Source organism: Micromonospora sp. NPDC049139 (assembly GCF_055586845.1).
On record NZ_JBVJHK010000004.1, the window covers coordinates 55898 to 113395 of the forward strand.

The following is a 57498-nucleotide window of genomic DNA, read 5'->3' on the forward strand; positions in this document are numbered from 1 at the left end:
CGCGGCGTCGTGGAGGCCGGCGTCGACGTGGGTGGCGTCGGGGGCGAGCGCCTCCCGGTGGCCGGTGCGCAGGTCGTCGAGGACGACCACCTGGTGGCCGGCGTCGAGCAGCATCCGGGTCACCACGCTGCCGATGAAGCCGGCGCCGCCGGTGACGAGCAGTTTCACGTCGGTCTCCTCCCGCCCGGCCGTCCGCGTCGCGGCCATGTCGTGATCACCCTACGGCCGGTCGCCGTGCTTCCGCGCTCCGTCGACGCCCCGCCATTCCACCACAACCTCCCATGTTCGAACGGAGGTGAACATGAAGCCCCCGGCGGCCCGGCGCTGTCTACCATCACTGTCATGCGGGAAGCGGATGGTCCCGGGCCGCGTCGACGCGCCCGGACGCGACCGCGCCGCGAGCCGGGCCCGCTGGCCCGGGCCGTCGCCCGGATCGTGGTCCGCGCCGCCGACGGCGCCACCCGCGCGGTGACGGCCCTGCTCGGCGCCAGCCCCGCGGCCGGTCGGGAGCGGATCAGCGAGGCGGAGCTGCGTGACCTGGTCGCCGCCAACACCCTGCTCGACCCGGTCGAGCGCCGGATCATCGACGAGGTGCTGGTCGCCGGCGCGAGCCTGGTCCGCGAGGTGATGATGCCCCGCACCGAGGTGGTCTTCCTCTCCGCCCGGCTGACCATCGCCGAGGCGGAGCGGCTGGTCCGGGCCGAGACGCACACCCGCTACCCGGTCGTCGACGGCACCCACGACGACGTGGTCGGCTTCGTGCACCTGCGCGACGTGCTGCTGCGCCCCGACCTCGACCCCTGCACCACCGTCGGCGAGCTGACCCGGGAGGTGAAGCGGCTGCCCGGCAGCAAGCGGGTGCTCGCCGCGCTCAGCGAGATGCGCCGGGAGCGCCACCACCTCGCCGTGGTGGTCGACGAGTACGGCGGCACCGCCGGCATCGTCACCCTCGAGGACCTGATCGAGGAGCTGATCGGGGAGATCCACGACGAGTACGACACCGCCCCCGACCCGGTGCACGCCGGCCTGCCCGCCGTGGTGGACGGCCGGCTCAACCTCGCCGACTTCGCCGAGCGCACCGGGGTGACCCTGCCCCCGGGGCCGTACGAGACGGTGGGCGGCTTCGTGATGGCGGCGCTCGGCCGGCTCCCGGTCGCCGGCGACGAGGTGCCGGTGGCCGGCGGCCCGGCCGGCGCCGGCGGCCCGGCAGCCGACGACCCGCCCGGCGGCTGGCTGCTGCGGGTACACACGCTGGAGGGTCGCCGCGTGGCCCGGCTCACCGTCTCCGCCGTGCGCGTGCCGGAACCCCGGCGCGAGGTCACCGCTCCGGCGCCGGTGGGTCCGAGCCGACCCGCCGGCCCGTCATGACGTACGCCAGGCGTTGCTGACAGAATTGCCGGCATGTCCGACGTTCCCGCCCGCCCCCGCGTCTTCTCCGGCATCCAGCCGACGGCCGACTCGTTCCACCTCGGCAACTACCTGGGCGCGGTGCGGCACTGGGTGGCCCTGCAGGACACCCACGACGCCTACTACTGCGTGGTCGACCTGCACGCGATCACCGCCGGCCACGACCCGAAGGTGCTCACGCAGCGTTCCCGGCTGGCCGCCGCGCAGTTGTTCGCCGTGGGCCTCGACCCGGAGCGCAGCACGCTGTTCGTGCAGTCGCAGGTGCCCGAGCACCCGATGCTCGCCTGGGTCCTGGGCTGCATCACCGGGTTCGGCGAGGCGAGCCGGATGACCCAGTTCAAGGACAAGTCGCAGAAGCAGGGCGGCGAGCGGGCCAGCGTCGGCCTGTTCACCTACCCGATCCTCCAGGCCGCCGACATCCTGCTCTACCAGGCCCACGCCGTGCCGGTGGGCGAGGACCAGCGCCAGCACCTGGAGCTCTCCCGCGACCTGGCCCAGCGGTTCAACTCGCTGTTCGGGCAGACCTTCACCGTGCCCGCGCCGCACATCGTCAAGGACACCGCGAAGATCACCGACCTGCAGGACCCGACGGCGAAGATGTCGAAGTCGTCGTCCTCGCCCGCCGGCATCATCGACCTGCTGGAGGACCCGGCCCGCTCGGCCAAGAAGATCCGCTCGGCGGTTACCGACACCGGCCGGGAGATCGTCTTCGACGCCGAGACCAAGCCGGGCGTCTCCAACCTGCTCACCATCTACTCCGCCCTGACCGGGCGGAGCATCGACGACCTGGTGGCCGCGTACGCCGGCAAGGGCTACGGCGACCTGAAGAAGGACCTCGCCGAGGTGGTGCGGGAGTTCGTCACGCCGATCCAGGAGCGCACCCGGACCTACCTCGACGACCCGGCGCAGCTGGACAAGCTGCTCGCCGCCGGCGCGGAGAAGGCCCGCGTGGTCGCCGCGGCGACGCTGCGGGCCGCGTACGAGCGGGTGGGTTTCTTCCCGCCGGTGCGCGGCGAGTAGCGCCGCGGCGCGACGGGTGAGGGTAGACAGGTCGGTGGCCGGAGGGATGGCGCGGAGCGTGGATCGCAGGGACGGGGCGCCGGACGCCGGTGACACCATCCAGATCGGCATCGCGGTGGACATCCCGGAGCCGTGGGGCGGCACACTCACCCGACGCCGGGTCGAGGCCGGCGACCCCCAGGTCGTGCCCGCGCACGTGACCCTGCTCGGGCCGACCGAGATCCCGGTGGCGGCGCTGCCGGCGGTGGAGCGGCACCTCACCGCGGTCGCCGCCGCCCACCTGCCGTTCACGCTGCACCTGCGGGGCACCGGCACGTTCCGGCCGGTGACCCAGGTGGTCTTCGTGGCGGTGGCCGCCGGGATCAGCGAGTGCGAGCTGCTCGCCGCCGCGATCAGCGCCGCCCCGGAGCTGCGCCGCGAGGCGCGCTTCCCGTACCACCCGCACGTCACCGTGGCGCAGGACGTCGCGCCGGAGGCGCTGGACAAGGCGTACGAGGACCTGGCCGACTTCTCCGCGATGTTCGAGGTGGAGGCGTTCACCCTCTTCTCACACAGCGGGCAGACCCGGTGGCAGCCGCGCCGGGACTTCCGGCTGGGCGGCTGACCCCGTCCGCCGGCGCGTCGGGCGGCCGGGGCGACGACGCCGACCGGGCGACGCGCCGGGCCGGCGAGGGCCGGCGGCAGGTTGCCCCCGTGACGGCGATGGATCGGCGAGGATGACGGCGTGAACGTGTGGGGCCGCATCGAGGCGGGCGTCGACCGCCGGATCAGCGCCGCGCGCCGCCGGTCCGGTGCCGTCGACCACCTGTGGCGGGCCGGCGTGCTCTACGCCGAGGTGCTGGGCGGGCGGCTGGCCGCGGCGATCGCCTACTACGGCTTCTTCGCGGTGTTCGCGCTCGCGCTGGTCGCGTACTCGATCTTCGGGGCCATCCTGGAGGACAACGACGAGGTCAGCGCCGCCGCCGCCGAATTCCTGCGGGAGAACCTGCCGTTCCTCGACCCGGTGCAGATCGCCGACAGCAGCGGCACGGTCGGGGTGGTCGGCCTGGTCATCCTCGTCCTGACCGGCATCGGCTGGGTGGAGGCCATCCGCTCCTCGCAGCGGCTGATGTACGGGCTCAACCAGCAGCCCGGCAACCTGGTGGTGCGCCGCCTGGTCGACCTGGGCGTGCTGCTCGTCGTCTTCGTGCTGCTCGGCGTCTCGGTGGCGGCGGTGGACGCGCTGGAGTCGCTGCTGCGCTTCCTGCTGCGCAGCACCGGCTCGGTCGGCCTGACCACGGTCAGCGCGGTGCTCAGCGTGCTGGTCAACGCGGTGCTGGCCACCCTGCTGCTGGTGGCGGTGCCGAGGCTGCGGATGAGCCGGGTCCGGCTGCGCCCGGTGGTGCTGCTCGTCGCGGTCGGCATCACGCTGCTGAACACCGTCGGGCGCTACTACGTCGTGCGCACCGAGCGCAATCCGGCGTACACGGTGGTGGCGGGCGCGGTGGGGCTGCTGCTCTACCTCTACCTGCTCAACCAACTGGTGCTCTTCGGCGCGGCGCTCGCCGCGACGAGCCGGCGCGGCCGGGTGGTGGACCTGGCGGAGGGCCCACCGCCGGCCGACCTCGACGCGGACATGGATCCCGGCGCCCCCGGCGGGGCCGGATGAACGGGGGAGCGGGCGTGCGGATCTCGGTCGACGCGGGCTCGGCGGTGCCGCCGTACGAGCAGGTGCGCGGGCAGCTCGCGGAGCTGATCGGGACGGGCCGGCTGGCGGTCGGCACCCGGCTGCCGACGGTGCGGCAGTTCGCGGCGGACCTCGGGCTGGCGGTCAACACGGTGGCCCGGGCCTACCGGGAGCTGGAGGCGGCCGGCCTGCTGGAGACCCGGGGCCGGCACGGCACCTTCGTCGCACCCGGCCGCGATGACGCGCTGGACCGGTTGCAGCGGGTGGCGGCCGACTACGCCGCCGAGGCCGCCCGGTTGGGGGTGCCGCCGCCGGCGGCGCTCGCCCTGGTCCGCGCGGCCCTGGACGCGGCGCGGCCGGGCTGACGGCGCGACGGCGGGGGCGGGTGGCCGCGCGGACGAGGATCGGACCGTCACGGTGACGGCGATTGAGCCGAATGCCACCCGCGTTTCCGGTGGGACGGACGATGATGGGCGCGTGGGCGCACTCGTGACACTGGACCTGCCGGAAGACTCCCCGATGCTCGGCCTGCCGTGGATCATCACCTTCGGCCCGCTCGGCGACGCCGACGAGTGGGAGCCGGTGGTCTGCGGCCCCTACGAGCGACCGCACGCCCTCGCGCTGGCCGAGGCGGTGGTCGCCGAGGAGCAGCTGATGGCGGTGGTCGAGCCGCTGCTGCCGGCGGTGTCGGCGGAGGAGATACGGGGCGAGATCGCCGCCGCGCAGGTCGCCGCCGAGGACGAGTCGGCCCGGATCGAGGAGGCCGACCTCTACGGCGACTTCGAGGACACCATCGACGAGGAACTCGAGGCGACGGCTGCGGAGGAGCACCGCACCGAGCCGCTCGCCCCGCCCAGCGAGGCCGAGCTGCGGGCCGGCTTCAGCCGTATCGCCGCGAAGCTCACCGGCGGCGCCGCCTGAGCCGATCGGCAGGGACCCGGGCGGGCCGGGGGCGACACCTGTCCGGGATGGACGCCGGCGCCCCGGGGAGCGGACTCCACGAGGCGCCGGCGCCACCTCACCCCCCACCACAAGGGGTCGGTGGCCCAGCCGCCCGTCGGCGCGGGGCACAACGGACGACCAGGTCGATGACGGGTTACCCGCTCAGCGCCGTTCGAACCAGGCGGCCGCGTCGACCGGGAGCAGGTGACCCGTGCCCTGGCCGGTGAGCGCCTCGCTGGCGGCGATCGGCTCGCCGTACCCGTCGATCAGGGCCGGGGCACCGCTGATGTTGACCACGCAGGTCAGCACGGTGTCGCCGGCGGCGCGGCTGAAGGCGAGCACGCCCGGCCCGGTCTCCAGCCAGGTGACCCCGCCCGCGTCGGCGGCCAGCGCCGGGTGCGCGTGACGGATCCGCAGGGCGGTGCGGTAGAGCTCCAGCGTCGAGCCGGGCACGCCGGCCTGGGCGGCGACCGAGAGGGCGCGCCAGGTCGCCGGGGCCGGCAGCCAGCTCAGCTCGCTGCCCTCCGGCCCGAAGCCGTACGGGGCCAGCTCGCCGCTCCACGGGATCGGCACCCGGCAGCCGTCCCGGCTCTCGCCGGTGCGCAGGAACGCCGGGTCCTGGCGCAGCTCGTCCGGCAGGTCGAGCACCTCCGGCAGGCCCAGCTCCTCGCCCTGGTAGACGTAGGCACAGCCGGGCAGGGCGAGCATCAGCAGGGTGGCGGCCCGCGCCCGGCGCAGCCCCTCGGCGCCGTCGCCGTAGCGGGTGACGTGCCGCTGCTTGTCGTGGTTCGAGAGCACCCAGGTCGTCGGCGCGCCGACGATGGCCGACTCGGCGAGCGCGGTGTCGATCACCTTGCGGAACGATTCGGCCGACCACGTCGCGTCGAGGAAGTCGAAGCTGAACGCCTGGTGCAGCTCGTCCGGGCCGATGTAGCGGGCCAGCCGCTGCGGGGTCTCGGCCCACGCCTCGGCGACGGCCATCCGGCCGCCGGGGTAGCTGTCCAGGATCGGCCGCCAGGCGCGGTAGATCTCGTGCACCTCGTCCTGGTCGAAGTAGGGGAGCCGGCCCTTGCCGAGCAGCTCCACCTGGCGCTGCCCCGTGGTCATCGTGCTGAAGCCGACGTCGGGCAGGCCCTCGGCCTTGATCATGCCGTGCGCCACGTCGATCCGGAAGCCGTCCACGCCCCGGTCCAGCCAGAAGCGCAGGATGTCCTCGAACTCGGCGCGGACCTCGGGGTGGCGCCAGTTCAGGTCCGGCTGGGCCGGGTCGAACAGGTGCAGGTACCACTGGCCGTCGTCCACCCGCGTCCAGGCGGGGCCGCCGAAGATGCTCTCCCAGTCGTTCGGGGGCAGCTCGCCGTCCGCGCCCCCGCCGTCGGCGAAGAGGTAGCGTTCGCGCTCGGCGGAGCCCGGGCCGGAGGCCAGGGCGGCCTGGAACCACGGGTGCCGGTCGGAGGTGTGGTTGGGCACCAGGTCGACGATGATTCGCAGGCCGAGCGCGTGCGCGTCGGTGATCATCGCGTCGAAGTCGGCGAGGGTGCCGAACATCGGGTCGACGTCGCGGTAGTCGGCGACGTCGTAGCCGCCGTCGACCATCGGGGAGGTGTAGAAGGGGGTCAGCCAGAGCGCGTCCACGCCGAGTTCGCGCAGGTACGGCAGGCGCTCGCGGATGCCCTGCAGGTCGCCGATCCCGTCGCCGTTGGAGTCGGCGAAGCTGCGGACGTAGACCTGGTAGACGACCGCGGAACGCCACCAGTCGTCGTCGGCGGTCAGCGGCGTGGGGTTGCTGACGGTCATCGGAGGCGGTTTCCCCGTTCTGTGACGCGCGGGACAGCACACCCGGCGCGGTGCGGGTGGAAGGCGCGGTCTGAGCAGGATGCCGCCCGGGTGCTGCAAGAGTCAAGCATTTCTTGCGCAAGGGATGGCCCCGGTCACGCCCCGCGCGAGCGCCCACGGCCGGTCCGCCGGGCCCCGGGCGGGGCGGCAGCCGCGGCGGGCGGTCAGGCGGGGACGGCGAGCGCGGGCGGTGCGGGGCGCTGGCGGCCCGGGGCGCCGCCGCTGGCCGGACGGGTGCCGCCGGCCGGGGCGACCGCGGTGGAGCCGCGCACCACCAGCTCGGGCCGGAACACGTACTCCGAGTGCGGGGCGGCGTGCCCGTTGATCTCGTCGACCAGGGCCCGGACGGCGGCGACCGCCATCGCGGCCACCGGCTGGCGCATGGTGGTCAGCGGCGGGTCCGTGAAGGCCATCAGCGGGGAGTCGTCGTAGCCGACCACCGAGAGGTCGGTCGGCACGGACAGGCCGCGCTGCCGGGCGGCCCGGATCGCGCCGAGCGCCATCAGGTCCGAGCCGCAGACGATGCCGGTGACGCCCCGGTCCAGCAGTCGTGCGGCGGCCGCCTCGCCACCCTCCACACCGAACAGGGAGAGCTCGGCCAGCTCGCCGAGGTCCGCCTCGGCCGCGCCGGCCAGCCGGCCCATCGCGGCCCGGAAGCCGGCCACCCGCCGCTGCACCGGCACGAACCGGTCCGGGCCGGTGATCAGGCCGATGCGGCGGTGCCCGAACGCCACCAGGTGGGCCACGGCCAGTTCGGTGGCCTCGCCGTCGTCGCAGGAGACGAAGGGGGCGGGGATGCCCGGCGCGTACCCGTTGATCATGACGATGGGCAGCGGACGGGCGATCAGGGCGCGGTACCTGTCGTGGTTGGCGGCGGTGTCGGCGTGCAGGCCGGAGACGAAGACGATCCCGGAGACCTGCCGGTCCAGCAGCATCTCGACGTACTCGTCCTCGGTGACTCCGCCCGGCGTCTGCGTGCACAGCACCGGGGTGAACCCGCTCTGCGCCAGCGTCGACTCGATCACCTGGGCGAAGGCGGGGAAGATCGGGTTCTCCAGTTCGGGCACCACCAGGCCCACCAGGCCGGCGCTGCGCTTGCGCAGCCGGGCGGGGCGCTCGTAGCCGAGCACGTCGAGGGCGGTCAGGACGGCCTGCCGGGTCTCGGGGGCCACGCCCGGGCGGTCGTTGAGCACCCGCGACACCGTGGCCTCGCTGACTTCGGCCTGCTGGGCGATGTCGGACAGTCGAGCGCGCATGGCCCGCACTTTAGCTCACGAGCAAGATCTTGCGTACACTCCTGCAAGCCCTTCCATTCTCTGAAACCCCTTGCTAACGTCCCCGCAACACGCGAGAGCAGCGGCGCAGCACATCGGGCGCCGGTTTGGCAAGAAATTTACAGAGGTTTCCAGGCGGGTCGCCCTTCCCCCGGCGGGCCGCCATGACGACAGGAGTACCGATGCGCATCCGTACCGCGGGTGTGGTCGCCGTCCTCGGCCTGGCGCTCGCCGCCTCCGGCTGCGGCAGCGACAGCAGCGACGAGCCGGCCGCGAAGGAATCCACCAAGGCCGCCGCCGGCGGCAAGCTGGTGATCTGGGCCGACGACAAGCGCACCGCCGCCCTCAAGCCGTTCGCCGAGAAGTTCGGCCAGGAGAACGGCGTCACGGTCGAGGTCCAGGCCGTCTCCAAGGACCTCCAGACCAACTTCGTCACCGCCTCGCAGCAGGGCAGCGGCCCGGACGTCGTGGTCGGCGCGCACGACTGGATCGGCAACCTCGTCCAGAACGGCGCCATCGACCCGGTGCAGCTCGCCGCCGAGCAGAAGAGCGGCTTCAACGAGACCGCCGTCAAGGCCGTGACCTTCAACGGCCAGCTCTACGGCGTGCCCTACGCCATGGAGAACCTGGCGCTGATCCGCAACACCGAGCTGGCCCCCGAGGCGCCGAAGACGATCGAGGACCTGGTCGCCGCCGGCAAGAAGCTCAAGGCCGAGAAGAAGGCCAGCGAGATCCTCTGCCTCCAGTCCGGCCAGAACGGCGACGCGTACCACATCTACCCGCTCTACACCTCCGGTGGCGGGTACCTCTTCGGCACCGCCGCCAACGGCGACTACGACCCGAAGGACCTGGGCGTCGGCAAGCCGGAGTCGATCGAGGCGTTCAAGAAGATCGCCGCGCTCGGTGAGAAGGGCGAGGGCGCGCTCAAGCGTTCCATCACCCCCGAGAACTCGATCGCCACCTTCACCGGCAAGAAGTGCGCCTTCCTGGTCTCCGGCCCGTGGGCCGTCGCGGACGCCAAGAAGGCCAACATCAAGTACGACATCTCCCCGGTCCCCGGCTTCGCCGGTGGCAAGGAGGCTCAGCCGTTCGTGGGCGTCCAGGCGTTCTACGTGGCGTCGAAGGGCAAGAACAAGGCCCTGGCCCAGGAGTTCGTGGCCAACCACGTCACCACCCCCGACCTGGCCGTGGCGCTCTACAACGCCGAGCCCCGTCCGCCGGCGCTGACCGCCGCGCTGGACCAGGTCAAGGGCACCGACCCGGACCTGGCCAAGTTCCAGGAGGCCGGCAAGAACGGTCAGGTGCTCCCGGCGATCCCCGCCATGGCCACCATCTGGGACCCGTTCGGTAAGGCCGAGGCCGCCATCATCGGCGGCGCCGACCCGACCAAGACGATCACCGCGGCCGGCAAGACCATCTCCGGCCAGATCAAGTAATGAGCACGTCGCTGTCCGGCCCGGGACCTGCCACACAGGACCCGGGCCGGGAGCCCGTCGGCTCCGGGCTCCCGCGCCCGTCCCGCACCGCGCGGCACCACGCGCCGATCACCGCGACCGGTCTGCTCGTCAAGGTGATCCTGCTCGGCCTGACCGCCGGGATCGCGATCTGGGCGGCCTTCCCGCTCGTCGAGGCGGAGAAGTGGATCGGGCTGGCAGTCCTGGCCGCCACCACCGCCGGGCTGTTCTACCTCTACCTGACCCGGCGGCACATCCCGGCGAAGTACCTGGTCCCCGGCACGCTCTTCCTGATCGCGTTCCAGGTGGTCCCGGTGCTCTACACGGCGAGCACCGCCTTCACGAACTTCGGCGACGGTCACCGCGGCACCAAGGACGAGGCCGTCGTCGCCATCCAGACCGCCTCGGTCAAGCAGGTGCCCGGCTCCACCGAGTACGCCCTGTCGATCGCCACCAAGGGCGACCCGGCGACCGGGCCGCTCGTCTTCCTGGTCTCCGACCCGGCCACCGGCGTGGTCTCGGCCGGCGACAGCGGGGGGCTGCGCCAGCTCGACGCCGGCCAGGTCACCGTCGCGCCCGGCGGCAAGGTCACCGCCGCCGAGGGCTACACCGTGCTCAACTTCGGTCAGGCCAGCGCGCGCAGCCAGGAGATCACCGACCTGGTGGTGCCGACCGCCGGGGGCGCGGTGCGCTCCGCCGGCCTGTCCCGCGCCTACGAGGGCAAGGCGGTCCGGGCGTACGACGCCGGCTGCGACTGCATCCGGGACACCGAGACCGGCCGGACCTGGACGGCGGACGAGGAGACCGGCGCCTTCGTCGCCGCCGACGGCGAGCGGCTGGCCCAGGGCTGGAAGGTCACCGTCGGGCTCAAGAACTTCTCCCGGGTGCTCACCGACCCGGCCATCTCCGGGCCGTTCTTCGGCACCCTGCTGTGGAACTTCGCCTTCGCGATCGGCTCGACCGGCGGCACGTTCCTCCTGGGCATGTTCATCGCCCTGGCGCTGCACTCGCCCCGGATGCGGGGCACCAACCTCTACCGGGTCCTGCTGATCCTGCCGTACGCCATGCCGTCCTTCGCGATGCTGCTGGTCTGGCGGGACATGTTCAACACGGACTTCGGCCTGATCAACAACCTGTTCGGGATCGGGGTGGACTGGTTCGGCCAGGAGTGGTCGGCCCGGATCGCGGTGATCCTGGTGCAGCTCTGGCTGGGCTACCCGTACATGTTCCTGGTCGCCACGGGCGCGTTGCAGGCCATTCCGAAGGAGTTGACCGAGGCGACGTCGGTCGACGGCGCGTCGCCCTGGCAGTCGTTCCGGTCGGTCACCCTGCCGCTGCTGCTGGTCGCGCTCTCCCCGCTGCTGATCGCGTCGTTCGCGTACAACTTCAACAACTTCAACGCGATCTACCTGACCACCGAGGGTGGCCCCTTCCCGGCGGACAACCCGACCGCGGGGGCGACCGACCTGCTCATCACGTACACCTACCGGCTGGCCTTCGGCGCCCAGGGAGCCCAGTTCGGCCTGGCGGCCGCGGTGTCGATCTTCATCTTCACCATCGTCGCGGTGGTCTCGGCGGTGAGCTTCCGGCGCACCCGCAAGCAGGAGGAGGTGTACTCGTGACCTCGCTGCACGGCACTTCGGTCGCGGGCGGCGGCACCGGCGCCGCCCCGGCCGCCAACCGCAACGCGGGCCGGGGCCGCAACCGGTGGTTCGCCCGGGTCGGCTGGCGCCATCTCGTCGGCGTGCTGGCGGTCGCGTTCAGCCTCTTCCCGATCCTGTTCGTGCTCTCGGCCGCGCTCAACCCGCTCGGCACGCTCTCCTCGACCGAGCTGGTGCCGACCGGCGCGTCCTTCGACAACTTCGTGGACCTGTTCGACCGCACGGCGTTCGGGTGGTGGTTCCTCAACTCGCTGCTGATCGCCGGGGTGGCCTCGTTCGCGTCGGTCTTCCTGTCGGCGCTGGCGGCGTACGCCTTCTCGCGGATGCGGTTCTCCGGGCGGCGCGTCGGGCTGCTGTCGCTCCTGCTGATCCAGATGTTCCCGCAGTTCCTGGCGATCGTGGCGATCTTCCTGATCTTCACCACGATCACCGACCTGTGGCCGGCGATCGGCTTCAACACGCCGTGGGGGCTGCTGCTGCTCTACCTGGGCGGCGCGCTCGGCGTGAACACCTGGCTGATGAAGGGCTTCTTCGACACGCTCCCCCGGGAACTGGACGAGTCGGCCACGATGGACGGCGCCACGCACGCCCAGGTCTTCTTCCGGATCATGCTGCCGCTGGTGGCGCCGATCCTGGCGGTGACCGGCCTGCTCGCCTTCATCGGCACCATCAACGAGTTCCTGATGGCGAACGTCTTCCTGACCAACAGCGAGTCCAAGACCCTCGCGGTCGGCATGTTCGGTCTGGTGGCCGGGGAGCGGAACAACAACTTCGGCATCTTCGCGGCGGGCACCCTGCTCACCGCCATTCCCACGGTGCTGGTCTTCCAACTGGTCCAGCGCTACATCGTCTCCGGCCTCACCGCCGGAGCTGTCAAAGGCTGAGCCTCCTCGGCTCACCGCTGCGGCAAGGGCGTCGGCGTCCGACGTACACCGGAGCAGTCGCGGGTCGACCGCCGCGGTCGGGAAACCGGCCGCGGCGGGTGGCCCCTTTCTCTCCCCGTCCGATCGACGCGAAAGGCACCGCCATGTCCCTGTTGCCGCACCACGACGGATCCGCCCTGTACGTCCCCGAGCAGGAGCCCTCGCTCGGCGACACCGTCGACGTCTTCGTCCGGGTGCCGGCCGGCGCCGACGTCCGTCAGGTGCACGTGCGCACCACCGGCGACGGTGAACCCCGGTTCACCGAGGCGGTCGTCGACCGCACCGACGGCGACGACGTCTGGTGGCGGGTCCCGGTCGAGGCCCGCAACCCGGTCAGCAACTACCGGTTCATGCTCACCGGCCGCCGCGGCTACCGCTGGCTGAACGCCGCCGGCGTGGCGCACCACGACGTGCCGGACAACGGTGACTTCAAGCTGGTCACCCACGCCCCGCCGCCGGCCTGGGCCCGGGACGCGGTGATCTACCAGATCTTCCCGGACCGGTTCGCCCGCTCCGCCGCCGCCGACGGGCGCGACCTGCCGGACTGGGCGATCCCGTGCGACTGGGACACCCCGGTGATCGGGCGCGGCCCGGAGACCCCCTACCAGTTCTACGGCGGCGACCTGGACGGCGTCACCGGGCGGCTGGACCACCTGGACCGGCTCGGCGTGAACACCGTCTACCTGACGCCGATCTTCCCGGCCCGCTCCAACCACCGCTACGACGCGTCCAGCTTCGACACCGTCGATCCGCTGCTCGGCGGGAACGCCGCGCTGGCCCGGCTCGCCGACGCCGTACGCGCCCGCGGCTGGCGGCTGCTCGGCGACATCACCAGCAACCACACCGGCGACGCGCACGAGTGGTTCACCCGGGCTGCCTCGGACGTGTCCGCGCCGGAGCGGGAGCTGTACTACTTCGACGAGGTCACCGGAGACTACGAGTCCTGGAACGGGGTCAAGTCGCTGCCGAAGCTGAACTGGGGCAGCGCCGAGCTGCGCCGGCGCTTCGCGACCGCCGAGGACTCGCTGCTGCGCCGCTGGCTGCGCCCGCCGTACGGGCTGGACGGCTGGCGGGTGGACGTGGCGAACATGACCGGGCGGCGGGGCGCCGACGCGTACACCCACGAGGTGGCGGCGCTGCTGCGCCGGGTGGTCGCCGAGACCCGCGCCGACGGCCTGCTGCTGGCCGAGCACGGCCACGACCACACCGGCGACCTGGACCGTGACGGCTGGCACGGGACGATGAACTACGTCGGCTTCACCGACCCCGTCTGGTCCTGGCTGCGGCACGGCGACGACCCGCTGCCGAACTTCCTCGGCACCCCGGGCGGCGTGCTGCGGCGGGACGCCGAGGCCGTGCTGGCCACCATGAACGCCTACCGGTCGCTGGTCTCGTGGCGGTCGTACGCGCACTCGTGGCAGCTGCTCGGCTCGCACGACTCGGCCCGGATCCGCACCGTGGTCGGCGACGCCGCGCGGCAGGAGGTCGCCGCCGGTCTGCTCGCCACGATGCCGGGCACCCCGGTGATCTTCGCCGGCGACGAGCTGGGCCTGACCGGCACCAACGGGGAGGGCTCCCGGACCCCGATGCCGTGGCACCGGCCCGAGACCTGGGACGAGTCGACGTTCGCCGGCTACCGGGCGCTGGTCGCGTTGCGCCGCGCCGAGCCCGCGCTGCGCCACGGCGGCCTGCGCTGGCTGCACCACGACGCGGACACCCTGGTCTTCCTGCGGGAGGCGGCGACCGGCACCGTGCTGGTGCTGGCCCGCCGGGCCGCCGGCGCTCCGGTCCGGCTGGGCGGGCTGCGGGCGGCGGAGAACGTCTACGGCGGCGCCCCCGCCCTCCGCCCCGACCCGGACGGCACGGTCACCCTGCCCGCCGACGGCCCCACCTTCCAGGCCTGGCGTCTCCCCTGACCCGGGGCCGCCCGCGCCGCCCTGCCCCGTGCGCGCCGCCGGGGCGGGGTGGGGTGGGGTAGGGGTCGGTCAGGGGGCGAGGAGGGCGCGGACGCCGGCGAGGTAGGTGGCGCGGTCCGGGCGGCCGGTGAGGAGCCGCTGGAGGAACCAGCCGATGACCAGGGCGAAGAGGCCGGCGGCGACCGCCTTCGGGTCGGCGTCGGCGGCCACCTCGCCGGTGCCCTGGGCGCGCCGGACGAGCGCCTCGAAGTGGCGGCGGATGCCGTCGTACTTGTCGGCCACGAACTCGGCCAGCACCGGGTCCCGCTGTGCCTCGCCCCAGACCTGGATCGCGATCCGCAGGGTGCCGTCGTCGCCGGTCTGCGTCTCCACGTACGCCAGCGTGCGGTCGAGCGCCTCGACCAGGGGGAGCGGTGGCTCCCGCTGGAGCAGGTCGTCGAGGACGACTTCGGCGCCGCCGACCGCCTCCTCGGCGATCGCGTTGATCAGATCCGCCTTGCTCGGGAAGTAGCGGTAGACGGCGCCCACGCTGAGACCGGCCTCGGCGATCACGTCCTGCATCGTCGTGCGGTGGAAGCCCTCCCGCAGGAAGCACCGGCGGGCCGCGTCGACGATCTGGCGGCGGCGGGCGGCGAGGTGTTCCGGGGAGACGCGGGGCACGGGACACATCGTAAATCGAACGTTCGTTCTTGACAGTCGCGCACCACGGGGGCAGCCTGGAGTCATAAAAGAATGAGCGTTCGTTTTAGGAGGCTCCATGTCGACCCGCACCCCGCCGCCCCTGCCGGCCGCCCTCGGTGTCGCCGCCTTGGCGGCGGTCCTGCTGGCGCTGCTCGTACCCCTCTTCGCGGCTCCGGCCACCAACCTGGCGCCGCGCGACCTGCCCGTGGCAGTCGCGGGCCCGGCGCCCGCCACCGGCGACCTCGCCGCCCGGCTCGCCGCCGCGCGGCCGGGAGCCTTCGACGTGACCACCCTCCCGGACGCTGCGGCAGCCGACCGGGCCCTGCGCGACCGACAGGTGTACGCGGCCTTCGTCGCCGGCCCCGAGGGCGTCTCCCTGCACACCGCGCCGGCCGCCAGTCCGACGGTCGCCGCGCTGCTCACCGAGGCGGCGGCTCAGCTCTCCGCCGGCCACCCGGTGCCGGTGGTCGAGGTAGTGCCCGCCGACCCGGACGATCCTCGGGGCGCCGGATTCGCGGCCGGCTTCCTGCCGTTCGCGATGGCGAGCGTGCTGGCCGGCGCGCTGCTGACCCTCGCCGTCGCCAACCGGGTCGCCCGGCTGCTCGGCCTGGTGGTCTTCGCCGTCCTCGCCGGAGGTGTCGGCGCGGCCGTGCTGCACGGTTGGCTCGGCGTGCTCGACGGCGACCCGCTCGCCGAGGCGGCGGCGGTCGGGCTCTTCGCGTTGGCCGGCGCGGCCACGGTGGCGGGGCTCGGGGCGCTGCTCGGCCGGCCGGGCCTCGGCCTGGGCGCACTGCTGGTCTTCCTGGTCGGCAACCCGCTCTCGGCGGTCAGCGCGGCACCCGAGCTGCTGCCGCAGCCGTGGGGCGCGGTCGGTCAGTTCCTGCCGGTGGGCGCCGGCGGCACCCTGCTGCGCTCGGTGGCCTTCTTCGACGGCGCCGGGTCCGCCCGGTCGCTCGCCGTCCTGGCCGGGTACGCGCTGGCCGGGCTGGTGCTGGTCCTGGTGGGACGCCGGCCCTCCGGCGCCACCGCGGCCGGGTCGCCGCGCCCGGCCGCCGCCGGGTCGCCGCGCCCGGTCGGCCCCCGGGCGGTGGCTGACACGCCCTGAACCGCCCCGCTACTACGATCCGTCGTTGGTGGGGGAGGATGTGCGCGTGGAAGCTCTCAGACTGATACTGCGCTACGTCCATCTGATCGGTTTCGCCCTGCTGCTCGGCGGCGCGATCGTCCAATACATCAGCGGAAAGCTGCGGATCAACCCGGCCATGCTCTGGGGGTCCGTGATCATGCTGGTGACCGGCATCGGTCTCTCCGCGCCGCTGCGCGACGGTAACGAGCCGGACCCGGCCAAACTTGTTACCAAGTTGGTGCTCGCCCTACTGATCTTCGTCATGGTCTTCTTTTCCCGAAAGCGCGACGTGGTCAACCGCGGCCACTTCCTTGCGATCGTCGGGTTGACCCTGGTCAACGCGGCGGTGGCGGTTTTCTGGCGGTAACGTTTCCGCCAGGGGCCGACCAGGAAAATCGGGCGTTTCCGCGACGTCCCGGCGCCCACCTACCAGCACTCAGAGTGATCTGCCCCACCTAAGGGTTACGTAGGGGTAACAAGCGCTCAACGTTCGTGCACGATTGTCGGCCGGTGGGTGGGCGCGGGCGTACGCTCCCGTCCGTAACGTGGGACGCCGGCGGCGCAGCGCAGCCGGCTCATAGGGCTGCCACCGTGCAGGACGCGGTGTGCAATGGGAAGGAGACGTCTTGCGCTCGGTGCGTGGGATGCGGATTGCCTCGGTCTTCGCGGTGGGTGGGCTCGTGCTGAGCGCCGCCGCGTGCGGTGAGGCTCCCGACGACAGCAACAACGCCGGCAGCGGCGACAAGAAGTACAGCGCCTGCATGGTGACCGACGTCGGCGGCATCGACGACAAGTCGTTCAACACCTCGGCGTGGCAGGGCCTCGAGGCGGCCAAGAAGGCCAACGACAACATCGACATCAAGTACGTCGCGTCGAAGGCCGAGGCCGACTACGAGGTCAACCTGACCCAGTACGTCAACCAGAAGTGCGACTTCATCCTGGCCGTCGGCGGCCTGATGGGTGACGCCACCTCCAAGATCGCCAAGGCGAACCCGAACCAGCAGTTCGGCATCGTCGACGCGAAGCTGCCGGAGAGCAACGTCTTCCCGATGCAGTTCGACACCGCGCAGGCCGGCTTCCTCGCCGGTTACCTGGCCGCCGGCATGACCAAGAGCGGCACGGTGGGCACCTACGGCGGCCTGCCGATCCCGCCGGTCACCATCTTCATGGACGGCTACGTCGACGGCGTCGCCCACTACAACAAGACGAAGAGCAAGACCGTCAAGGTCGTCGGCTGGGACAAGGCCGCCCAGAAGGGCTCCTTCACCAACGACTTCGTCAAGCAGGACGAGGGCAAGAAGGTCAGCGACGCGCTGTTCGCCCAGGGCGCCGACATCATCATGCCGGTCGCCGGCGGCTCGGGCCTCGGCACCACCGGCGCGGCCAAGGCGTCGGGCGGCAAGTACAACACCATCTGGGTGGACGTCGACGGCTGCGAGAGCACCCCGGACTGCTCGGCCATCATCACCACGGTCGAGAAGAACATCCCGGAGGCCGTCAAGGAGGCCGTCGTCAAGGCCGCCAACGGCGAGAAGCTCTCGCACGACCCGGGCTACCTGGGCAACCTCGCCAACAACGGCGTCGGGCTCGCCCCGTACCACGAGTTCGACAGCAAGGTCCCGGCCGAGCTGAAGGCGGAGATCGACAAGCTGAAGGCGGACATCGCCGCCGGCACCGTCACCGTCACCTCCGCAGCCCAGCCGAAGTGAAGCACCGCCGGCCCACCCCGGTGAGACGATCACCGGGGTAGGGCCGGCGAGCGGTACAGCACGACGTCCGGCCGTCCCGGCGTCGCGGGGAACCCCCACGGCGCCGGGGCGGCCGATCCGCTCCACCCCCGACGACGGCCCTGCGCCGCGAGCGGTCCCCCGGCAGCTACGCTGCACCATCGCTTCGCACTCCAGGAGGTTGCGCTGAGACTCGAACTGCGCGGCATCACCAAGCGGTTCGGTGATCTGGTCGCCAACGACCACATCGACCTGACGGTGGAGCCTGGAGAGATCCACGCCCTGCTCGGCGAGAACGGCGCGGGCAAGTCGACCCTGATGAACGTGCTCTACGGGCTCTACCAGCCCGACGAGGGCGAGATCCTGGTCGACGGCGAGCCGTTGAAGCTGCGGGGGCCGTCCGACGCGATCGCGGCGGGGATCGGCATGGTGCACCAGCACTTCATGCTGGTGCCGGTCTTCACCGTCGCCGAGAACATCATGCTCGGCGCCGAGCAGGTCAGGGGCGGCATCGCCGGCTTTCTGGACCGGCGGCGGGCCCGGCGCGAGGTCGCCGAGGTCTCGGAGCGCTACAACCTGCGGGTCGACCCGGACGCGGTGATCGAGGACCTGCCGGTCGGCATCCAGCAGCGGGTGGAGATCGTCAAGGCGCTCACCCGCGACGTCGACCTGCTCATCCTCGACGAGCCGACGGCGGTGCTCACCCCGCAGGAGACCGAGGAACTGCTCACCGTCATGCGGTCGCTCAAGGCCGCCGGCAAGTCGATCGTCTTCATCACGCACAAGCTGGGCGAGGTCAAGGCGATCGCCGACCGGATCACCGTCATCCGGCGCGGGAAGACCGTCGGCACCGCCTCGCCCGAGGCCAGCCGGGACGAGTTGGCCGCGCTCATGGTCGGCCGCAGCGTCCGGCTCACCGTGGAGAAGGAGCCGGCCACCCCCGGCAAGCCGATCCTGGAGGTCGCCGGCCTGGTCGTCGACGACGACCGGCAGATCCGGGCGGTCGACGGGATCGACCTGACCGTACGCGCGGGCGAGGTGCTCGGGGTGGCGGGCGTGCAGGGCAACGGCCAGACCGAGCTGATCGAGGCGATCATGGGGCTGCGCCCGACGCTCGCCGGCACGATCACGCTCGACGGGCAGCAGGTCAACGGCTGGTCGACCAAGAAGGTGCTCCGCGCCGGCGTCGGCTACGTGCCGGAGGACCGCAGCGTCGATGGCGTGGTCAAGGAGTTCTCCGTCGCGGAGAACCTGGTGCTCGACATCTACGACCGGCCGCCCTTCGGCAAGGGCCTGGCGCTCAAGCCGGACGCCATCGCGAAGTCGGCGAAGGAGCGGATCGCGCAGTTCGACGTCCGCACCTCCTCGGCCGACGCGCCGGTCGGCACCCTCTCCGGCGGCAACCAGCAGAAGGTGATCGTGGCCCGGGAGCTGTCCCGGCCGCTGAAGCTCTTCATCGCCGCCCAGCCGACCCGCGGCGTCGACGTCGGGTCCATCGAGTTCATCCACAGCCGGGTCATCCGCGAGCGGGACGTCGGCACCGCGGTCATGGTGGTCTCCAGCGAACTCGACGAGGTGATCGGCCTGGCCGACCGGATCGCCGTGATGTACCGCGGCCGGATCATCGGCATCGTCGGCCCGGACACCCCGCGCGAGGAGATCGGCCTGCTGATGGCCGGCATCACCCCCGACGCGGCGGCCGACGGCGCGGCGGCCCCCGCCGCCGAGGGCCCTGGTAGCGAGGACAAGGCATGACGAACCCGAACCCCCCGTCGGGCTCCCCGGACAAGGAGCCGGCGACCGAGGGGCAGGCCGCGCAGACCGCGCTCGGCAACACCGAGCGCGCCGAGGCGGCCACCTCCCCGAAGCAGCCGGCCCCGGAGGCGAAGCCCTCGCTGGGGCGGCTGTTCCTGGACAACCTCTGGGCGGCCAACACCTTCACGGTGACCCTGCTGTCGCTGGTCCTGGCGATGCTCGTCGGCGCCGTGCTGATGGTCGTCTCCGACCCCGAGGTGCTGGCCACCTACAGCTACATCACCGCCCGGCCGTCCGACGCGCTCAACGCGAGCTGGACGCTGGTCAGCGAGGCGTACGGCAACCTGTTCAAGGGCGCCGTCTTCGACCCCGAGGCGGTCGGCTTCCAGGCCGTGATGAGCCCGATCTCCGAGACGCTCACCTACACCGCGCCGCTGGTCTTCACCGGCCTGTCGGTGGCGCTGGCGTTCCGGGGCGGCCTGTTCAACATCGGCGCCCAGGGCCAGGCCACGATGGGCGTGATCCTGGCCGCGCTGGCCGGCTTCCTGCTGCCGCTGCCGCCCGGCCTGCACCTGCTCGTCGCGGTGCTCGCCGGTGCGCTCGGCGGGGCGATCTGGGGCTTCATCCCGGGCATCCTCAAGGCGCGCGCCGGCGCCCACGAGGTGATCAACACGATCATGCTCAACTACATCGCCACGTACTTCCTGACCTGGATCATCGTGCAGAACGGCATCCAGGACCCGAACCGTACGGACGCGATCAGCCGGCCGGTCGACCCGTCGGCCCAGCTGCCCCGGCTGCTCGGCGACGGGCTACGGGTGCACGCCGGCATCATCCTGGCGGTGCTGGCCACCTGGGCCGTCTGGTGGCTGCTGAACCGCTCCACGCTCGGCTTCGAGCTGCGCGCGGTGGGCGCCAACCCGGACGCCGCGCGGACCGCCGGCATCAGCGTCACCCGGACGTACGTCCTGATCATGGTCTTCGCCGGGATCCTGGCCGGCCTCGGCGGCTCGAACATGGTGCTCGGCACCACCGCCAGCGCGCTGACCCCGCTGGTGGTCGCGCAGATCGGCTTCGACGGCATCCTGGTGGCGCTGCTCGGCCGGGTGAAGCCGTGGGGCGTGGCGCTGGCCGCGCTGCTCTTCGGCGCCCTCCAGGCCGGCGGCAACCGGATGCAGTCGTACTCGGGGATCTCGCTGGAGCTGGTCACCGTGCTCCAGGCGCTGATCGTCATCTTCATCGCCGCGCCGGCCCTGGTGAAGGCGATCTTCCAGCTCCGGGCCGCCCGTGCCGCCCGGTTGCAGACGAGCCTGGCGAAGGGCTGGTAACTCATGTCCACCATGGCTGTCGAAGACGTCGCCGTCGCCCCCGTCGACCTGGGATTCTGGACCCGCACCCGCAAGGTCGGCGCCGTGCTGCTCGGGCTCGGCCTGCTGGCGACGGTGCTGTTCGGGGCACTCGCCACCGGCGAGCAGGCCCGGTTCACCCTCAGCGAGGACGCCGCCGGCGCCGCGCTGAAGATCGACGGCACGCTCGGCGCGATTCTCTTCGGAATCGTCGCGGTGGCCGCGGGCGTCGCGATGCTCGCCGGGCTGCCGAAGCGCTGGTTCACCCTCGTGCTCGGCGTCGGCCTGGTCGGCTTCGTGCTGTCGTTCCTCTGCTGGCAGGTCTCGGCCGCGCCGAACGGGCAGAACTTCATGCCGCTGGTCAACATCGTCCGGGGCACGTTCTTCCTGGCCCTGCCGCTGATCTTCGGCGCGCTGGCCGGCGTGCTCTGCGAGCGCTCCGGCGTGGTCAACGTGGCCATCGAGGGGCAGTTGCTGATGGGCGCCTTCAGCGGCGCGCTGTTCGGCAGCCTCTCCGGCAACGTCTGGGTGGGCCTGGTCGCGGCGGCGCTCGGCGGCGCGTTCATCTCGCTGCTGCTGGCCGTCTTCTCGATCCGCTACCTGGTCGACCAGGTGGTCATGGGCATCGTGCTCAACCTGCTGGCGGTCGGCGTCACCGGCTTCCTCTACGAGCGGCTGATGCAGACCAACGCGCAGAAGTACAACAGCGCGCCCCGGTTCAGCAACTGGGAGATCCCGCTGTTGTCGGACATCCCGCTGATCGGGCCGGCGCTGTTCCGGGGCAACATCTTCCTCTACCTCGGCCTGCTGCTCGTGCTGGTTATCCACATCGCACTGTTCCGCACCCGGTGGGGCCTGCGGACCCGCTCGGTCGGCGAGCACCCGACCGCCGCCGACACGCTGGGCGTCCGGGTGCTCGGGCTGCGCTACCGCAACGTGCTGCTCGCCGGGGTGGTCGCCGGCATCGGCGGCGCCTCGTACACGCTGGCGCTCTACTCGTTCACCAAGAACATGATCGGCGGCAAGGGCTTCATCGCCCTGGCCGCGCTGATCTTCGGCCGGTGGAGCCCGACGGGAGCGCTGCTCGCGGCGCTCTTCTTCGGCTTCGCCGACCAGCTCGCCACCTACCTGGGCGCGATCAACAGCGCCATCCCGAGCCAGTTCCTGGCCATGCTGCCCTACCTGGCGACGATCCTCGCGGTGGCCGGTCTGGTCGGCCGGGTCCGGGCGCCGGCCGCCGACGGCAAGCCGTACATCAAGGGCTGACGGGGGAGCACGACATGGAGATCGACTGGGAGCGGCTGCGGGCCGCCGCCACGGACGTGATGCGGCACGCGTACGTGCCGTACTCGAAGTTCCCCGTCGGGGCGGCCGCCCTGGTCGACGACGGCCGCGTGGTGGTCGGCTGCAACGTGGAGAACGCCGCGTACGGCGTGGTGCTCTGCGCCGAGTGCGGCGTGGTCTCCTCGCTGCACGCCACCGGCGGTGGCCGGATCGTCGCCCTGTCCTGCGTCGACGCCACCGGCGAGCCGCTGATGCCGTGCGGCCGGTGCCGCCAGCTGCTGTGGGAGCAGGGCGGCCCGGAGTGCCTGATCGAGGCCAAGGGCGGCCCGCTGCGGATGGCCGAGCTGCTGCCGCACGCCTTCGACGTGGCCGACCTCGAGGCGGTCACCGGGGAGGCGCCGGTGCCGGTGGTGCCGGAGCGGCTGGCGGCCTGGCGCGGCCGGGGCACGGTCTTCGTGCACCCCGACCTGTCCGCCGGCCAGCAGGTCTGGACGGCCTACTGGGAGCGGTCCGCGGGGGACAGCGAGGGCGCCGAGACCGGCGTGCTGGAGGAGGGCCCGAGCTGGGACGACCCGGCGGAGGCGATCGCCTGGGGGCACGCCCGCACGCCCCGGGTCGTGGTCGTGGACGCCTCGGGCACGATCTTCTGGGCGGGCGAGGGCGAGCCGCCGATGGAGATCCCTATCCGCTGGGGTGGTTGAGCTCAGAGCCGGCTGGGGCCTGCCGTGCCCGGCTCCGGGCGGTCAGGCTTGATCCCTCCGCCGGGCACGGCAGGCCCCAGCCGTCGGTGGTCACGGTTCGCGGATCGGTATCTGCACACGACTAGGGAAGATCTTTTGTGATGAGTGGTTTTGCGGCGGTTGACGTCATCCGGGTCAAGCGGGACGGGGGTGTGCTCTCCGACGCGCAGATCGACTGGGTGGTGGACGCGTACACCCGGGGGCTGGTCGCCGACGAGCAGATGTCGGCGTTGGCCATGGCGATCCTGCTCCGTGGCATGACCGCGCCGGAGATCGCCCGGTGGACCGCCGCGATGATCGCCAGCGGGGAGCGGCTCGACCTCTCCGCCGTCGACCGGCCGACCGTCGACAAGCACTCCACCGGCGGCGTCGGCGACAAGATCACCCTCCCGCTGACCCCGTTGGTGGCGGCGTGCGGCGCGGCCGTGCCGCAGCTCAGCGGCCGTGGCCTCGGCCACACGGGCGGCACGCTCGACAAGCTGGAGTCCATCCCCGGCTGGCGGGCGGCGCTGCGCAACGACGAGTTCATCGCCCAGCTCCGGGACGTGGGGGCGGTGATCTGCGCGGCCGGCGCGGGGCTCGCCCCGGCCGACCGCAAGCTGTACGCGCTGCGCGACGTGACCGGCACCGTCGAGGCCATCCCGCTGATCGCCAGCTCGATCATGAGCAAGAAGATCGCCGAGGGCACCGGGGCGCTGGTGCTCGACGTGAAGGTCGGCTCCGGCGCGTTCATGAAGTCCGTCGAGCAGGCCCGCGAGCTGGCCCGGACGATGGTGGAGCTGGGCGGCGCGCACGGCGTGCGGACCGTCGCCCTGCTCACCGACATGTCGACCCCGCTCGGCCTGACCATCGGCAACGCCGTCGAGGTGACCGAGTCGGTCGAGGTGCTGGCCGGGGGCGGCCCCGCCGACGTGGTCGAGCTGACCCTGGCGCTGGCCCGCGAGATGCTCGACGCGGCCGGGCTGCCGGACGCCGACCCGGAGGCCGCGCTGCGCGACGGCCGGGCCATGGACTCCTGGCGCGCGATGATCCGCGCCCAGGGCGGCGACCCGGACGCCCCGATGCCGACCGCGAACGAGGTCGAGGTGGTCCGCGCGGACGCGGACGGCTTCGTCGCCTCGGTCGACGCGTACGCCATGGGGGTGGCCGCCTGGCGGCTCGGCGCCGGACGGGCGCGCAAGGAGGACCCGGTCAGCGTGCCGGCGGGGGTGGTGCTGCACAAGCGGCCCGGCGACCCGGTGCGGGCCGGCGACCCCCTCTACGAGCTGCGCGCGGAGCACGCCGCCCGGATCCCGGCGGCGCGGGACGACGCCGCGCGGGCGGTGCGGATCTCGCCGACCGCGCCCGCCGTGACGCCGTTGGTCATCGAGCGCATCGGCTGAGCGGGGCGGTCGCCGGGCCGGCATGGTGCCGGCCGGCTCGGAGCGCTATCCTCCCTGGCCAGGGGGACAACCGGCGCCGAGTCGTCGCGAGCAGACAGGACATTTCCGCCGTGACCGTACCTGCCCCCGATCCACGGGAGGTGCGTGAGGCGAGCCTGGACGAGTTGTCCCGGCTGCGTCTTCCGCTGCCGCCACCCCAGTTCCCGCTCGTGTGGGAGCCCGGCGACCAGATCGAACTGCGACCCACCGCGGAGATCGAGGCCCGGATCGCCGTGCTGCACCTGATCCTCGCGCGCTGCTTCGGGATGCCGCCGCAGGCCGCGATGAGCTGGCTGCTCGCCTCGCACCTGGTCGAGATGGTCACGCCGCCGGAGTTCCAGTTCGTCACCGGCGGCAAGGGCGACCACCGGTCGTTCGTGCTGCACCACGACGCGCTCTTCGCGCTGGCCTGGGTGCTCGGCCTGACCAAGCAGCTCGACCCGACCCTGCCGGTGGACGAGCGGCTGGTGGAGCGGATGCCGCACATTCCCGGCGGGGAGACCTTCGGCCAGTGGCGTGCCCGGATCCTCGCGGCCCCGCAGCATCCCGCCGACGCGGCCGCGCTGCTCGACCTGCACTACTGCCTCGACTGGGCGTACCTGGAGACGGAACGGGCCGGCCGCACGCCGCCCGGTGTGGTCGACGCCAACGCCATCGGTCAGCGCCGGTGGGCGCTGGAGTGGGCGGTGATCCTGCGGGGGCCCTACCACGAGGAGCCCCCGGGCTGGGAAGAGGTCGACCTCTCCACCTGACCCGGCGGACTGAGGTGTAAGGAAGGGCACCTTCCTAACGCCTGAGGTAGAGGAAGGGTCCCTTCCTTACACCTCAGCGCGGGGACGGGCGCCAGACGGTGAGGTCCACCGCGACGGTCACCCGGACCGGCTCGGGCAGCGCGGCGACCCGGGCGGCGAGCCCGGCCGGGTCGGTGTGCCACGCGCTCGGGCCCATCCCGACCAGCGTCGCGACCTCCGGCCCGGTCAGCGCCAGCTCCCGCCGGTGCCCGGTCGACGCCACCTGCGCGAAGCGCCCGCCCAGGCTCTCGGCGACCCGGTCCGCCTTGGCCGGGTCCACCCGGAGCAGGCCGAGCGCGCCGACCAGTTCGGCGAGGTGGTCGGCGGCCGGCGTCACCACCAGCAGGGACCCGGCCGGGTCGAGGACCCGGTGGAACTCCGCGCCGTTGCGCGGGGCGAAGACGTTCAGCAGCACGGCGGTGCCGGCGTCGGCCAGTGGCAGCCGCTGCCAGGTGTCGGCCAGCGCCGCCGCCGCGCGGGGATGCGCCCGCGCCGCCCGGCGCAGTGCCGGCTTCGACACGTCCAGGGCCAGGCCCACCGCGTCCGGCAGCGCCGCCAGCACCGCCGCGAGGTGCCGGCCGGTCCCCGCACCGGCGTCCACCACCAGGGGGTACGCCTCGGGCCGCGCCGCGCGGACCCGGTCCGCGGCCTCCGTCGCGGCGGTGGCGAGGGCGGTCGAGATCAGGTCGTAGTGGCCGGCGGCCAGGAAGTCGGCGCGGGCGGCCACCATCTCGGCGGTGTCCCCGGCGTGCGGGGCACGGCCGGCGAGCAGGTTGACGTAGCCCTGCCGGGCGACGTCGAAGCTGTGCCGGCGCGGGCAGCGCAGCGCGGTGGCGGTGCCGGCGGCGGCCTCCGCCAGCGGCTCGCCGCAGACCGGGCAGCGGAGCCGGTCGACGATGCGGGTGTCCACGTCAGGCGTCCAGGTAGGTCAGCACCGCGCGGACCCGCCGGTGGTCGTCGTCGCAGTCGCGCAGGTCGAGCTTCGTGAAGATCGAGTTGATGTGTTTGCTGACCGCCTTCTCGGTGACCACCAGGCGCTGCGCGATCGCGCCGTTGGAGCGGCCCTCGGCCATCAGCGCCAGCACCTCGTGCTCGCGCGGGGTGAGCCGGCCCAGCGGCGCGGCGTGGGCCGGCCGGGCGAGCAGCTGCGAGACCACCTCCGGGTCCATCGCCATGCCGCCCCCGGCCACCCGGTGCACCGCGGCGACGAACTGCGCCACGTCGGCCACCCGGTCCTTGAGCAGGTAGCCCACCGCGCCCGCGCCGTCGGAGAGCAGCTCCCGGGCGTAGAGCTGCTCGACGTACTGGGAGAGGACCAGCACCGGCAGGCCGGGCACCCGGGCGCGGGCGGCCAGCGCCGCCCGCAGCCCCTCGTCGGTGTGCCCGGGCGGCAGCCGGACGTCCACCACGGCTACGTCGGGGCGGTGCTCCAGCAGGGCGGCGAGCAGGTCGTCGCCGGTCTCCACGGCGGCCACCACCTCGTCACCGTACGCGGTGAAGAGCCGGATCAGCCCGTCGCGCAGCAGCACCAGGTCCTCGGCGATCACGATGCGCACGGCAGCTCCACGTCGACCACGGTAGGCCCACCGTCCGGGGAGCTGATCCGCACCCGCCCGTCGAAGACCGCGAGCCGCCGCCGGATGCCGGCCAGGCCCGTGCCCCGCGCCGGGTCGGCGCCGCCCCGACCGTCGTCGGAGACGGTCAGCCGGACCGTGCCGTCGACCCGGTGCAGCCGCACCGCCACCCGGGCCGCGCCGCTGTGCCGGGCGGCGTTGGTGATCAGCTCGGCGACGGTGAAGTAGAGCGCCGACTCCAGCGGGGGCGCCAGCCGCTCGGGCAGGTCGACGTCCAGGTCGACCGGGAGGGGCGCGCCGAGGGCGAGGGCGGCGACGCCCCCGGCGAGCCCCCGGTCCGCCAGCACCGGCGGGTGGATGCCGCGTACGACGTCGCGCAGCTCGGACAGGGCGGTGCCGGCGGCGGAGCGGGCCTCGGTGACCAGCCCACGGGCCGCCTCCGGGTCCCGGGCCAGCAGTTCCTCGGCGAGGCCGAGGTTCATCGCCATCGCGACCAGCCGCGCCTGCGCGCCGTCGTGCAGGTCGCGCTCGATCCGGCGCAGCTCGGCCGCCTGGGCGTCGACGGTCTGGGCGCGGGTGTCGGCCAGCTCCTCCACCCGCTCGGCGAGGGCCGCCCGGGCGGTCGGCGCGAGCAGTGCCCGGGTCAGCCGGTGCTCCAGGTGGAGCAGCCCCCGGGGCAGCCAGTACGCCCCGACCCCTATCAGCAGCGCGGGCACCACGGCCAGCGCGGCGTTGCGCAGCGAGTCGATCGGCAGGCCGAGGAAGTTGTCGATCGCGCCGGGCGCCACCGTGTGGATCAGTGGCAGGGCGAGGCCCTGCGCGACGCCGAGCCAGAGCCCCACGGCCAGCACCACGGCGACCGGGGCGAGGCAGAAGTGGGCGAAGAGGAACGCCAGGTCCCGATAGGTGGCCGGATCCCCGGCCGCCGTCCGCAACCGGGCCGCCAGCCCGCCGGTCACCGGCCGGTACGGGGACCGGACCGGTGGGCCCGGCACCCGGCGGCGCTGCCGGTCCAGCAGCGTCCGGGTGCCGGCGAGGGTGCGGTCGAGCAGGGGCAGGCCGACGCCGAGCAGACTGAGCCCGGCGGTGAGGAGCGTGGCCAGCGCGAACCCGATGCCCGCCCCGGCCAGCCCCGCCGCGACGGCCAACTGGTGTATCTCCCGCCATGCCCGCCGCACCCCGCTCATCGGGCCATTGTCCCAGCTCGCACCGCATCCCCCGTCGGCGCGGGGACCGGTCGGGCCTCCGGCGTGACGCCCGGCAGGGAGGCGGGGCCGGGCCCGGGGCGGGTACGGGCCGGCCAGAAGGCGGCCCGACCGGTGAGCGCGGCCAGCGCCGGCACCAGGAGCCAGGAGAGCCCGAACGTCGTGATCAGCACGCCGACCGCGACGGCGAGCCCGATCTGGGCCAGCATCGGCGACGCCACGAGCACCCCGAAGCTGCCGGCCAGGATGACCCCGGCGGCGGCGACCGCCGGGCCGGCCCGGCGTACCGCCTCCGCGGCGGCCTGACGGGGCGGCCGTCCCGCGCGCAGTTCCTCCCGGAACCGGGCGATCATCAGGATGTTGTAGTCGGTCCCGATCGCGGTGACGAAGAGGAACACGACCAGCGGCAGTTGGAAGTTGAGCCCCGACTGGCCGCCGATGACCTGGAACACCAGCACGCTGGTGCCGAGGGTGGCGGCGAAGCCGAGCGCGACCGCCGCGAGCAGGCCCAGCGAGGCGAGCAGGCCGCGCAGCATCAGCAGCAGGAGCAGCCCGATCAGCCCGGCGGCCACCGGGAAGATCAGCCGGAGGTCCTCGTCGAGCACGGTCCGGATGTCGGCGAAGGTGGCGGTCTCCCCACCGACGTACGCCCGGGTGCCGGCCGGTGCGGCGGCGTGCGCGGCCGGGCGTAGTTGGTCCTCCACCGCGTCCATCGCCCGCTGCGAGTACGGCGGCTCGGTGAGCAGCAGCCGCACCTGGGCCACGTCCCCCTCGATCTCGACCCCGCCCGGGGCCGCCACGATCGGCACCTCGGCGAGCCGTGCGGCGAACCGTTCGGCGGTGGCCGCGTCCACCCCGGCGCCGGTGAGGTACACGACCGTCGGGGAGAGCGTCCCGGCGGGCAGGCCCGAGCGGAGCCACTCCAGGGCCCGGGCCGACTCGGAGCCGGACGGCAGCGTGTCGAGTTCGTAGCTGGGCTTGTGCGCCAGCGCGCCGAGACCGAGCAGCAGGAGGGCGGCGACCGTGGCCAGCGCGACCCGGGCCGGCCGGCGGGCGACCAGGCGGGCGGTCCGGGCCGACCGCCCGGTCGCCTCGTCGCCGTCGTGGCCGGGCGTCGACCCGCCACCCGGCGTGACCAGCTTCGCCGGCCACCAGCCCCGGCGGCCGAGCAGTGAGTAGACCGCGGGGAACAGGGTCAGCGCGGCGGCCACCATGAGCAGGACGGCGACGGCCAGCGCCGGGCCGAGCACCTGGAAGGAGGCGAGCTGGGAGAGCACCAGCGCGCCGAACGCCACCGCCACGACCAGCGCGGACACGGTGACCACCCCGCCGATCCGGCTGGCCGCGTGGACCATCGCGGTACGGCGGTCGTCGCCGGCCCGGAGACGTTCCCGGTAGCGGAAGAGCAGGAAGACGGCATAGTCGGTGCCGATGCCGAGCAGCACGACCGGAAGCAGGCCCGTGGTGGAGGCGTCCAGGGCGTATCCGAAGACCTTCCCGCCCAGGGCGAGCAGCCCGGCGGCGGCCTGCGCGACCAGCAGCACGAGGAACAGGTTGAGCAGCGCGATCGCCGGGCTGCGGAAGACGACCAGCAGCAGGACCAGGATCACCAGCATCATGGTGCCGTGGACGATCATGTCGAGCAGGAAGCTGTCGGCCGCGCCGGCGGCCTGCCCGGTCCAGCCGCCGACCAGGCCGGTTCCCGCCAGCGCGTCGTCGGTGGCCGCCCGCAGCCGCTTGACCGTCTGGACGGTCGGCTCCGCGTGCGCGGCGTCGGGCAGGCGCGCCTCGGCCAGGCGTAGCCGTCCGTCCGGGGCGGTCGCGCCGGCGGTCACCCCGGTGACGCCGACGACCCGCAGTTGCTGCGGCAGCCGGTCGATCCGGGCGCTGTCGTCGGCGGTCAGCGCCGCCCCGTCGGCCCGTCGGACGACCAGCACCGCGCTGCTGCCCGGCGGTTCGGGGAAGATCCGGGATCCGATCCCGGTGGCCCGCGCGGACTCGTACCGGTCGGGCAGGAACTCGGCCTGGCTGTCGGCGGGCCGAGGTCCCTCCGGCCCGTAGACGACGAAGGTGGCGGCGGTCAGCGCGGCGATGGCGAGCAGCCAGCCGGCGATCACCCGCCCCGGACGCCGGACCACCGCCGTGGCCAATGTCGTGAACACGTGCAACTCTCCCCACGTCGGCTTCTGGTGATGCCGCTGACGCTAGGCAGCCGGACGGGTCACTTCGATGGTGCGCGCACGCCGGTCGGATGGTGGTGCCTGCACCACCATCGGTTCACCGTCGGGCCCGGTCCATCCCGGTCAGGTGGTCGACCACGCGGTGGGTCAGCGCGTCCAGCGCGGCGACCTCGTCGGGGGTCAGCAGGTCGATGAGGTGCCGGCGGACGGCCGCCACGTGGCCCGGGGCGGCGGCCTCGATCGCGCGCCGGCCCTCGGGGGTGAGCGCGACGACCGCGCCCCGGCCGTCCGTCGCGCACTCCTCGCGGGTGACCAGGCCGCGTTGCTGCATCCGGGTGAGGTGGTGGGAGAGCCGGCTGCGGGACCAGAGCATCCGGTCGGCCAGCTCGCTGAGCCGCAGCCGCTGGTCGGGGGTCTCCGAGAGGTCGGACAGGACGTCGTAGTCCGGCTCGGACAGGCCCGCGTCCCGCGCGAGCTCGCGGGCCAGCTCCAGGTCGAGCAGGCGGCGCATCCGCCGGTAGCCCCGCCAGGCGCGCTGCTCCCGGTCGTCGAGCCAGCGTGGTTGCTCCATGCCGGTCATCGTAGCCATCTGGTTGACATGTCATCAACCCGCTCCTAGGGTGCGTGACATGTCAACCAGATTGCCCGGCCGGCTGGTCCGGCTGCTGACCGGCCTCGTGCTGTCCGGCGTCAGCGTGGCCCTCATGGTCCGCGCCGACCTGGGCCTCGCGTCCCGGGACGTGCTGCACCAGGGGCTCGCCGAGCGGACCGGGCTGCCCCTCGACGAGGCCGCCCGGCTCACCGCCGCCCGCGCCCCGCTGCGGGTGTCGGCGTGACCGCCCGGCTGTGGGAGCTGTTCGGCGAACGCGGCCGGGGCGTGCTGGTCACCCTGCGCCGAGACGGCCGACCGCAACTCTCCAACGTCGACTACCTGGCCGAGCCCGGCCTGATCCGGTGCTCCACCACCGCCGGCCGGGCCAAGGTGCGCAACCTGCGCCGCGACCCCCGGGTCAGCTTCCACGTCACCACGGCCGACGGCGGGGCGTACGCCGTGGCGGAGGGGACGGCCGCGCTCACCCCGCCGGCGGCGGCGCCCGACGACGCCACCGTCGAGGAACTGGTCGAGGTCTACCGGCGGATCCGCGGCGAGCACCCCGACTGGGCCGACTACCGGGCGGCGATGGTCGCCGACGGCCGGCTGGTGCTCCGGCTCACCGTCGACCGGCTCTACGGCTGGCGCCCCTGACCGACGCGGCGTCGCCCGGTCGGGCCGGCGTGGCACGGGCGCCCTCCCGGGACGCGTGACCCCGGCCCCCGCCGGTCGCCGGCGCGGTCTGGGGCCTCTCGGTCTGGCTCTGCGAGTACGGCAGCGTGGGCCGGGAGGGCGGGGCCGACTAGGGTCTGGGCATGGTCGCGACAATCCGTTACGAGGACATCGTCAAGGTCCCGAAGGCGCTGCTGCACGATCACCTCGACGGCGGCCTGCGGCCGGCGACAATCGTCGAGCTGGCCGCCGAGGCGGGCCACGAGCTGCCCACCACCGACCCCGAGGCGCTCGGCCGGTGGTTCGTCGAGGCGGCCAACTCCGGCTCCCTGGAGCGCTACCTGGAGACGTTCGCGCACACCGTCGCCGTCATGCAGACCGCGCCGGCGCTGCGCCGGGTGGCCCGGGAGTGCGCGCAGGACCTGGCCGCCGACGGGGTGGTCTACGCCGAGGTGCGGTTCGCCCCCGAGCAGCACCTGGAGCGGGACCTGACCCTGGACGAGGTGGTGGAGGCGGTGCTGGCCGGCTTCGTCGAGGGCAGCGCGCTGGCCGCCGAGGCGGGCACCCCCATCCGGGTCGGTACCCTGCTCACCGCCATGCGGCACGCCGCCCGGTCGCAGGAGATCGCCGAGCTGGCCGTCCGGCACCGGGACGCCGGGGTGGTCGGCTTCGACATCGCCGGCGCCGAGGCCGGCTTCCCGCCCACCCGGCACCTGGACGCCTTCGAGTACCTCCAGCGGGAGAACTTCCACTTCACCATCCACGCCGGCGAGGCGTTCGGCCTGCCGTCGATCTGGCAGGCGATCCAGTGGTGCGGGGCGGACCGGCTCGGCCACGGGGTGCGGATCGTCGACGACATCACACCCGGCCCGGAGCCGGTGCTCGGCCGGCTGGCCGCGTACGTGCGGGACAAGCGCATCCCGCTGGAGCTGTGCCCGTCGTCGAACGTGCAGACCGGCGCCGCCGCCTCGATCGCCGACCACCCGATCGGGCTGCTGCGGGACCTGCGCTTCCGGGTGACGGTGAACACCGACAACCGGCTGATGAGCGGCACCTCGATGTCGCGGGAGATGGCCCTGCTGGCGGACGCCTTCGGCTACGGCTGGAAGGAGTTCCAGTGGTTCACCATCAACGCGATGAAGAGCGCCTTCATCCCGTTCGACGAGCGGCTGAAGATCATCGACGAGGTGATCAAGCCGGCGTACGCCAAGCTGCTGGGCTGAGCGCGGGCCGCGCGGCCGGCGTCAGGGGCGGTGCGGGTGGCCGGCGAGCAGGCCGGCCACCCGGCGCAACACCTCGCCCGCCCGGGCGGCCTCCGCGCCGAGGCCGGTCTGCCGGCGCAGCACGGCCGGCTCGCTGCGCAGCAGCGTCAGCCCCCGGCGCACCAGCACCCGGGGCGCCTTGCGCTGCTCGGCGAGGTCGCGGGCCAGCCGGCGGACGAAGGTCGCGCCGCGCGGCCGGCGCAGGGCGTACGCCCCGGCGAGCAGCCCCCGCCGGCGGCACTCCTCGACGATGTCGGCAGCGAAGATCCCTTCGGCAACGAAAAGTGGCGAACCAGCGATGTCGAATGGCCGGGTGGACACGCGGCGGTCCTCACCGATCGCATAGACCGGCACATCGGCCTTGCCCTCCCTGGCCAGGCAGGCAATCGTTTCCACGGCCGCTTCGGCGTCCCAGGACCGGGGTGACTCCCAGTCGACCAGGCCGTCGCGTCGCGGCAACGTAGGGTCGTCGCCGTCCTTGTAGAAGTCGTCCAGGCAGAGCACGGGGAGGCCGGTTCGCTGGGCTATGTACGACTTTCCCGAGCCGGAGGGGCCGGCGAGCAGGACAACGCGGTGGGGGTGATCCATTACCTTCAGTGACTCCGGCCAGACGGACTGCGATCAAATTGCATCAACATCTCATCACACCTCGAGTGACGGCCAACCTGGGCTTTCTCTTTCAGGGGTAGCGTGATGGAATCTCGGATGGTCCGACCCGCCGGGTCGGCCGCTGGGCGTTGCCCGAGGGCGACGCGGACGCTAATCGCGAGGGCGGTGACGTGAGCAAACGGCCAAAGGCGGCGGGCTCCTTCCTGTCGCGGCTGCGCCGGCCGGCCGGCCGGCTCCGTGACATGCCGATCTGGTCCAAGCTCGGTCTCATCATGATCGTGCCGACCATCGCCACGGTCGTCGTGGGCACCAGCGGTCTGGTGGACCACCTGGAGACCCTCAACAATGCCAACCGGGCCGGTGACCTGGCCAATCTCGTCGGCTACTCGGGTGACCTGGTCGACACGCTCCAGGACGAGCGGACCAACGCGCTGCGCCTGCTGGGCGTGCCGAAGGGCCAGGACGCGGCCCGCTTCAAGAAGGCGTACGAGGAGGCCAACGGCCGGGTCGACAAGGCATGGGGGCCGTACTCCCAGCAGCGGGGCAAGGTCGAGGACCTCCCGGCCAACCTCGAGACCCTGCTGGGCGAGATCGACCAGACCCTGACCGACCTTCCCGGCACCCGCAGCCAGGTCTTCAACGGCAAGCTCGGGCTCGTCCCGGCGATGCAGGCGTACGACGGCCTGATCGACAACCTGCTGAGCGTCCGCGACTCGGCCACCCAACTCGCCGGCGACAACGAGCTGAGCGACCAGATGCGTGCCGCGACCGCCACCGCCCGGAACAAGGAGTTCCTGTCCCGCCGCCGGGACGTGGTGCACCGCGCGTTCATCCAGCAGCGGCTCACGCCGAACCTGCGCAACGAGTACATCGCCGCCAGCACCGGCTCCAGCCAGTGGCTGCAGAGCTTCCGGGTGGTGGCCTCCCAGTCCGAGCAGGAGTACTACGCGCAGGTGGTCGCCGGCCCCGACCTGCGCGAGGCGAACACCTACAACAGCTGGCTCAACGGCATCACCACCGCCGACACCCTGACCGGCGCGCCGTTCGACGCGGACGAGTGGGACGCGGCCATGGTGGCCAACGCCAAGCTCATCCGCACGGTCGAGTCGAAGATCGACGGCGACGTCGTCGCGGTCGCCGACGACCTGCGCTCGGACGTGCAGCGCCAGGTGTTCCTGGAGACCGGCCTGCTGCTCAGCATGCTGCTGCTGGCCATCCTCTTCGCCTACCTGGTCGCCCGCTCGATGGCCCGCTCGCTGCGCGACCTGCGGCAGGGCGCCCTCTCGATCGCCCAGTACGGCCTGCCCCAGGCGGTGGCCCGGCTGCGTGATCCCCAGGTCACCGGCCAGCTCTCCCCGGTGCAGCTCGCCAACCAGATCGCCGAGCCGCTGCCGGTGCGCAGCAAGGACGAGTTCGGCCAGGTGACGGAGGCGTTCAACGCGGTGCACCTGGAGGCGGTCCGCACCGCCGCCGAGCAGGCCGCGCTGCGCGCGTCCGTCGCCACGATGTTCGTCAACCTGGCCCGCCGGTCGCAGATCCTGGTCGACCGCCTGATCGGTCACCTGGACCGGCTGGAGCGCGGCGAGGAGGACCCGGACCGGCTGGCCGAGCTGTTCCAGCTCGACCACCTGGCCACCCGGATGCGCCGCAACGACGAGAACCTGCTGGTGCTGGCCGGCGCCGACTCCACCCGCGTGCAGCGCGAGCCGGCCGCGCTGATCGACGTGCTCCGGGCCGCCCAGTCCGAGGTCGAGCACTACACCCGGATCGAGTTCGGGGTGATCGACCGGGACATCGAGGTGGCCGCGCACGCCGTCAACGACCTGGTGCACCTGGTCGCCGAGCTGTTCGACAACGCCACCGCGTTCTCGCCGCCGGACTCGCACGTCATGGTCGAGGCCCGCCGGGTCGGCGACCGCGCGTCGCTCTACGTCGAGGACCGGGGCATCGGCATCAGCTCCGAGCAGCTCAACGAGCTCAACGAGCGTCTCGCGACGCCGCCGCAGGTGGACGTGGCGGTCTCGCGGATGATGGGCCTGGTCGTGGTCGCCCGGCTGGCATCCCGCCACGGCGTCAAGGTCGAGCTGCGTCCCGGCACCGACCGGGGCACCGTCGCCGAGGTGGTCATGCCCACGTCGGTGCTCGTACCCCGGGCCCTCTCCGGCCGCGCGCAGTCGTCGCCCGCCCTGCCCGTCTCCGGCGCCCCGTCGTCGGCGTTCAGCGGGCCGTCCTCCGGCCCCGCGTCGGCGTTCGGCGGGCCGTCGTCCGGCCCCGCCCCGGCCTTCGGGGCGCTGCCGGCGCTCGGCAGCCGCCCGGCCAACCCGACGCCGACCCAGCGCCCCGGCGAGTCCGGCAACCAGGTCACCCTGGGCGGCCGGCCGTTCGACCCGGCGCCGCGCAACGGGGCCGGCACGTCGGCCTCGACGGGTGGGACGCGGTCCATGCCGGCCTGGTCCGACCTGACCGGCGCCAGCGGCACCACCAACGGCGAGGCATTCCGGCCGCGCACCTCCAACGGCCAGCCGATCGACCCGCTGCCGCAGCGGCGGTCCAGCGACGACCCGGACGCGACCGGCCAGCAGTCCGCCGTCCCGCGGCAGCTGCCCAGCAGCCCCGAGGCCCGGCCGTACTCGGCCCCGCCGGTCCCGCCGATCTCCGCGCCGCCGGCGCCCTACGCGGGCCCGCCGGTGTCGACCCCGCCGATTCCCTACTCCGCGCCCCCGGTGTCCAGCCCGCCGGTCTCCGGCATGCCGGTCTCGGCGTCGCCGGTCTCCGGCCACCCGGTCTCGGCCGCGCCGTTCTCCGGCCCGCCGGTCTCCGGCCACCCGGTTTCGGCCGCGCCGTTCTCCGGCCCGCCGGTCTCGGCGCCGCCGAGCGGCCCGCTGCCGCAGCGCCCGGTCCCCGGCGCGCAGGGCCCGGCCGCGCCGGCACCGCCGGCCTGGCCGCCGGTCGCCGGGGCGGAGCGTGACGCCGTGACCCCGCCGGTGCCCGAGCGCCTCGCCGCCGCGCTGGACATGACCACCGAGCTGCCGCGGGTGCCTCGCCCCGGCGCGGAGCACCCGGCCGCCCAGGCGCCGGAGCCGGAGCCGGCCGCCGCGCCGGCCCGGCCGGCCGCCCCGCAGCAGGCCCAGAACCGGCAGCGGTACGCGGACGAGACGATGGAGCTGCCGATCTTCCGGGAGCTCGAGTCGGCCTGGTTCCGGACCCGTCGGCCGGGCCCGGAGGAGGCGGCAGCGCCCGCCGCGAAGACGGCGGCCAACGGCGCCGCGACCCAGCAGTTCGCCCGGGTCGACGCCGGCGGCCGGGGCCCGCAGCAGACACCACCCGGGACAGGTAACGCACCGATGGCAGAGAAGCCGACGGCCGGAGGAGCGCCGAGCGAGAACGGATCGACGGTCAACGGGGCTGCCCGCCCCGGTGTCGCCGACAGCTTCGGTCATCGCCGGCCCTCGCCGCAGCAGGGCATTGGTTGGCAGACCGCCGCCGACGACGGGTGGCGCGCGGCCTCGGCGGCGACCGAGGTACCCGTGGCGGCGACCACCTCGACGGGGCTGCCCAAGCGCACCCCCATGGCACAGTTGGTGCCGGGCGCGGTGGAGAAGCCCACCACCTCCGTGCAGCGGCGCACGCCGGAGGGTGTCCGTGGCCTGCTCTCGGCATACCACCGGGGCGTGCAGCGGGGGCGTACGTCCCCGTCGGACAGCAACCCGACCAACCCGGAGGCGACTCCGGGAGGGCAGCAATCCTCGCAGTCTGGCTCAGGCCCGGTGGCCGGGAGCAGGCAGAAGGAGCAAGAAGGATGACAACTACGCAGGATCTCGGTTGGCTGCTGGCCAACTTCGCGGACCGGGTGCCCGGTGTCGCGCACGCGGTCGCCGTCTCCGCGGACGGCCTGCTCCTCGCGTCGTCTCGGGACCTCCCGCGTGACCGGGCCGACCAGTTGGCCGCGATCGCGTCCGGCCTGGTCAGCCTCACCCAGGGCGCGGCCCGCTGCTTCGAGGGAGGCGCGGTGCTGCAGACGGTCGTCGAGATGGACAACGGCTTCCTGTTCCTGATGTCCATCTCGGACGGCTCGTCGTTCGCGGTGCTCGCCGCCCGTAGCTGCGACGTCGGGCAGGTCGGCTACGAGATGGCCCTGCTGGTCGACCGGGTGGGCGACGCGTTGACCCCGCAGCCGCGTGCGGCCGCGGGCATGCTGGGTTGACGACCTGCTGACCGGTGAGGTCGGCGGGGCGGCAACGACAACGACGGGCTCCATCCGGAGCCGGTGCCGGGTACGAAGGAGGTGAGCGGCGACATGGCCGATCGTGACGAACCGACCGGAGCGTTGGTCCGTCCATACGCCGTGACCCGCGGTCGTACCCGCCCCCGTCTCGACATCGCGCTGGAGGCGCTCGTCGAGACGACGGTGCGCGGCCGGGCCGCTGCCAATGGCAACGGCGGCCAGGGCCGCGAGCACCAGTACATCGCCGCGCTGTGTGACGGACGTGTGCAGTCGCTCGCCGAGATCGCGGCGCGGATGCAGCTCCCGCTCGGTGTGGCCCGGGTGCTCATCGCCGACATGGCGACGGACGGCCTGGTCGCGGTCCACGAGCCGACCATTCTGGACGACTCGGACGACGCGGTGGGCACTGAACTGCTGGAGAGGGTGCTGAGTGGACTTCGCAGGCTCTGACATGTCGCACCGGCCGCCGGCCCCGAGCGGGCGCGTGACGTCGGCGAAGATCGTTATCGCCGGTGGATTCGGCGTCGGCAAGACGACGCTGGTCGGCTCGGTCTCGGAGATCACGCCGCTGACGACCGAGGCGATCATGACCTCCGCCGGCGTGGGCGTCGACGACACCCGGCAGGTGCCGGGCAAGACGACGACCACGGTGGCGATGGACTTCGGCCGTATCTCGATCGACCGCGATTTGATCCTGTACCTGTTCGGTACGCCGGGTCAGACCCGGTTCTGGTTCATGTGGGACGAGCTGGTGCGCGGCGCGATCGGCGCGGTCGTGCTGGTGGACACCCGCCGACTGGCCGACTGCTTCGCGGCGATCGACTTCTTCGAGCACCGGCGGCTGCCGTACCTGGTGGCCATCAACTGCTTCGACGGGATGCAGTACCACGACCCGCAGGACGTCCGGGACGCGCTCGCGATCTCGAGCGACGTGCCGGTGGTGGCCTGTGACGCCCGGAACCGGGAGTCGACGAAGCACGTGCTGATCTCGCTGGTCGAGTACGTGCTCACCATGCGGCGCTCGCGCGCCGTTGCCCCGGCCTGATCGGCTCGACGAGCGCCCGGCGTCGGCTTCGGCCGTCGCCGGGCGCTCGTCGCTGCCCGCCTGTCGGTAGACGACTTGGCGGCGTTGTGGTCGTCGGGTGCAACGGCTGTCCTCATTGGAGCGCCCCAAACCTGTTGGGTCTGACTAGGCTTAGGACTCCCGCGACGAGGTGGCACGGCCCACTGTCCTGATCGGAGTCCTGATGCACGCAGAGGCAGGCGCGACCGCGCCCACCCTGACCTTTCTGGTGAGTCTCGATGACACGGCGACCACCGTCGGCGACAAGGCGATCTTCGGCCGAGGCGACGAGCCGGCCCTCTGCCAGATCCCGGTGGCGGCACTCAAGGCGCAGCTTCAGGAGACGGTTGGGAACCTGCGCGAGCTGTTCCAGGAGCTTGCCGCCCACACCGACGGAATTTCGCTCAAGGAGGTGCAGGTCGGCTTCGAGGTTACCGCCGCCGGGAAGTTCGCCCTGCTCGGCACCTCTCTGCAATCGGGCGGGAAAGGTGCCATCACCCTCACCTTCGGCAGGTGACCGTGGTGCCCGAGCGTCAGGCGCTCCTCATCGGGGTGTCACGCTACCGCGATGAGAACATCGTCGACCTTCCGTTCGTCGAGGACGACCTGATCGAGGTGCGCCGGGCGCTCGAGGACGCGGGTTACCAGACTGAGCTGCACGACAGCTCCGCGACGGACGCGCAGAGTATCGACTCGGCGGTGGAACTCTTCCTCGCCGACGCCGCGCCTGGAGCCACGATCCTGATCTTTCTGAGCGGCCACGGTGTCCACAACGACGGAATGGATTTCCTCGTTCCGTCCGGCGCGCCGACCCGCTCGTACAACTTCGCCGAACGCTGCGTGCCGATCAACTTCGATCGGTACGTCGAGCGCAGCCGGGCCGGCGACGTCGTCGTCGTGGTCGACGCCTGCCGTGAGGGCATCCATGTACGCGAGAAGGGGGTTGCGAGCGCCGCGCAGTGGTCGCGCCGGAAGACGCTCATGGCGGCGGAGCGCCGCATCTCCTACCTGTACGCGTGCTCGCCCGGTGAGCGTGCTCGGTACGTCAGCGACGGCCCGACCGCCTTCAGTCTCTTTTCGCGGGCCTTCAGCCATGTGCTCGGAGACCCGCAGGCGCCGGCGACGCTCGACGGCATCGTGGGAGCGATCCAGGAGGCGCTGGACAAGCTCACCGCCGACTTCGAGTGCCCACGGCAGCGGATCAGGGTGATCGGCGAGCCTGCCGACGACATACGCATCGCACTGCGGCCGGCTCGGGTCGAGAAGGGGCTGGGCGGGGAGCATCCCTGGGTCGTGGCCGTTCGCGAACACATCGCGTGGGACAGGGTGGCCGAACGGTACGACACCGTCGATCTGCGGGAGGCCACCACGGAGCTGATCCGCCACCTGGCCGAGGTGCACGCCCCCGACGTCTCGGCGCTGGCTGACGACCCCTGGATCGATCCGGACTTCAGCCTTCGCATGACGGCACGGGTGCGTTGGCTTCTGGCTACGGTGCTCAACGCGGACAAGCTGGCGCTCTCGGCGGCCGAGGCCGCCTATCTCGTCGCCTTCCCCTTCCTCCAGGAGGCCTTCTGGACACGGAACGCGGCGGTGCTCGCGGCCACCACCGTTCCCGGCCAGCTCGACGTGCCTGACGACGATCCCGTGCGCGAGCGTTTCCGGCGTTTCTTCCACACGCATGGACGACTGGTCCGAAGAGCCGCCCGGTTGGCCGCGTCAGGGGACGTCGAGGCCGCTCGTGGCATCAGGTGGTGGGTCTTCCACCGGTGGCTGACCCGGCAGCCCCACTGCTACGACGCGCAGCTGGTCACGGCGCTCGCCGGGGTGGCTGTCCCCACGGGCAAGCCCGAGGGCGCGGTGCTCGAGGAGGTCCTCTCCTCGGCCAGCCTGGTACGGATGCTCCGGGCGCTCCGGTCCAACGTGTGGTCGATCAGCTCTCCCGACGAGGAGAAGGACCTGCCGGCGTGCCGTTACGTGGCCAGCGCGACGGAGTGTGAGCAACCGGTCCGAGAGCAGTTGCTGGGCTACCTGCTCGTCGCGGCGCACCGGTTCGCCGTGGAGGCGACCTCCCTACCCGAGGTGATAGCCGACCACCTGGGTGTCACGCAGGGCGTGACGCCGCAGGACGTGATCGCCACCCTCCGTGCGGCAACCTGGGAGGCGCGGGGACGCACCCGCACCCTCGCTGCGGAGTGCACCCACCCGGCAGTCGATGTCGCCCTCAGAGAGCATGTCGGCGCGGTGGATGAGCTGCTGGCGGCCATCGACACCCAGACGGACGGTGCGACGCTGCTCGCCCCGCTCATGGACATGCCCACACACGCCGCCAGCGATCGGGTCAGGGCGGTCAGCGGCCCCGACGGTCGCCGACTCTACGACTCGACGGGGCTGCGCTTCCATCTCGCGGACGACCGCATCCAGGAACTGCTCATGGGCGAGCAGCTCTACGGCGACCCCGCGCTGGCCATTCGCGAGCTGTATCAGAACGCACTCGACGCCTGCCGCTACAAGACCGCACGGCTGGAGTTCCTCCGTCGAGAAGGCCGAGCTGTCCCGCAGTGGCAGGGCAGGATCTCGATCCGGCTGGGAGAGGACGCGGACGGCCGGGCGTACCTCGAATGCGCCGACAACGGCATCGGGATGGGTGTCCGGGAACTCCGGGACGTGTTCTCCCACGCCGGAGTCAGGTTCGCCGACCTGCCGGAGTACATCGAGGAACAGGCGGAGTGGAAGCGGCACGGCATCGAGCTGCACCCGAACAGCAGGTTCGGGATCGGTGTACTCAGCTACTTCATGCTGGCCGACGACATCAGCATCTCGACCTGTCGGTTGCGTCGCTCCGGGATACCCGGTGACCGGCTGGAGGTGCAGATCGCCGGGCCGGGATCGCTGTTCCGGGTGACCGACCTGGGCCGTGGGTACGAAACCGGGACCACGGTCCGGCTCTACCTGCGCCCCGGCGCGGCCAAGCCGTCCCCCGTCGAACTCCTTCGGCGCAACCTCTGGATCTCCGACTTCGATGTCACCGTCACGGAGCCGCACGCTGCCCTCGCCTGGACGGCGGGCCAGCTTTCGGGCGATGCGATCGAATCGAACGCCAGGGAGCGCGAAAACGACATCGATGTCGCGGAGACGTCGACAGCGTCCGTCTGGTGGTGCGACGCCATGGGCGGCGTGGTCGCGGACGGGCTGTGGGTCGACGAGCCCATCTACGGCGCCGTCGTCAATCTGACCGGCCCGGCTGCTCCACAGCTCACCATCGACCGTAAACGGATGCTCTCGTACGACACGGAAGAGGTCGGTCGACTCCTCGAACAGGAATTGGAGGCGCTCGTCTCCTCCTACCCGTCCGTCTTCTCGTACGAGTGGTTGAACGTACTCGCCCTGACCAACCCCCGCCTGGCGGATCTGGCCTTCGCCAAGGCACTGGCGACCCCCGTCGAGGCCTGGAGCATCGGGGGGATGCCGAACGACATCCGGATCGTCGGCTGTTTCCCCGTCGACCGTCGGGTCTTCTTCACCGATCAGGAAGCCGCGAGCGTCGACGGCCTTTCGTACCGGCCGGCGCTGCCCGCGCTGCCGGAGCCCCTGCTCGCATGGCGCCTCGCGGCGTGGGCGAAATGTGGCAACGTCGCGGGTGTCCACGTGCCGGCCGAGGAGGAGGTGCCGCTGGCTCTGCCGAGCGACGTGCACCTGCTGTCGACGAACCCCTCCGTGTCGCGTCCGGAGCATCTGATGGGCGAGGAGGACGAGTTCGGCGTCGACGACGACTACATCGACAATCCTTCGCGGGACTGGCTCAGCGACGCCACCGCCGTTCCGCTCGGTCACCTCGCGCTGGTCTCGTCGCTCACCGGCCGGAGCCCCCGAGAGTTGGCGAGCCGGCTGACCGTGCTCGGCTACGAGGTGCCTGACGCCGCGGCGCTGCCCGAGCTGCCGACGCCGACCGACGTCGCGCTGCTGGCGGCCAGGGGCCGCTCCGGCTGGCTCCGTCACGGTGAGATGGTGCCTCCCGGCCACATCGTGCGGCATGCCGTGACGAACGAGATACCCGTCGCCGAGGTGGCAGCGATGCTCGCCGCGTACGGGTTCACGGTGCCCGACGTCAGCCGCTGGCCCGAGGAGGTCGGGGAGCAGGACCTGGGGATCCTGGGCCTCCACGAGTCGGACAGGACGGGGTGGTTGCAACTCACCCAGCCGGTGCCCTACCGGCACGTGTTGCTCCTCAGGCGAAAGCTGGGTCTGCCGATCGACCAGGTGGTGGACCGGCTCGAACGGTACGGTTTCTCGGTCGACCACCTGCGCGGGCTTCCCGTCGGCTTCGAGGACGACGGTCTCGTGATCCTCAGCAAGGACCGCGACGGAGTGGGGCCCTGGCTCGAGGAAGGGAGTTTCATCCCCCTCACCCACCTGATTCGCACGAGTGCCGTCACCGGGACAGGTCTGGCCCACGTGGCGGAGCGGTTCCGCCTCCTCGGGTTCCACACGCCCGACCTGTCGTCCCTGCACGCGATCGGGAGCGAGTCCACGATCACGCTGCTGGGCGGGGCCGACTACGCCGATCAGGTCGACCCGGCCCGTCCGATTCCCTCCGCCTGCGTCGTGCGCGCGGCGTACACCCTGGGCATGTCGTTGCGGCGGGTGGCTGCCGAGCTGGTCGGCCTCGGTTTCCGCGTGTCCGACGTCGACGGCCTGGCCCGCTTCACGGAGCGGGAACTGGTCGAGGTCCTGCGGCCGGGCGGCACGACGTGGCTCCGCGTGGACCGGGAGGTGACCGCGGCACGGCAGCTCGCGGCCATGACGGAGCTGAACGTCGACCTCGCGTACGTCCGATCGGCGTTGGAAGCGCTGGGCCTCACCGCCGCGGAGGCGTCCATCCCCGAGGCGCTCTCCGCGGAGGACAGGGCGATCGTGGAGAGCGCGCTTGAGGTCTCGGCCGCCCAGCCGGTCACGGTCCGCCAACGGATCGGCGGGTCGACCGCGAGGACGAGGCCGGTCGTCGCGCGACGCCCCCCGCTGCTGCGGATCTTCCGCGCCGCACAGCGCGCGAACCTGGGACTGGACGAGGTCGCCCGGCGCCTGAGGCTCTTCGGCTTCACCCTTCCTGGGGACGAGTTCTCGGCACACGTGCCGGATCGTGACGACGTCGCCATCGTCGTGGCGCTCGACGGCATACGCCAGTACTGCCCGCCCACCTCGGTGACCGCGATCGCCGTCGCCGCGGACCGCTGTGGCCTTCCGGTACCCACGGTGGTGGAGCACATCGACCGTTTCGGGCTCCGCCCGGACGACGCCTCGGCCCTGCCGGAACGGATCTCCTCGATCGACGCCCGCATCCTGGCCCTCGACTTCGGTCGGGACGGATGGACGATCGAGAAGGCCGTTCCGCTGCGGCACGTCATGGAGTTGTCGCAGGAACTGGAGCTCAGTTTGGTCGAGGTCTGTGACCGGCTGCAGCTTTTCGGGATGCGGGCGCCGGATGTCGTCCTGCGCTATACCGCCGTCCTGGACGCGGGTGTCAGGACACCCGCGTCCAGGCGCCCGAGCTGACGGTGTAGAGGCCCAGCGACCCCTGGTCCATGCCGCCGTGCCGGATGGGGGTGAAGGAGTACATCCCCACCATCCCCTCGGTGACCTGGTTCTGCAGGAACGCCCGCAGCCGTCCACGGTCGACACTGGTGGACAGCCGGGCCGCGTCGGCGATCAGCTGCACGGCGTCGGACGCGTACGGGGCGAAGCCGCTGAACCCGCCGTGCAGCTGCACGTAGCGGTAGACGAAGTCCTTGCGCTGCAGCGCCGACATGGTGGTGTTGGCGAGCATGGCCCCGCCCAGCGAGACGGGGTGGACCGCGTACGCACCCTCCATCAGGGAGGCGTTCGTGCCCTCCAGGGTCTCCTCGGCGACCGCGCCCGCGTCGAGGAACACCGGCCCGTCGTAACCGGCCCGGCGCAGCGCCCCGACGGCGGCGGCGGAGTCCGGGGCGGTCGCCCAGACCACCACGCCGTCCGGGCGGGCGGCGGCCGTCGAGCGGGCGGCGCGACGGAATTCCTCGCCGGTGCGGGGCAGCCGGATGCTGGCCGCCGGTTCCACCCCGGCAGTCCGCAGGGCCCCTGTCATGGCCCGTACGCCGGAGTCGCCGTGCAGCCCGTGCGCGGCCAGCACCGCCACCCGACGCAGCCGCTGCGAGGCGACCAGCCGGGCCAGCCGCCGGGCCATGTCACCGGCGTCCGGGGTCAGCTTGTAGGCGTACGTCCGCTGCGGCAGCGGCAGCACGATGCCGTCGCCGAAGCCGAGCGAGAGGAACGGCACCCGCTGCTGCTGCGCCACCTCGGCGAGGGCGATCGAGGTCTCGGCCATGGTGCCGCCGAGCAGGGCGTGCACGCCGGTTTCGCGGGCCAGCTCGGTGGCCTGCCGGGCCGCCAGCCGGGGATCGCCGGCGTTGTCCCGCACCTCCAGCCGTACGGTGCGGCGCAGGTTGCCGACCGGCACACCCTTGTCGTTGAGCGCCTCGACGGTGATGTCCAGCGCCCGCTGCTGGAGTACGCCGAGCGCGGCACCGGGCCCGGTCAGCTCCAGGCTGGCCCCGATCAGCAGCTCCTGACCGCCCGGCGTGGCCGTCCTGACGGGATCCCCCTCGGCCGCATCGCCGCGCCCGCAGGCGCTGAGCAGCAGACTGCCCGCCGTCGCGGCCAGCAGGCCGCGACGGGTGAGCACGGAGGGGTTGGTTGCCGATGTCGCCACGAGTCGCCTTCCCGCCCCGGCGACCCCTGCCGCCGGCTGTTCCGCCGGGTATGCTCCCGGCCGCCGCGACCCGGCGTCAAATTACCCGGGTGTGGGCAGGAACACGCAGGTGGAAGGCGGTTTCCCGGTCAGGAGCGGTAGCCGGCGGAGCGGTACTCGTATTCCCGGTCGTCGTCGCGGTCGCCGGTGTCGCGGCTGAAGTCCCAGCCCCCGGCGGCCTCCCGGCCGGGTCGGCCGCCGACTGCGAACCCGCCGATCTCCTGCCCGCGGCGCCAGCCGCGGAAGTAGCCGGTGGTGTTCTCGGCGAGGCTCGCCGCATCCCGGACGATCCGTAGCGGACGCTCGTCTCGCAACGGCGACCCGGGGACGAGGTTGGCCTGCGGTACCCGCTTGGGCAGCCCGGCCGGGGTCTCCGCGCCGACCGCCGGGCGGGCGGCCTGCTCGGCGGCCTGCCAGCCGGTGTCGGCCGTGGTGGACCAGTCCAGGTCGGACTCCTCGGCGTGCCCCACGAACCAGGCGGACTTCGCCTGGGCGAAGATCAGCAGGTCGCCGTCGCCCTCGTCGGAGACCGGCGGGGGCCGCCGCTCCACCGGCGGCGCCGGTCGGTGCTCGGCCACCGGGCGCTCGGCGCGGGGGGCCGGCCGGCCGTTGCGTCCGGGCTCCTCGCGGTCGACCAGCCGCAGCGGCGGCGTCTCCGGGTCCGCGGCCTGGGCCGGCCCGCCGCGCAGCGCGCGGTCGGCCAGCGGCGGCGGCTCGACGAGGCGCAGCATCGGCGGTTCCTGGGGCAGGTCGTCGGCGAGCCAGGGCGGGGTGACCCGACGCTCGGCGCCCGGGTCGGTCGGCGCGTCGATGCCGCTCCCGCCCCGGTCGCCGTAGGAGCCGGCGACCGGGTTCTTGGCCGGGCTGTCGGACGGGTCCTCCGGGTTGTTGACCAGTGGCCAGTTGGCCCGGGACCCGGGGGGAGCGGACTCCTGGTCGGGCCGCGGCGTGGGCACGGGCACGCTGTGGTCGGTGGCGCTGAAGCCACCCGTGGGCGCGGGGGGCTCGCCGGTGGTCTTGGGCCGGGGCGGGATCACTGTGCGCTGCCGCTCGGCGCGGGCGCTCTGGATCGCCGCGGTGGTCAGCGTGGGCCGGAACGGCTCCCCGGCCTCGGCCGGGGGCACGGTGCCACGCTGTGCCGGGGCGATCGGGGTGATGCCGGGCGGCGGGGGCGGCGGCGCGGAGACCGGGCGGTTGGTCGGGCCGTCGATCCGGCTCGGCGCCGAGGGCGGCGCGGAGACGGGCGGACCGGCCACCGCGGCCGGGGTCACCGGCGCCGGGGCGACCGGCGGCGGCGCGACGGGCGCCGGGGCGACCGGTGGCGGGCCGAGTGGCCGGGGCGCCGGGGGCGGCGTCGCGCCGGAGACGGGTTCCGGCCGGCTCCGGCGACCGCCGGACGGGGCCGGCTCGGGCTCCGTGGCCCGGACGGGACGCACGCCCGCTCCGGTGGGGGCGAGGCCGGGCAGGTCGCCGACCGGCTCGCCGCGTCGGGCCGCGGCCCGACGTCCGGGGGCCGCCGCGGCGGGCGTGCCGGCGCGGGCGTTGAGCGCGCCGACCAGGGCCTCGCAGCCGGCGTCGCACGCCCGGACGGAGGCGACGGCCTGCCGCACGGTCTCCGCCACGGCGGAGGTGAGGACGCGGTTGACCGTGGCGCGCCGCGGCGTCTCGCTGATGGCGACCCGCAGGGCCGTCACGGCGTCGGTGAGCTCCTCGGCGCCCGCGACTCCGTCGGCCGCGAGCTGCGCCGCGATCGCGTCGGCGGCGACCGGGACCTCGCGGCCGCTCAGCATGCCCGGCTCGGGCAGCGCGTCCAGGACGGCCAGCGAGACCGGCTCGGCCGGGTCCGGGTACGCGCGTAACGCGGCCGGGTAGAGCTCGCGGAGCACCTCGCGCAGCGCGACGGCGGCGGAGTGTCGCCCGCTGGCCAGCGCGGCGTGCGCGGCGAGCACCTGCTTGTATCCGGCGAGGTCCCGGGGGGCCGGGAGGGTGACGGCGGAGAGCGCGCCGGCCTGCAGGGCGCGGGCCAGGCCGACGGCGCGCCGCTCGGCCGGGGGCGACTGCATCTCCTCCAGGGAGTCGTCGTCGGCGAACCGCTCGGCGAAGTCGTCGACGGAGTCGTCGTCGGCGATCGCCAGGGGGCGACCCGCGGCGCTGAGCAGCGAGGTGACCGTGTGGTCGTCGCTGTCGGCGGCGATCGCCGCACCGCTCGGCCCGCCCGACCGCTCCACGAGCAGCGCGACCAGCTGGGCGTAGCCAGCCGGGTCGTCGCCGATCTCGCAGACATGCAGCAGACGGCCTGCGTCGTCGACCACAGCGGACGTCAGCGTCGAACCGGCCGAAGCCGGTCGGTCGGCCGGATCCGCCGAGGCCAGACCGCAGTACACGCGCACGAGCGCCACGGCGTCGTCCTCCTCCCGGGACACAAGGCTTTCTCTGCCAGAGACTGATGCTCCCCGTAAAGGGTCAGTCGCGCCAGTCCACGACCGCAGAGATCTTGCCGACAATGGTGCGCCAACCCAGACTTGCGGTTTGTGCCCCGATTTTCTTCAGCCGCCGACGGCCGAAGAACCCACCGACGCCGCCGTCGACCGTGGCGCGCAGCGCCTCGTCCAGGTCGTCCAGGCTGGAGCCGGCGGAGAGCATGTCCAGCACCGCAGGCAGGCGCAGCGCGTACGCCAGGTCACGGGCCACCTCGCCGGCCTCGATGAGCAGCGTCGGGTCCCAGGTGTCGTGCCCGCCGCGGAGGTTCTCCACCACCAGGTCGAGCTCGTAGATGTCCTCGTCCAGCGGCGCGATGTCGGCCGGCTCCACCCGTTCGGACAGCTCGCTCCAACTGTCCAGTTGGGACAGGTCGTTGGGCGCGCCGGAACGGATGAAACTGACCAGCGACTCGGGCGTCTTGAACAGCAGCAGCTTGCCGCGATGGCTGAGGAAGACCGGGACCTCCTCGTCGCCCGTCTCGTCCTCGGCCTCGGCGGACGCCTCGGCGTCCTCGTCGTCGGCCTTGCCTCGGCGGGCCTTGCCGTCCTCCTCGTCGCTCTCGGCGAACTCCTGGGCGACCTCCTCGTCGAGGATGACGACCGTCTCGTCGTCCTCGTCCTCCTCGACGACCTGGCGGCGGGCGAGGAACGGGTCGTCCTGGTCGCGCTCGGCGACGTCGGTGGGGGTCAGCTCCCGAGCCGGCCGGTACGCCCGGAGCGTGTAGCCGGTGCCGGCGGGCAGCGCGATCTCCACCGGGTCGATCCGCAGCTCGTCCCAGAGGGCGCGGGCGGCCTCGGCCGAGACGGTTGCGGTGTCGGACTCGGCCGTGTCGTCCACGTCGTCGAGCTCGGGCTCGTCGGCGTCGGGCCGTTGGGGCGACTGGCGGGCCACGCTGACCTCCGTGTGCTTCGGGTTGCCCACCCGCCGGCGTGCGCCGCCGACGAGTGACTCTGGGCACATACCCTAGTGGGCGACTCCGGGTGACCGTGGCCGCACCCCGGTGGCGGAGCGGCCCGCCAACAAGTAGCCTCTCTACGTATGAAGGCCCAGGCGCTGCACGGACACCTCGACGCGCTGCTGCTCGCCGTGCTGGAGCAGGGCTCGATGCACGGCTACGCGATCATCGAGGCGCTGCGGAACCGCAGCGACGGCCAGCTCGACCTGCCCACCGGCACCATCTACCCGGCGCTGCGCCGTCTGGAGCGGGCCGGCCACGTCGCCAGCACCTGGAGCACCGTCAACGGGCGCGAGCGGCGGACCTACCAGCTCACCGACGCGGGGCGGCGGGCGCTGGCCGGGGAGCGGTCCGGGTGGCGCGAGTTCAGCAGCACCGTCGGTCGGTTCCTCGACACCGACGCCCCACCCACCGCGCCCGCCTGACGACGCCCGGCCCGGCCCGCCGACGGCCGGCACCGCGATCGCGGGTAGCTCGGCGGGGCGGTCGGCCCGCGGGGTCAGCGGGTGGCGAGCAGCCAGGTGCGGGCGGCCCGGCCGAGCCACACGTAGCCGGCGGCGGCCGCCACGGCCCCGACGAGCATCGGCGGCCAGGTGAGCGCGCCCTCCCACAGCCCGATCGACCACGCGAAGAGGGCCGCGCCGGCCAGCACGCCGAGGGCGAGGACCCCGGTCAGCGCCGCGCCCACCGCCCGGCCGACCGCGCCGTTGCCGCGCAACGCCCACCGGCCGGCCCCGGCCAGCAGCAGCCCGACCGCCGCCAGCACGAACGCGGCGACCCAGATCCAGTTCACCGAGGCCGACAGGATCTGGTAGCCGGCCGGCGGGCGGGGCCCGTCGCTCCAGCTCGCCCCCCGCCAGGTGAGGTCGCCGGCGACGAACGCGACCGCGGCCAGCCCGAGCACCCGCAGCGACAGCCCGCGCAGCGCGCCCACCGCCAGCTCCGCCTGGTAGGCCGGGGCCAGCAGCGCCGCGGAGCCGAACTCGGCCACCGCCCGGCGCTGGGCCTCCGCCGCCGGCAGCCCGTCCTCCCGGTACGCGTCGACGGCGTCCAGCAGGCCGTGCCGCGCCTCGGTCAGCAGGTCGGACTTCAACCGGCGTGGCCCGCGCAGGCACCCGTCCAGCTCCCGCAGCCGCTCCTCCACCATGGTCGCGTCGTCGCACCGCATGGCACCACCCTGTCACGGATGGTCGCCGGGCGGCCTCCGGGGCAACCCTGGCCCGACCCGGAGGTGGGGGCCGGGGAGGAACGGGTCGGGCTCAGGGGCGCAGCGCCAGGTACCCGCGTTCGGCGGCCTCCTGGAGCAGCCACTGGTCCCGGTACCAGCCGGGGGCCGCGACGAGGTCGGCGTGCCGGCCGCGCTGGGCCACCCGGCCGGCGTCCAGCACCACGATCTCGTCGAGGTCGGCCAGCCCGCTGAGCCGGTGGCTGATCAGCAGCACGGAGTGCCCGGCCGGGGTGGCCGCCAGCGTGGAGGCGAGCACCGCGTCGGCGGCGGCGGGGTCGAGCCCCTCGGTCGGCTCGTCGAGCACCAGCACGCCCGGCGCGGCGAGCAGCGCCCGGGCCAGCGCGAGCCGCTGCCGCTGGCCGCCGGAGAGCTGACCGCCCTCCTCGCCGACCACGGTGTCCCAGCCGTCCGGCTGCGCGCGGACCCAGTCCAGCAGCCCGGCCGCCGCGGTCGCCGCCGCCAGCTCGTCCTCGTCGGCGTCGGGCCGCCCGAGCAGCAGATTCTCCCGCACGGTGGCGTGGAAGACGTACGCCTCGGCGAGCAGCCCGCCGACCGCGCGGGGCAGCTCCCCGGCCCGGTACGTCGACAGGTCCCGCCCGTCCAGGGTGACCCGCCCGCGTTCGGGGCGTACGGAGCCGGTGAGGACGGCGGCGAGGGTGCTCTTGCCGGCGCCGCTCGGCCCGACCACGGCCACCCGGCGGCCGGGCGGCAGCTCCAGGTCGAGCCCGTCCAGGGCGGGCGCGGCGCCCTCCCGGTAGCGCACGGTCAGCTCCTCGAACCGCACGTCGTACGGCCCGGGGCCGACCGGCGCCCCGCCGGACGCGGGAGCCTCGTCCGCCTTCTCCAACAGGGCGGCCACCCGGGTCAGGCCGGTGCGGAGCTGGGTCCACTGCCGGGCGGCCCCGACCAGCGCCAGCGCGATCTCGACGGCGGCGAGCGTGCCGACCGCCAGTACGCCGACCAGCACCCCGTCCACGTCCGCCGCCAGGGCGGCGAGCACCACCGCGCCGGCGGTCAGCCCGGCCACCAGCACCCCGGCCGCGTCGACGGCGAACCCGGTGGCGGCGAGCCGCCGCTCCAGCCGGGCCAGGCGCCGCGCGCGTTCCCCGGCCGCGCCCAGCGCGTGCCCGGTGGCGCCGAACGCGGCCAGGTCGGCCGCGCCGTGGGTGAGGTCGACCGCGTCGGTGGCGAGCGCGCCGCGCAGCGGCGCCAGTTCGGCGGCGGCGCGCCGGGTCAGCGCGGTGGCCAGCGCGGGCAGCGCGACCCCGGCGACCAGCAGCCCGACGGCGAGCGCCCCGGCGGCGGCCGGCGAGACCAGCGCCGCCCCGCCGACCGCGACCAGGCTGACCAGGGCCGCCGCCGAGGCCGGCACCAGCACCCGCAGCAGCAGGTCCTGAACCGCCTCCACGTCCGAGACGAGCCGGCTCAGGGCGTCGCCCGAGCGCTGCCGGGGCGTCGGCCGGGCGGCGAGGCTGGCGAACACCCGGGCGCGGACGTCGGTGATCAGCCGCAGCACGGCGTCGTGCCCGGCGAGCCGCTCGGTGTAGCGGAGCACCCCCCGGCCGACCGCCAGCGCCCGGACCGCGACGATCGCCACGGTGAGGCGGTCCAGCGGGGGCCGACCGGCGGCGCTCATCAGCAGCCAGGTCGCGGTGGCCATCAGGGCGAGGCCGGCGAACTCGGTGGCGGCGGCGAGCAGCCCCGCGCCGAGCAGCCGGTTCAGGTACGGCCGGGCCAGCCGCAGCACGGTCCGCTCGGGGGAGCGGGCGCGGGTCTCGGCGGAGTCGCCGGTCGGCGTCGGCTCGTCGGTCATCGGGTCGCCTCCCCGGCCGCCGCCGGGGTCAGCTCCGTGACCCGGCCGTCCTCGATCCGCAGGATCCGGTCCGCGTCGGCGAGCAGCGCCGGCCGGTGCGCCACCAGCAGGGCCGTCCGCCCGGCCACCAGCCGACGGGTGGCGTCGAGGACGACGGCCTCGCTCGCGGTGTCCAGCCGGGCGGTCGGCTCGTCGAGCAGCACCACCGGGGCGTCCCGCAGGAACGCGCGGGCCAGCGCGACCCGCTGCCGCTGCCCGCTGGACAGGCCGTGGCCGCGCTCGCCGAGCACGGTGGCGAGCCCGTCGGGCAGGCCGGCGACCACGTCGTCCAGGGCGGCGTCGCGGACGGCGGTGGCGAGGGCCGCGTCCGGGGTGTCGGGGGCGCCGAGCCGGATGTTGTCGGCCAGCGAGGCGGCGAAGAGGTGGGCCCGCTGCGGCACCCAGGCGACCTGGCGGCGCCAGGCGTCCAGGTCCGTGCCGGCGAGGTCCACCCCGCCGACGGTGACCCGGCCGGCGGTCGGGGCCACGAAGCCGAGCAGCAGGCCGAGCAGCGTGCTCTTGCCGGCGCCGCTCGGGCCGACGACCGCGACGCGTTCGCCCGGCCGGATGGTCAGCGTGACGTCGCGCAGCGCGGTGGTCCGCTCGTACGCGACGGTCACCGACTCGAACCGGATCTCGCCCCGGCCGTCCGGCGTCGCCGCGCCCCCGCCGGGTGCGACCGGCGCGGGGGCGGCGGCCGAGAGGGTCAGTGCCTCGTCCAGCGCGGTCAGGCCCTCCATGCTGGCGTGGAACCGGCTGCCGGCCGCCCGCAGCGGCAGGTACGCCTCCGGCGTGAGCAGCAGCACCAGCAGCGCGGTCTGCAGGGTCAGGCCGCCGCCGAGCAGCCGTACGCCCACCGGCACGGCGACCAGTGCCACCGAGAGGGTGGCGACCAGTTCCAGCACCAGGGCGGAGAGGAACGCGATCCGCAGCGTCTTCATTGTCGCCACCCGGTGCCCGTCGGCCATCCGGTGGACGGCGTCGGTCTGCGCCCGGGCCCGGCCGAACGCGCGCAGCGTGGGCAGCCCGGCGACCATGTCGAGGAAGTGCCCGCCGAGCAGGGAGAGCCGTCGCCACTGCCGCTCGGTGGCGGCCTGCGCCTGCCAGCCGAGCAGCGCGCCGAAGATCGGGATCAGCGGCAGGGTGGCCGCGATGATCAGCGCCGAACTCCAGTCGGCGACGAAGATCCGCGCCAGCACGGCGACCGGCACGGTGACGCTCAGCACGAGCTGCGGCAGGTAGCCGGTGAAGTAGGCGTCCAGCGCGTCCAGCCCGCGCCCCGCCAGCGTGGCGAGCTGCCCGGCGCGCTGGCCGGCGACCCAGCCGGGGCCCTGCCGCCCGACCGCCCCCAGCAGTTCCTCGCGCAGCGCCGCCTTGACCGTCGCCGCGACCCGCGCCGACACCGTGCCCTGCGCCCAGACCAGCAGCGAGCGGGCGGCCACCGCGGCGACGAAGCCGGCCAGGGCGGGCCGGTCCAGCCGCCCGTCGAACCCGGTCGCCAGCAGCGCGGCCAGCGCGGTGGCCTGCGCGACGACCAGCCCCGCGGCCAGCACGCCGAGCAGCGCGAGCACGGCGAGGTCGCGCCGGGCCGCGGGGACCCGGCGCAGCAGACGCGGGTCGAACGGACGGCGGTTCACCAGTACACCGGTGCCCTGCCGTCGGTCCGTCCCCGGAAAACCCACCAGCACATCGCCTGAAAGCCTAGTAGGGCCGGCAGGAGCGGCACCGTCAGCCAGCCCAGCAGTCGCAGCGTGGGCGTGCTCGCCGCCGCGTCGGCCACCGTCAGGGACGCGCCGGGGTCGACCGTGGAGACCAGCGCGTAGGGCCAGAGGGTCGCGCCGACCAGCGCCACCGGCAGCGCCAGGGCCGCCCCGGTGGCGGCGAAGGCCAGCCCGGGCCGCCGCCGGCCGAGCGTCACCCGGGCCGCCAGCACCGCCGCCACCAGCAGCAACGGCAGCAGTACGCCCACCGCGGGCTGCCGCGCGGCGGCGCGTACGTCGGCGGAGAGCAGGCCGAGCGCGGTGGCCGCGCCGACGGCGACGAGCGCCACCGGGACGAGCCGGCGGGCCAGCCGCCCGACCGGCGCGGCCTCGGCGGCCGGCAGCCGGAGAGTGAGGAAGGTCGCACCGTGCAGGGCGACCAGCGCGACGACGGCGAGGCCGGTGGCGGCCACGAACGGGGTGAACAGGTGGGTCACGCCGGCGACGTGCCCGTCGGCGTGCAGCGGCACGCCCTGGAGCAGCCCGGCCAGCAGGGCGCCCCAGCCGAGCGCGGCGAGCAGGCTGCCGACGACCACGATCCGGTCCCAGCCGGCGCGGGCCCGTGGGCCGGCCGGGCGGCTGCGCAGTTGCACGCCGACGGTAACCAGGATCACCCCGACCAGCGCGCCCACCACGGCCGGGTAGAAGCCGGAGAGCAGTTCCCCCTCCAGCACGGGGAACGCGCCGAACAGGATGCCGACGGCGGCCACCAGCCAGACCTCGTTGCCGAGGAAGAACGGGCCGACGGCGTTCAGGGCGGCGCGGCGGCGGGCGGGGTCGGCGCCCCGGGCGAGCAGCAGGCCCACGCCGTAGTCGTAGCCGCCGAGCACCAGGTAGGTGGCGAAGAAGAGGCCGAGCAGGGCGTACCAGGCGAGTTCCACGTCGTCTCCTCAGGCGAAGGCGGGCTCGGGGCGGGGGTCGGCGGGCGGCTGCTGCGGCGGGCGGCCCAGGGCGGGGTCGTGAGCGCCCCGGGCGGCGTGCCGGGCCAGCAGGACCCAGTTGGTGACGGCGAGGGTGCCGAGCAGCAGGCTGAATCCGATCAGCGAGGCGAGCATCAGCCACGGGTCGACCGGCGACACCGCCCGGTCCACCGGCAGCAGCCCGTACGCGACCCAGGGCTGGCGGCCGACCTCGCGGGCGATCCAGCCGAGGATCACCGCGACGAACGGCAGCGGCAGGGCGAGCAGGATGATCCAGAGCGGGAAGCGCAGCCGCACGGCCCAGTCCCGCCAGAGCAGGGGGAGCAGCAGCCAGAGCAGGCCGAGACCGAAGCCGATCAGGATCATGAAGCCGAGGCCGACGCTGGCCAGCACGGGCGGGGTGTAGTCGCCGGGGCCGAACCGCGCGGTCCAGTCGGCGACCAGTGCGTCCGCCGCGGGGCTTCCGCCGAACTTGGTGGGCTGCACCTGCCCGACCGGGCCGAACTGGGCGAAGCCGAAGCCCTGCACCATGGTGATCGACAGCGCCGCAGTGACCAGGCCGATCCGCAGCGAGGTGCGGAACAGCGCGTAGTCCGGGGTGCGCCGGATCAGGTGCCAGGCGCTGACCGCGGCCATCAGCATCCCGCCGACCAGCAGCGCGGCGAAGACCACGTGGCCGAAGGCCATGCCGAGGCTGGGGTTGGTCAGCAGCGCGGTGAAGTCGGTGAGGTGGGCGATGCCGTCGCGCACCTCGTAGCCGACCGGGTTCTGGAGCCAGGAGTTGGCCACCATGATCCAGAACGCCGAGGCGTACGCGGTGAGCGCGACGCCCCAGAGCAGGGCGAGGTGGACGCCCTTGCGCAGCCGGTGCCAGCCGAAGATCCACATGCCGAGGAACGTCGACTCCAGGAAGAACGCGACCAGCGTCTCGATGGCCAGCGGCGCCCCGAAGACGTTGCCGACGTAGCGCGACAGGCCGCTCCAGTTCAGCCCGAACTGGAACTCCATCACGATGCCGGTGGCGATACCGAGCACGTAGTTGATCACGTAGAGCTGGCCCCAGAAGCGGGTCAGCCGCTCGTAGACCGGCTTGCCGGTCAGCACGGCGGTGGTCTGCAACCCCACGAGCAGGGTGACCAGGCCGAGGGTGACCACCACGAACAGGAAGTGGATCGAGGTGGTCGTGGCGAACTGCAGGCGGGCGAGGAGCAGGGTGTCCATGGCCGGCTCTCCGTACTGTCGGCTCACTTGTCGTAGTGAGCCTACACGTAGATTCCCTACGTATCATTACTACGTATCGTAGTAGAAGTGGGTGCGGCGAGGCGTAGTGGTTTGGGGGCGCATCCGATGCGCCGGTCAGCTGAGGAAGAGCGAGATCGGCAGGACGGCCAGCGTGGTCGCCACCGACAGGGCGACGGCGCCGAGCACCCGGGGCGGCCGGTCGGCGACCAGCAGGCGCTGCACCCGGACGTCCAGGTCACGGTCGCCGAGACCGAGGGCGCCGGCCGGAGTGATCCGACTTCCGGCTGCGGCGAACCGGCGCAGCGCGCGGCCCAGCGCCTCGGGGTGCGCCTCCCGGGCCTTGTCGTCGGCGCGCATCTCGACCAGCAGCGCGACCCGCTCGTGGATCCCGCGCACCCAGCCGAACCAGGGCAGCGCCCGGCAGAGCGCGGTGAATGGGAGCAGCACCAGATCGTGCCGTTCCTGGGCGTGGGCCCGCTCGTGGCTGAGCACCGCCGCCAGCTCGGCGCGGTCCAGCAGGCTGAGCGTCCCGGCGCTGACCACCACCTGCGGCTTCACCCCCGGCAGGCAGTACGCCGCCGCGCTCGGGTGGTCGAGCACGAGCGCGCCGGGCGCCGCCGGATCGTTCCGGGCCACCAGGGCGAGCAGGTCCCGGTGCCGGCGCTGGGCGCGCACCGTGTGGAGCAGGGTGCGTACGGTCGCGGTCAGCAGCACGGCGCCGGTGCCGAAGCCGAAGGCGACCAGGCTCAGCTGGACGGGCCCGAGCCCGGGTGGCAGGGTGCCGTGCGCCAGATCGCCGCCCAGGGCCAGCAACGCGCTCCCGGTCGGCCGCTCGTACGGAGCCAGACCCACCGCGATCGGCAGGCCCACCTCGGAGAGGCCGAGCGCCAGCCCGATCGCCTGCCAGCAGAGGATCGCGACCCGGGGGCTGCGCCACGGCCAGGTGGAGCGGGCCAGCACCTGCGCGGTCAGCAGGCAGGCCAGCATCGACGCGGCGAAGTGCAGAGCGTACGCCACGGCCGTCGCCCTACCGGTCCGCGACCTCGTCGGCGACGGGCGGGCGGACGACCCGGTCGGTCGGCGCCTCGACCCGGTCGGTCAGCTCACCCGGAGCAGCCGGCATGCCGCCGGCGGCCTCGGCGGCCAGCGCGGCGCGCAGCACCTCGGCCTCGGTGCCGGTCACCGAGTGGGCGAAGCGCACCAGCGCGGCGTCCCGGCTGCCGCCGAGGTCGAGGGCGTCGAGCATGAGCTGGGCGATGTGCGCCTCGCGGCTGGCGGCGGCCCGGTAGCGCCAGGCCCGCCCCTCCCGCTCACGCTGCACCATGCCCTTGCCGGCCAGCCGGTCCAGCACGGTCATCACCGTGGTGTACGCCAGCTCGCGGCCGTCCAGCGCGTCGGCCACCTCGCGCACGGTGATCCCGTCCGACGTGGCGGGGACCGAGTCCCACAGCACGTCCATCACCGCACGTTCGAGATCACCAAGCCGAGTCACGCCGCAATCCTACCCCTGGTAGTAGACCCGTCTCAGGCCAGCACACCCGAGCCGCCCCTCCCCGGGGCAGTACACCTGAGCCCGACCCTCCCCGGGCGGTACACCTGAGTCCGACCCCCTTCCGCGGACCTGGCCGAAGAGGGTTTCGGGGGGAGCCCGCCCGCGGAGGGATCAAGCCTGACCGCCCGGAGCGGGTGTGCTCCCCCCGAAACCCCACGCGGGCAGACCGCGACCTCACACCCCCTTGGGGTGCCAGACCGTCTTCGTCTCCAGGAGGCTGGTCATCCGGGTGATGCCCGGGTCGGCGAACCAGTCGTGGTCGGCCGGGGCCGGCCGGAGCACCCGCTTCAGGTTCTCCGCCGCCTTGACCTCCAGCTCCGCCGCCAGCTCGGCGTCGGTCACCCCGGTCAGGTCGATCGCGTTGACGTCCAT

50 protein-coding genes (2 of these 50 only partly in view) are annotated in these 57498 nt (G+C 73.5%); 29 read left to right on the forward strand and 21 right to left on the reverse strand.

Annotation, left to right across the window (positions count from 1 at the left end):
- On the reverse strand, positions 1-207 hold the start of the coding sequence (gene galE, locus ACZ6Q9_RS09395) for a UDP-glucose 4-epimerase GalE (protein WP_393258358.1). Its footprint begins 816 nt before the window's first position; 207 of the gene's 1023 nt are visible here — the first part of the coding sequence; the start codon lies at positions 205-207; its stop codon lies off the left edge, out of view.
- A 135-nt stretch (positions 208-342) separates the two neighbouring features.
- Here galE and ACZ6Q9_RS09400 point away from each other — a divergent pair, with 135 nt between their 5' ends.
- From ACZ6Q9_RS09400 to ACZ6Q9_RS09425, 6 genes are all read left to right on the forward strand, one after another.
- Positions 343-1368 (forward strand): hemolysin family protein, encoded by a 1026-nt coding sequence (locus tag ACZ6Q9_RS09400; RefSeq protein ID WP_393258361.1) that lies wholly within the window; start codon positions 343-345, stop codon positions 1366-1368.
- Positions 1369-1401: 33 nt separating this feature from the next.
- Positions 1402-2427: a tryptophan--tRNA ligase gene (gene trpS, locus ACZ6Q9_RS09405; RefSeq protein ID WP_350712060.1), complete on the forward strand. Its 1026-nt coding sequence runs from the start codon at positions 1402-1404 to the stop codon at positions 2425-2427.
- A gap of 46 nt (positions 2428-2473) precedes the next feature.
- Positions 2474-3031 (forward strand): 2'-5' RNA ligase family protein, encoded by a 558-nt coding sequence (locus ACZ6Q9_RS09410; protein WP_357694248.1) that lies wholly within the window; start codon positions 2474-2476, stop codon positions 3029-3031.
- 120 nt (positions 3032-3151) lie between these two features.
- Entirely contained in the window at positions 3152-4075 is a 924-nt protein-coding gene (locus ACZ6Q9_RS09415; RefSeq protein WP_393258365.1) for a YhjD/YihY/BrkB family envelope integrity protein, read from the forward strand.
- A gap of 14 nt (positions 4076-4089) precedes the next feature.
- A complete protein-coding gene (locus tag ACZ6Q9_RS09420) occupies positions 4090-4458 on the forward strand; it encodes a GntR family transcriptional regulator (RefSeq protein ID WP_393258367.1) in 369 nt (122 codons plus the stop codon).
- 112 nt (positions 4459-4570) lie between these two features.
- Complete coding sequence (locus tag ACZ6Q9_RS09425; protein WP_393258369.1) at positions 4571-5014, forward strand: hypothetical protein; 444 nt, start codon at positions 4571-4573, stop codon at positions 5012-5014.
- A 183-nt stretch (positions 5015-5197) separates the two neighbouring features.
- Here the strand turns inward: ACZ6Q9_RS09425 and ACZ6Q9_RS09430 are convergent, their stop codons facing one another.
- Positions 5198-6832: a glycoside hydrolase family 13 protein gene (locus ACZ6Q9_RS09430; RefSeq protein ID WP_393258371.1), complete on the reverse strand. Its 1635-nt coding sequence runs from the start codon at positions 6830-6832 to the stop codon at positions 5198-5200.
- 203 nt (positions 6833-7035) lie between these two features.
- Complete coding sequence (locus ACZ6Q9_RS09435) at positions 7036-8127, reverse strand: LacI family DNA-binding transcriptional regulator (RefSeq protein WP_396829034.1); 1092 nt, start codon at positions 8125-8127, stop codon at positions 7036-7038.
- Between the two features lie 200 nt (positions 8128-8327).
- Between ACZ6Q9_RS09435 and ACZ6Q9_RS09440 the strand changes: the two genes are divergently transcribed.
- The 4 genes from ACZ6Q9_RS09440 to ACZ6Q9_RS09455 all read left to right on the forward strand — a co-directional run bounded on the left by ACZ6Q9_RS09440 (position 8328) and on the right by ACZ6Q9_RS09455 (position 14099).
- Positions 8328-9581 carry a sugar ABC transporter substrate-binding protein gene (locus ACZ6Q9_RS09440; RefSeq protein WP_393258376.1) on the forward strand — a complete coding sequence of 418 codons (1254 nt, stop codon included), beginning with the start codon at positions 8328-8330 and terminating at the stop codon, positions 9579-9581.
- On the forward strand, positions 9581-11221 hold the full coding sequence (locus ACZ6Q9_RS09445) for an ABC transporter permease subunit (RefSeq protein ID WP_396829033.1): 1641 nt from the start codon (positions 9581-9583) through the stop codon (positions 11219-11221). The genes ACZ6Q9_RS09440 and ACZ6Q9_RS09445 overlap by 1 nt, the downstream gene beginning before the upstream one ends.
- A gap of 5 nt (positions 11222-11226) precedes the next feature.
- The gene (locus tag ACZ6Q9_RS09450; RefSeq protein WP_393259195.1) at positions 11227-12144 is read left to right on the forward strand and encodes a sugar ABC transporter permease; all 918 of its coding nucleotides are present in this window, start codon (positions 11227-11229) and stop codon (positions 12142-12144) included.
- A gap of 143 nt (positions 12145-12287) precedes the next feature.
- Entirely contained in the window at positions 12288-14099 is a 1812-nt protein-coding gene (locus tag ACZ6Q9_RS09455) for a glycoside hydrolase family 13 protein (protein ID WP_393258382.1), read from the forward strand.
- Positions 14100-14168: 69 nt separating this feature from the next.
- Here ACZ6Q9_RS09455 and ACZ6Q9_RS09460 read toward each other — a convergent pair whose 3' ends face one another.
- On the reverse strand, positions 14169-14768 hold the full coding sequence (locus ACZ6Q9_RS09460) for a TetR/AcrR family transcriptional regulator (protein WP_393258384.1): 600 nt from the start codon (positions 14766-14768) through the stop codon (positions 14169-14171).
- 88 nt (positions 14769-14856) lie between these two features.
- Between ACZ6Q9_RS09460 and ACZ6Q9_RS09465 the strand changes: the two genes are divergently transcribed.
- The 9 genes from ACZ6Q9_RS09465 to ACZ6Q9_RS09505 all read left to right on the forward strand — a co-directional run bounded on the left by ACZ6Q9_RS09465 (position 14857) and on the right by ACZ6Q9_RS09505 (position 24931).
- Positions 14857-15885 (forward strand): hypothetical protein, encoded by a 1029-nt coding sequence (locus tag ACZ6Q9_RS09465; RefSeq protein WP_396829031.1) that lies wholly within the window; start codon positions 14857-14859, stop codon positions 15883-15885.
- Positions 15886-15931: 46 nt separating this feature from the next.
- On the forward strand, positions 15932-16273 hold the full coding sequence (locus ACZ6Q9_RS09470; RefSeq protein ID WP_393453664.1) for a hypothetical protein: 342 nt from the start codon (positions 15932-15934) through the stop codon (positions 16271-16273).
- A 277-nt stretch (positions 16274-16550) separates the two neighbouring features.
- Complete coding sequence (locus ACZ6Q9_RS09475; RefSeq protein WP_393452867.1) at positions 16551-17615, forward strand: BMP family lipoprotein; 1065 nt, start codon at positions 16551-16553, stop codon at positions 17613-17615.
- A 264-nt stretch (positions 17616-17879) separates the two neighbouring features.
- Positions 17880-19388: an ABC transporter ATP-binding protein gene (locus tag ACZ6Q9_RS09480; RefSeq protein WP_466021399.1), complete on the forward strand. Its 1509-nt coding sequence runs from the start codon at positions 17880-17882 to the stop codon at positions 19386-19388.
- A complete protein-coding gene (locus ACZ6Q9_RS09485; protein ID WP_393452864.1) occupies positions 19385-20716 on the forward strand; it encodes an ABC transporter permease in 1332 nt (443 codons plus the stop codon). Before ACZ6Q9_RS09480 ends, ACZ6Q9_RS09485 begins: the two co-directional genes overlap by 4 nt.
- A gap of 3 nt (positions 20717-20719) precedes the next feature.
- Entirely contained in the window at positions 20720-22000 is a 1281-nt protein-coding gene (locus ACZ6Q9_RS09490) for an ABC transporter permease (RefSeq protein ID WP_393302551.1), read from the forward strand.
- A 14-nt stretch (positions 22001-22014) separates the two neighbouring features.
- Positions 22015-22719 (forward strand): cytidine deaminase, encoded by a 705-nt coding sequence (locus ACZ6Q9_RS09495; RefSeq protein ID WP_393258397.1) that lies wholly within the window; start codon positions 22015-22017, stop codon positions 22717-22719.
- A gap of 140 nt (positions 22720-22859) precedes the next feature.
- Positions 22860-24140: a thymidine phosphorylase gene (locus ACZ6Q9_RS09500; RefSeq protein ID WP_393452858.1), complete on the forward strand. Its 1281-nt coding sequence runs from the start codon at positions 22860-22862 to the stop codon at positions 24138-24140.
- 110 nt (positions 24141-24250) lie between these two features.
- A complete protein-coding gene (locus ACZ6Q9_RS09505; protein ID WP_393452855.1) occupies positions 24251-24931 on the forward strand; it encodes a DUF4272 domain-containing protein in 681 nt (226 codons plus the stop codon).
- A 73-nt stretch (positions 24932-25004) separates the two neighbouring features.
- Here ACZ6Q9_RS09505 and ACZ6Q9_RS09510 read toward each other — a convergent pair whose 3' ends face one another.
- From ACZ6Q9_RS09510 to ACZ6Q9_RS09530, 5 genes are all read right to left on the reverse strand, one after another.
- Entirely contained in the window at positions 25005-25880 is an 876-nt protein-coding gene (locus ACZ6Q9_RS09510; protein WP_396829030.1) for a putative RNA methyltransferase, read from the reverse strand.
- Between the two features lies 1 nt (position 25881).
- Entirely contained in the window at positions 25882-26526 is a 645-nt protein-coding gene (locus ACZ6Q9_RS09515; RefSeq protein ID WP_350712079.1) for a response regulator transcription factor, read from the reverse strand.
- Positions 26514-27731: a sensor histidine kinase gene (locus tag ACZ6Q9_RS09520; RefSeq protein ID WP_396829029.1), complete on the reverse strand. Its 1218-nt coding sequence runs from the start codon at positions 27729-27731 to the stop codon at positions 26514-26516. Before ACZ6Q9_RS09520 ends, ACZ6Q9_RS09515 begins: the two co-directional genes overlap by 13 nt.
- Positions 27728-29911 carry an MMPL family transporter gene (locus ACZ6Q9_RS09525; RefSeq protein ID WP_396829028.1) on the reverse strand — a complete coding sequence of 728 codons (2184 nt, stop codon included), beginning with the start codon at positions 29909-29911 and terminating at the stop codon, positions 27728-27730. Before ACZ6Q9_RS09525 ends, ACZ6Q9_RS09520 begins: the two co-directional genes overlap by 4 nt.
- Before the next feature lie 115 nt (positions 29912-30026).
- The gene (locus ACZ6Q9_RS09530; protein WP_357457330.1) at positions 30027-30500 is read right to left on the reverse strand and encodes a MarR family winged helix-turn-helix transcriptional regulator; all 474 of its coding nucleotides are present in this window, start codon (positions 30498-30500) and stop codon (positions 30027-30029) included.
- 58 nt (positions 30501-30558) lie between these two features.
- Here ACZ6Q9_RS09530 and ACZ6Q9_RS09535 point away from each other — a divergent pair, with 58 nt between their 5' ends.
- The 3 genes from ACZ6Q9_RS09535 to ACZ6Q9_RS09545 all read left to right on the forward strand — a co-directional run bounded on the left by ACZ6Q9_RS09535 (position 30559) and on the right by ACZ6Q9_RS09545 (position 32416).
- Positions 30559-30765 carry a hypothetical protein gene (locus ACZ6Q9_RS09535; protein WP_393452846.1) on the forward strand — a complete coding sequence of 69 codons (207 nt, stop codon included), beginning with the start codon at positions 30559-30561 and terminating at the stop codon, positions 30763-30765.
- Complete coding sequence (locus tag ACZ6Q9_RS09540; RefSeq protein WP_357457332.1) at positions 30762-31175, forward strand: PPOX class F420-dependent oxidoreductase; 414 nt, start codon at positions 30762-30764, stop codon at positions 31173-31175. Before ACZ6Q9_RS09535 ends, ACZ6Q9_RS09540 begins: the two co-directional genes overlap by 4 nt.
- Positions 31176-31336: 161 nt before the next feature.
- Entirely contained in the window at positions 31337-32416 is a 1080-nt protein-coding gene (locus ACZ6Q9_RS09545; RefSeq protein ID WP_350685434.1) for an adenosine deaminase, read from the forward strand.
- Between the two features lie 21 nt (positions 32417-32437).
- On the opposite strand, the gene ACZ6Q9_RS09550 is transcribed toward ACZ6Q9_RS09545, so the two are convergent.
- Positions 32438-33043 carry a uridine kinase family protein gene (locus tag ACZ6Q9_RS09550; protein WP_393452842.1) on the reverse strand — a complete coding sequence of 202 codons (606 nt, stop codon included), beginning with the start codon at positions 33041-33043 and terminating at the stop codon, positions 32438-32440.
- A gap of 191 nt (positions 33044-33234) precedes the next feature.
- On the opposite strand from ACZ6Q9_RS09550, the gene ACZ6Q9_RS09555 reads away from it, so the two are divergent.
- From ACZ6Q9_RS09555 to ACZ6Q9_RS09580, 6 genes are all read left to right on the forward strand, one after another.
- Positions 33235-36867 (forward strand): sensor histidine kinase, encoded by a 3633-nt coding sequence (locus ACZ6Q9_RS09555; RefSeq protein ID WP_396829027.1) that lies wholly within the window; start codon positions 33235-33237, stop codon positions 36865-36867.
- On the forward strand, positions 36864-37268 hold the full coding sequence (locus ACZ6Q9_RS09560; protein WP_067370442.1) for a roadblock/LC7 domain-containing protein: 405 nt from the start codon (positions 36864-36866) through the stop codon (positions 37266-37268). The genes ACZ6Q9_RS09555 and ACZ6Q9_RS09560 overlap by 4 nt, the downstream gene beginning before the upstream one ends.
- A gap of 93 nt (positions 37269-37361) precedes the next feature.
- Positions 37362-37739, forward strand: coding sequence for a DUF742 domain-containing protein (locus ACZ6Q9_RS09565; RefSeq protein ID WP_030329021.1), 378 nt, complete (start codon positions 37362-37364; stop codon positions 37737-37739).
- Position 37740: 1 nt separating this feature from the next.
- Entirely contained in the window at positions 37741-38334 is a 594-nt protein-coding gene (locus tag ACZ6Q9_RS09570; RefSeq protein ID WP_091260490.1) for a GTP-binding protein, read from the forward strand.
- A gap of 202 nt (positions 38335-38536) precedes the next feature.
- Positions 38537-38869, forward strand: a complete 333-nt coding sequence (locus ACZ6Q9_RS09575) for a Pepco domain-containing protein (protein ID WP_393258422.1) — start codon at positions 38537-38539, stop codon at positions 38867-38869.
- A gap of 5 nt (positions 38870-38874) precedes the next feature.
- On the forward strand, positions 38875-43905 hold the full coding sequence (locus ACZ6Q9_RS09580; protein ID WP_396829026.1) for a wHTH domain-containing protein: 5031 nt from the start codon (positions 38875-38877) through the stop codon (positions 43903-43905).
- Here ACZ6Q9_RS09580 and ACZ6Q9_RS09585 read toward each other — a convergent pair.
- The 3 genes from ACZ6Q9_RS09585 to ACZ6Q9_RS09595 form a co-directional block, all read right to left on the reverse strand.
- The gene (locus ACZ6Q9_RS09585; RefSeq protein WP_396829025.1) at positions 43874-45097 is read right to left on the reverse strand and encodes an ABC transporter substrate-binding protein; all 1224 of its coding nucleotides are present in this window, start codon (positions 45095-45097) and stop codon (positions 43874-43876) included. The two genes, ACZ6Q9_RS09580 and ACZ6Q9_RS09585, sit on opposite strands and share 32 nt — an antisense overlap.
- Positions 45098-45225: 128 nt before the next feature.
- The gene (locus ACZ6Q9_RS09590; protein WP_396829024.1) at positions 45226-47559 is read right to left on the reverse strand and encodes a transposase; all 2334 of its coding nucleotides are present in this window, start codon (positions 47557-47559) and stop codon (positions 45226-45228) included.
- A 40-nt stretch (positions 47560-47599) separates the two neighbouring features.
- A complete protein-coding gene (locus ACZ6Q9_RS09595; protein ID WP_396829023.1) occupies positions 47600-48538 on the reverse strand; it encodes a DNA primase in 939 nt (312 codons plus the stop codon).
- Between the two features lie 117 nt (positions 48539-48655).
- Between ACZ6Q9_RS09595 and ACZ6Q9_RS09600 the strand changes: the two genes are divergently transcribed.
- Positions 48656-48997 carry a PadR family transcriptional regulator gene (locus ACZ6Q9_RS09600; protein WP_350703543.1) on the forward strand — a complete coding sequence of 114 codons (342 nt, stop codon included), beginning with the start codon at positions 48656-48658 and terminating at the stop codon, positions 48995-48997.
- A gap of 74 nt (positions 48998-49071) precedes the next feature.
- On the opposite strand, the gene ACZ6Q9_RS09605 is transcribed toward ACZ6Q9_RS09600, so the two are convergent.
- From ACZ6Q9_RS09605 to ACZ6Q9_RS09640, 8 genes are all read right to left on the reverse strand, one after another.
- On the reverse strand, positions 49072-49740 hold the full coding sequence (locus ACZ6Q9_RS09605) for a permease prefix domain 1-containing protein (RefSeq protein ID WP_393258433.1): 669 nt from the start codon (positions 49738-49740) through the stop codon (positions 49072-49074).
- Positions 49741-49831: 91 nt separating this feature from the next.
- A complete protein-coding gene (gene cydC, locus ACZ6Q9_RS09610; RefSeq protein ID WP_396829022.1) occupies positions 49832-51613 on the reverse strand; it encodes a thiol reductant ABC exporter subunit CydC in 1782 nt (593 codons plus the stop codon).
- Entirely contained in the window at positions 51610-53289 is a 1680-nt protein-coding gene (cydD, locus tag ACZ6Q9_RS09615) for a thiol reductant ABC exporter subunit CydD (RefSeq protein ID WP_396829021.1), read from the reverse strand. Before cydD ends, cydC begins: the two co-directional genes overlap by 4 nt.
- Positions 53286-54293, reverse strand: coding sequence for a cytochrome d ubiquinol oxidase subunit II (gene cydB / locus ACZ6Q9_RS09620; protein ID WP_393452818.1), 1008 nt, complete (start codon positions 54291-54293; stop codon positions 53286-53288). The genes cydD and cydB overlap by 4 nt, the downstream gene beginning before the upstream one ends.
- Positions 54294-54302: 9 nt before the next feature.
- On the reverse strand, positions 54303-55553 hold the full coding sequence (locus ACZ6Q9_RS09625; RefSeq protein ID WP_396829020.1) for a cytochrome ubiquinol oxidase subunit I: 1251 nt from the start codon (positions 55551-55553) through the stop codon (positions 54303-54305).
- Positions 55554-55688: 135 nt separating this feature from the next.
- Positions 55689-56591 carry a M56 family metallopeptidase gene (locus tag ACZ6Q9_RS09630; RefSeq protein WP_393452812.1) on the reverse strand — a complete coding sequence of 301 codons (903 nt, stop codon included), beginning with the start codon at positions 56589-56591 and terminating at the stop codon, positions 55689-55691.
- Positions 56592-56601: 10 nt separating this feature from the next.
- Positions 56602-57066 carry a BlaI/MecI/CopY family transcriptional regulator gene (locus ACZ6Q9_RS09635; RefSeq protein ID WP_363703843.1) on the reverse strand — a complete coding sequence of 155 codons (465 nt, stop codon included), beginning with the start codon at positions 57064-57066 and terminating at the stop codon, positions 56602-56604.
- Positions 57067-57300: 234 nt separating this feature from the next.
- Positions 57301-57498: the final stretch of an aldehyde dehydrogenase family protein gene (locus ACZ6Q9_RS09640; protein WP_396829019.1), read on the reverse strand. 627 nt of this gene lie beyond the right edge of the window; 198 of the gene's 825 nt are visible here — the last part of the coding sequence; its start codon lies off the right edge, out of view — the gene reads right to left on this strand; the stop codon is at positions 57301-57303.

Excerpts from the sequence above, each read along its gene's own strand:
- ACZ6Q9_RS09440 (WP_393258376.1), top strand. The coding sequence starts at position 8,328 with ATGCGCATCCGTACCGCGGGTGTGGTCGCCGTCCTCGGCCTGGCGCTC.
- ACZ6Q9_RS09550 (WP_393452842.1), bottom strand. The coding sequence starts at position 33,043 with ATGGATCACCCCCACCGCGTTGTCCTGCTCGCCGGCCCCTCCGGCTCG.
- cydC (WP_396829022.1), bottom strand. The coding sequence starts at position 51,613 with ATGACCGACGAGCCGACGCCGACCGGCGACTCCGCCGAGACCCGCGCC.
- ACZ6Q9_RS09535 (WP_393452846.1), top strand. The coding sequence starts at position 30,559 with ATGTCAACCAGATTGCCCGGCCGGCTGGTCCGGCTGCTGACCGGCCTC.
- ACZ6Q9_RS09475 (WP_393452867.1), top strand. The coding sequence starts at position 16,551 with ATGCGGATTGCCTCGGTCTTCGCGGTGGGTGGGCTCGTGCTGAGCGCC.
- ACZ6Q9_RS09455 (WP_393258382.1), top strand. The coding sequence starts at position 12,288 with ATGTCCCTGTTGCCGCACCACGACGGATCCGCCCTGTACGTCCCCGAG.
- ACZ6Q9_RS09530 (WP_357457330.1), bottom strand. The coding sequence starts at position 30,500 with ATGGAGCAACCACGCTGGCTCGACGACCGGGAGCAGCGCGCCTGGCGG.
- ACZ6Q9_RS09410 (WP_357694248.1), top strand. The coding sequence starts at position 2,474 with ATGGCGCGGAGCGTGGATCGCAGGGACGGGGCGCCGGACGCCGGTGAC.
- ACZ6Q9_RS09430 (WP_393258371.1), bottom strand. The coding sequence starts at position 6,832 with ATGACCGTCAGCAACCCCACGCCGCTGACCGCCGACGACGACTGGTGG.
- trpS (WP_350712060.1), top strand. The coding sequence starts at position 1,402 with ATGTCCGACGTTCCCGCCCGCCCCCGCGTCTTCTCCGGCATCCAGCCG.
- ACZ6Q9_RS09495 (WP_393258397.1), top strand. The coding sequence starts at position 22,015 with ATGGAGATCGACTGGGAGCGGCTGCGGGCCGCCGCCACGGACGTGATG.
- ACZ6Q9_RS09490 (WP_393302551.1), top strand. The coding sequence starts at position 20,720 with ATGTCCACCATGGCTGTCGAAGACGTCGCCGTCGCCCCCGTCGACCTG.
- ACZ6Q9_RS09605 (WP_393258433.1), bottom strand. The coding sequence starts at position 49,740 with ATGCGGTGCGACGACGCGACCATGGTGGAGGAGCGGCTGCGGGAGCTG.
- ACZ6Q9_RS09485 (WP_393452864.1), top strand. The coding sequence starts at position 19,385 with ATGACGAACCCGAACCCCCCGTCGGGCTCCCCGGACAAGGAGCCGGCG.
- ACZ6Q9_RS09600 (WP_350703543.1), top strand. The coding sequence starts at position 48,656 with ATGAAGGCCCAGGCGCTGCACGGACACCTCGACGCGCTGCTGCTCGCC.
- ACZ6Q9_RS09500 (WP_393452858.1), top strand. The coding sequence starts at position 22,860 with ATGAGTGGTTTTGCGGCGGTTGACGTCATCCGGGTCAAGCGGGACGGG.
- ACZ6Q9_RS09435 (WP_396829034.1), bottom strand. The coding sequence starts at position 8,127 with ATGCGCGCTCGACTGTCCGACATCGCCCAGCAGGCCGAAGTCAGCGAG.
- ACZ6Q9_RS09545 (WP_350685434.1), top strand. The coding sequence starts at position 31,337 with ATGGTCGCGACAATCCGTTACGAGGACATCGTCAAGGTCCCGAAGGCG.
- ACZ6Q9_RS09520 (WP_396829029.1), bottom strand. The coding sequence starts at position 27,731 with ATGAGCGGGGTGCGGCGGGCATGGCGGGAGATACACCAGTTGGCCGTC.
- ACZ6Q9_RS09465 (WP_396829031.1), top strand. The coding sequence starts at position 14,857 with ATGTCGACCCGCACCCCGCCGCCCCTGCCGGCCGCCCTCGGTGTCGCC.
- ACZ6Q9_RS09445 (WP_396829033.1), top strand. The coding sequence starts at position 9,581 with ATGAGCACGTCGCTGTCCGGCCCGGGACCTGCCACACAGGACCCGGGC.
- ACZ6Q9_RS09460 (WP_393258384.1), bottom strand. The coding sequence starts at position 14,768 with ATGTGTCCCGTGCCCCGCGTCTCCCCGGAACACCTCGCCGCCCGCCGC.
- ACZ6Q9_RS09625 (WP_396829020.1), bottom strand. The coding sequence starts at position 55,553 with ATGGACACCCTGCTCCTCGCCCGCCTGCAGTTCGCCACGACCACCTCG.
- ACZ6Q9_RS09400 (WP_393258361.1), top strand. The coding sequence starts at position 343 with ATGCGGGAAGCGGATGGTCCCGGGCCGCGTCGACGCGCCCGGACGCGA.
- ACZ6Q9_RS09565 (WP_030329021.1), top strand. The coding sequence starts at position 37,362 with ATGGCCGATCGTGACGAACCGACCGGAGCGTTGGTCCGTCCATACGCC.
- ACZ6Q9_RS09570 (WP_091260490.1), top strand. The coding sequence starts at position 37,741 with ATGTCGCACCGGCCGCCGGCCCCGAGCGGGCGCGTGACGTCGGCGAAG.
- ACZ6Q9_RS09560 (WP_067370442.1), top strand. The coding sequence starts at position 36,864 with ATGACAACTACGCAGGATCTCGGTTGGCTGCTGGCCAACTTCGCGGAC.
- ACZ6Q9_RS09575 (WP_393258422.1), top strand. The coding sequence starts at position 38,537 with ATGCACGCAGAGGCAGGCGCGACCGCGCCCACCCTGACCTTTCTGGTG.